Source organism: Flavonifractor sp. DFI.6.63 (genome assembly GCF_024462255.1).
Classification (GTDB): Bacteria; Bacillota; Clostridia; order Oscillospirales; family Oscillospiraceae; genus Lawsonibacter_A; species Lawsonibacter_A hominis.
Map to the genome: position 1 here is coordinate 1 of NZ_JANGBE010000002.1, position 57671 is coordinate 57671.

General features: G+C 53.5%; 54 protein-coding genes (1 of these 54 running past the window's edge). 49 read left to right on the forward strand and 5 right to left on the reverse strand.

Annotated features, from left to right (window positions below):
* Positions 1-240: 240 nt before the first annotated feature.
* Positions 241-1419: a YibE/F family protein gene (locus tag NE547_RS00885; protein ID WP_186906195.1), complete on the reverse strand. Its 1179-nt coding sequence runs from the start codon at positions 1417-1419 to the stop codon at positions 241-243.
* Positions 1420-1691: 272 nt separating this feature from the next.
* Positions 1692-3266, reverse strand: a complete 1575-nt coding sequence (locus tag NE547_RS00890; RefSeq protein ID WP_256174513.1) for an alkaline phosphatase — start codon at positions 3264-3266, stop codon at positions 1692-1694.
* Between the two features lie 194 nt (positions 3267-3460).
* On the opposite strand from NE547_RS00890, the gene NE547_RS00895 reads away from it, so the two are divergent.
* From NE547_RS00895 to lysS, 3 genes are all read left to right on the forward strand, one after another.
* Entirely contained in the window at positions 3461-4171 is a 711-nt protein-coding gene (locus NE547_RS00895; RefSeq protein ID WP_186906193.1) for a hypothetical protein, read from the forward strand.
* 145 nt (positions 4172-4316) lie between these two features.
* Positions 4317-4790, forward strand: coding sequence for a transcription elongation factor GreA (gene greA, locus NE547_RS00900; RefSeq protein WP_186906192.1), 474 nt, complete (start codon positions 4317-4319; stop codon positions 4788-4790).
* Positions 4791-4807: 17 nt separating this feature from the next.
* Positions 4808-6310 (forward strand): lysine--tRNA ligase, encoded by a 1503-nt coding sequence (gene lysS, locus NE547_RS00905; protein WP_256174514.1) that lies wholly within the window; start codon positions 4808-4810, stop codon positions 6308-6310.
* A 170-nt stretch (positions 6311-6480) separates the two neighbouring features.
* Here the strand turns inward: lysS and NE547_RS00910 are convergent, their stop codons facing one another.
* Both NE547_RS00910 and NE547_RS00915 read right to left on the reverse strand, forming a co-directional pair.
* Positions 6481-7710 carry a site-specific integrase gene (locus NE547_RS00910; RefSeq protein WP_024729783.1) on the reverse strand — a complete coding sequence of 410 codons (1230 nt, stop codon included), beginning with the start codon at positions 7708-7710 and terminating at the stop codon, positions 6481-6483.
* A gap of 57 nt (positions 7711-7767) precedes the next feature.
* A complete protein-coding gene (locus tag NE547_RS00915) occupies positions 7768-7968 on the reverse strand; it encodes a hypothetical protein (RefSeq protein ID WP_006573960.1) in 201 nt (66 codons plus the stop codon).
* Positions 7969-8862: 894 nt separating this feature from the next.
* Between NE547_RS00915 and NE547_RS00920 the strand changes: the two genes are divergently transcribed.
* The 21 genes from NE547_RS00920 to NE547_RS01020 all read left to right on the forward strand — a co-directional run bounded on the left by NE547_RS00920 (position 8863) and on the right by NE547_RS01020 (position 30824).
* The gene (locus tag NE547_RS00920; protein ID WP_256174515.1) at positions 8863-9927 is read left to right on the forward strand and encodes a YqaJ viral recombinase family protein; all 1065 of its coding nucleotides are present in this window, start codon (positions 8863-8865) and stop codon (positions 9925-9927) included.
* Positions 9928-9944: 17 nt separating this feature from the next.
* Complete coding sequence (locus NE547_RS00925; RefSeq protein ID WP_256174516.1) at positions 9945-12218, forward strand: ATP-dependent RecD-like DNA helicase; 2274 nt, start codon at positions 9945-9947, stop codon at positions 12216-12218.
* A gap of 68 nt (positions 12219-12286) precedes the next feature.
* On the forward strand, positions 12287-13351 hold the full coding sequence (locus NE547_RS00930) for a hypothetical protein (RefSeq protein ID WP_024738476.1): 1065 nt from the start codon (positions 12287-12289) through the stop codon (positions 13349-13351).
* A gap of 39 nt (positions 13352-13390) precedes the next feature.
* Positions 13391-15169, forward strand: coding sequence for a YodL domain-containing protein (locus NE547_RS00935; protein ID WP_256174517.1), 1779 nt, complete (start codon positions 13391-13393; stop codon positions 15167-15169).
* Between the two features lie 47 nt (positions 15170-15216).
* Positions 15217-15432: a hypothetical protein gene (locus NE547_RS00940; protein ID WP_256174518.1), complete on the forward strand. Its 216-nt coding sequence runs from the start codon at positions 15217-15219 to the stop codon at positions 15430-15432.
* Positions 15433-15509: 77 nt separating this feature from the next.
* On the forward strand, positions 15510-16460 hold the full coding sequence (locus NE547_RS00945) for a Cas9 inhibitor AcrIIA9 family protein (protein ID WP_256174519.1): 951 nt from the start codon (positions 15510-15512) through the stop codon (positions 16458-16460).
* A gap of 11 nt (positions 16461-16471) precedes the next feature.
* Positions 16472-17017 (forward strand): hypothetical protein, encoded by a 546-nt coding sequence (locus NE547_RS00950; protein WP_256174520.1) that lies wholly within the window; start codon positions 16472-16474, stop codon positions 17015-17017.
* 1 nt (position 17018) lies between these two features.
* On the forward strand, positions 17019-19211 hold the full coding sequence (locus tag NE547_RS00955) for a PcfJ domain-containing protein (protein WP_256174521.1): 2193 nt from the start codon (positions 17019-17021) through the stop codon (positions 19209-19211).
* 61 nt (positions 19212-19272) lie between these two features.
* A complete protein-coding gene (locus NE547_RS00960; protein WP_044940761.1) occupies positions 19273-19755 on the forward strand; it encodes a hypothetical protein in 483 nt (160 codons plus the stop codon).
* A gap of 12 nt (positions 19756-19767) precedes the next feature.
* The gene (locus NE547_RS00965) at positions 19768-19989 is read left to right on the forward strand and encodes a hypothetical protein (protein ID WP_256174522.1); all 222 of its coding nucleotides are present in this window, start codon (positions 19768-19770) and stop codon (positions 19987-19989) included.
* The gene (locus tag NE547_RS00970) at positions 19986-20306 is read left to right on the forward strand and encodes a hypothetical protein (protein ID WP_244052537.1); all 321 of its coding nucleotides are present in this window, start codon (positions 19986-19988) and stop codon (positions 20304-20306) included. The genes NE547_RS00965 and NE547_RS00970 overlap by 4 nt, the downstream gene beginning before the upstream one ends.
* A complete protein-coding gene (gene ligA, locus NE547_RS00975; RefSeq protein WP_256174523.1) occupies positions 20306-22327 on the forward strand; it encodes an NAD-dependent DNA ligase LigA in 2022 nt (673 codons plus the stop codon). The genes NE547_RS00970 and ligA overlap by 1 nt, the downstream gene beginning before the upstream one ends.
* A gap of 83 nt (positions 22328-22410) precedes the next feature.
* Positions 22411-22641, forward strand: a complete 231-nt coding sequence (locus tag NE547_RS00980; protein ID WP_118438871.1) for a hypothetical protein — start codon at positions 22411-22413, stop codon at positions 22639-22641.
* Positions 22642-22654: 13 nt separating this feature from the next.
* Positions 22655-24769 carry a hypothetical protein gene (locus NE547_RS00985; RefSeq protein WP_256174524.1) on the forward strand — a complete coding sequence of 705 codons (2115 nt, stop codon included), beginning with the start codon at positions 22655-22657 and terminating at the stop codon, positions 24767-24769.
* The gene (locus tag NE547_RS00990) at positions 24766-27225 is read left to right on the forward strand and encodes a hypothetical protein (RefSeq protein WP_256174525.1); all 2460 of its coding nucleotides are present in this window, start codon (positions 24766-24768) and stop codon (positions 27223-27225) included. Before NE547_RS00985 ends, NE547_RS00990 begins: the two co-directional genes overlap by 4 nt.
* 17 nt (positions 27226-27242) lie before the next feature.
* Positions 27243-27872, forward strand: a complete 630-nt coding sequence (locus NE547_RS00995; RefSeq protein ID WP_044944053.1) for a hypothetical protein — start codon at positions 27243-27245, stop codon at positions 27870-27872.
* A gap of 22 nt (positions 27873-27894) precedes the next feature.
* Positions 27895-28431, forward strand: a complete 537-nt coding sequence (locus NE547_RS01000) for a hypothetical protein (protein ID WP_009257981.1) — start codon at positions 27895-27897, stop codon at positions 28429-28431.
* A gap of 2 nt (positions 28432-28433) precedes the next feature.
* Positions 28434-28673: a hypothetical protein gene (locus NE547_RS01005; RefSeq protein ID WP_024729795.1), complete on the forward strand. Its 240-nt coding sequence runs from the start codon at positions 28434-28436 to the stop codon at positions 28671-28673.
* 292 nt (positions 28674-28965) lie between these two features.
* Positions 28966-29298 (forward strand): hypothetical protein, encoded by a 333-nt coding sequence (locus NE547_RS01010; protein WP_256174526.1) that lies wholly within the window; start codon positions 28966-28968, stop codon positions 29296-29298.
* 195 nt (positions 29299-29493) lie between these two features.
* Positions 29494-30405: a ParM/StbA family protein gene (locus NE547_RS01015; protein WP_256174527.1), complete on the forward strand. Its 912-nt coding sequence runs from the start codon at positions 29494-29496 to the stop codon at positions 30403-30405.
* Between the two features lie 5 nt (positions 30406-30410).
* Positions 30411-30824 carry a hypothetical protein gene (locus NE547_RS01020; protein WP_009257985.1) on the forward strand — a complete coding sequence of 138 codons (414 nt, stop codon included), beginning with the start codon at positions 30411-30413 and terminating at the stop codon, positions 30822-30824.
* A 33-nt stretch (positions 30825-30857) separates the two neighbouring features.
* Here NE547_RS01020 and NE547_RS01025 read toward each other — a convergent pair whose 3' ends face one another.
* Positions 30858-31193 carry a helix-turn-helix domain-containing protein gene (locus tag NE547_RS01025; protein WP_009257986.1) on the reverse strand — a complete coding sequence of 112 codons (336 nt, stop codon included), beginning with the start codon at positions 31191-31193 and terminating at the stop codon, positions 30858-30860.
* A gap of 64 nt (positions 31194-31257) precedes the next feature.
* On the opposite strand from NE547_RS01025, the gene NE547_RS01030 reads away from it, so the two are divergent.
* The 25 genes from NE547_RS01030 to NE547_RS01150 all read left to right on the forward strand — a co-directional run.
* Complete coding sequence (locus NE547_RS01030; protein ID WP_256174528.1) at positions 31258-31881, forward strand: SLOG family protein; 624 nt, start codon at positions 31258-31260, stop codon at positions 31879-31881.
* Positions 31882-32021: 140 nt separating this feature from the next.
* Complete coding sequence (locus NE547_RS01035) at positions 32022-33002, forward strand: AraC family transcriptional regulator (protein WP_044940849.1); 981 nt, start codon at positions 32022-32024, stop codon at positions 33000-33002.
* A gap of 128 nt (positions 33003-33130) precedes the next feature.
* Positions 33131-33733, forward strand: a complete 603-nt coding sequence (locus NE547_RS01040) for an MptD family putative ECF transporter S component (RefSeq protein WP_227144114.1) — start codon at positions 33131-33133, stop codon at positions 33731-33733.
* 115 nt (positions 33734-33848) lie between these two features.
* Positions 33849-34622 (forward strand): energy-coupling factor transporter transmembrane protein EcfT, encoded by a 774-nt coding sequence (locus tag NE547_RS01045; protein WP_256174529.1) that lies wholly within the window; start codon positions 33849-33851, stop codon positions 34620-34622.
* 1 nt (position 34623) lies between these two features.
* Positions 34624-36090: an ABC transporter ATP-binding protein gene (locus NE547_RS01050; protein WP_256174530.1), complete on the forward strand. Its 1467-nt coding sequence runs from the start codon at positions 34624-34626 to the stop codon at positions 36088-36090.
* A 16-nt stretch (positions 36091-36106) separates the two neighbouring features.
* Positions 36107-37891, forward strand: a complete 1785-nt coding sequence (locus NE547_RS01055; protein ID WP_256174531.1) for an ABC transporter ATP-binding protein — start codon at positions 36107-36109, stop codon at positions 37889-37891.
* Positions 37892-39640, forward strand: coding sequence for an ABC transporter ATP-binding protein (locus NE547_RS01060; RefSeq protein ID WP_024729807.1), 1749 nt, complete (start codon positions 37892-37894; stop codon positions 39638-39640). It abuts the gene before it with no gap.
* A 16-nt stretch (positions 39641-39656) separates the two neighbouring features.
* Positions 39657-40025 carry a metal-dependent transcriptional regulator gene (locus tag NE547_RS01065; RefSeq protein WP_024729808.1) on the forward strand — a complete coding sequence of 123 codons (369 nt, stop codon included), beginning with the start codon at positions 39657-39659 and terminating at the stop codon, positions 40023-40025.
* A 37-nt stretch (positions 40026-40062) separates the two neighbouring features.
* Positions 40063-40461 carry a winged helix-turn-helix domain-containing protein gene (locus NE547_RS01070; protein ID WP_256174532.1) on the forward strand — a complete coding sequence of 133 codons (399 nt, stop codon included), beginning with the start codon at positions 40063-40065 and terminating at the stop codon, positions 40459-40461.
* A gap of 217 nt (positions 40462-40678) precedes the next feature.
* Entirely contained in the window at positions 40679-41629 is a 951-nt protein-coding gene (locus tag NE547_RS01075; RefSeq protein ID WP_024729821.1) for an AraC family transcriptional regulator, read from the forward strand.
* A gap of 186 nt (positions 41630-41815) precedes the next feature.
* On the forward strand, positions 41816-43636 hold the full coding sequence (locus tag NE547_RS01080) for an ABC transporter ATP-binding protein (protein ID WP_024729822.1): 1821 nt from the start codon (positions 41816-41818) through the stop codon (positions 43634-43636).
* Positions 43633-45369 (forward strand): ABC transporter ATP-binding protein, encoded by a 1737-nt coding sequence (locus NE547_RS01085; RefSeq protein WP_024729823.1) that lies wholly within the window; start codon positions 43633-43635, stop codon positions 45367-45369. Before NE547_RS01080 ends, NE547_RS01085 begins: the two co-directional genes overlap by 4 nt.
* On the forward strand, positions 45311-45682 hold the full coding sequence (locus tag NE547_RS01090) for a winged helix-turn-helix domain-containing protein (RefSeq protein WP_256174533.1): 372 nt from the start codon (positions 45311-45313) through the stop codon (positions 45680-45682). The genes NE547_RS01085 and NE547_RS01090 overlap by 59 nt, the downstream gene beginning before the upstream one ends.
* A gap of 221 nt (positions 45683-45903) precedes the next feature.
* A complete protein-coding gene (locus tag NE547_RS01095; protein ID WP_256174534.1) occupies positions 45904-46509 on the forward strand; it encodes an MptD family putative ECF transporter S component in 606 nt (201 codons plus the stop codon).
* 1 nt (position 46510) lies between these two features.
* Positions 46511-47185 (forward strand): energy-coupling factor transporter transmembrane protein EcfT, encoded by a 675-nt coding sequence (locus NE547_RS01100; protein WP_256174535.1) that lies wholly within the window; start codon positions 46511-46513, stop codon positions 47183-47185.
* 12 nt (positions 47186-47197) lie between these two features.
* On the forward strand, positions 47198-48580 hold the full coding sequence (locus NE547_RS01105) for an ABC transporter ATP-binding protein (RefSeq protein ID WP_256174536.1): 1383 nt from the start codon (positions 47198-47200) through the stop codon (positions 48578-48580).
* 13 nt (positions 48581-48593) lie between these two features.
* Positions 48594-49544: an AraC family transcriptional regulator gene (locus NE547_RS01110; RefSeq protein WP_256174537.1), complete on the forward strand. Its 951-nt coding sequence runs from the start codon at positions 48594-48596 to the stop codon at positions 49542-49544.
* Positions 49545-49668: 124 nt separating this feature from the next.
* Complete coding sequence (locus tag NE547_RS01115) at positions 49669-51438, forward strand: ABC transporter ATP-binding protein (protein ID WP_256174538.1); 1770 nt, start codon at positions 49669-49671, stop codon at positions 51436-51438.
* Position 51439: 1 nt separating this feature from the next.
* Complete coding sequence (locus NE547_RS01120) at positions 51440-53188, forward strand: ABC transporter ATP-binding protein (protein WP_256174539.1); 1749 nt, start codon at positions 51440-51442, stop codon at positions 53186-53188.
* The gene (locus NE547_RS01125; protein WP_256174540.1) at positions 53185-53583 is read left to right on the forward strand and encodes a metal-dependent transcriptional regulator; all 399 of its coding nucleotides are present in this window, start codon (positions 53185-53187) and stop codon (positions 53581-53583) included. The genes NE547_RS01120 and NE547_RS01125 overlap by 4 nt, the downstream gene beginning before the upstream one ends.
* A gap of 18 nt (positions 53584-53601) precedes the next feature.
* Positions 53602-53898: a response regulator transcription factor gene (locus tag NE547_RS01130; RefSeq protein WP_305148429.1), complete on the forward strand. Its 297-nt coding sequence runs from the start codon at positions 53602-53604 to the stop codon at positions 53896-53898.
* Positions 53899-54064: 166 nt separating this feature from the next.
* Positions 54065-54700: a TetR/AcrR family transcriptional regulator gene (locus NE547_RS01135; RefSeq protein WP_195456947.1), complete on the forward strand. Its 636-nt coding sequence runs from the start codon at positions 54065-54067 to the stop codon at positions 54698-54700.
* Positions 54697-54894 carry a cysteine-rich KTR domain-containing protein gene (locus NE547_RS01140; protein ID WP_207737329.1) on the forward strand — a complete coding sequence of 66 codons (198 nt, stop codon included), beginning with the start codon at positions 54697-54699 and terminating at the stop codon, positions 54892-54894. Before NE547_RS01135 ends, NE547_RS01140 begins: the two co-directional genes overlap by 4 nt.
* 79 nt (positions 54895-54973) lie before the next feature.
* Positions 54974-56734 carry an ABC transporter ATP-binding protein gene (locus NE547_RS01145; protein ID WP_256174542.1) on the forward strand — a complete coding sequence of 587 codons (1761 nt, stop codon included), beginning with the start codon at positions 54974-54976 and terminating at the stop codon, positions 56732-56734.
* Positions 56727-57671, forward strand: the 5' portion of a protein-coding gene (locus tag NE547_RS01150; protein WP_256174543.1) for an ABC transporter ATP-binding protein. Its footprint extends 822 nt past the window's final position; 945 of the gene's 1767 nt are visible here — the first part of the coding sequence; the start codon lies at positions 56727-56729; its stop codon lies off the right edge, out of view. The genes NE547_RS01145 and NE547_RS01150 overlap by 8 nt, the downstream gene beginning before the upstream one ends.

Consider the following 57671-nt stretch of genomic DNA (forward strand, 5'->3'; position numbering starts at 1 on the left):
CCCCCCCCCCCCCGCCTCAGCTTGTCGAAAACGGCCTCTGGCCTTTTTCGACAGAGGGATGCATGACGGACAGGGCTCGATTCTGGCAGAAAAGCCGCCCTGCCCGTCATGAGAGGTGTCATTTCCGACGCGCATGTCGCCGGAAATGACGGAACTTCCTTTCCTCCCGTCGCCTGCGGACGACTCAACTCTGCCAGGCTCTTCTCCAGGAGGGTTTTTCGACCGCCAGAGGCGGCGGGCCTAGCCCGCCGCCTCTGGTTTGCCGGAGTCGGATGTATGGGTTCGGCCCGCCAGCAGCATGCCGCTGGTGAGGGCGGTGAAGGGCGCTACGGTGACCAGTCCGAAGGACCCTACCACCGTATGGATGATCTCAGACGCCACATATTTGTAGTTCAGGATGTTCCAGATGGGGGTGCCCTGAGCCATAAAGACCATCAGCAGGGCCACAAAGCCGCCGGAATAAGCCAGAAGAAGGGTCGTGGTCATGGTGCCCATGGCGGCCCGGCCCACGTTCATTCCGGAGCGCACCGCATCCCGGCGGGAGATGTCGGGGCGTTTATCCACCACCTCGTTCACCGCCGAGCAGATGTCCACGCTCAGGTCCATCACCGCGCCGGAGGAGCCCAGGAAGATGGAGGCCATAAAGATGCTGGTCAGATCCAGATCCGGAAAGCCGCTGTAGAGCAGACTTTCGGAATAGGCCATGACCGCCCCGTGGATGCGGAAGGCGTTGGTGAACAGAATCCCCAGCACACAGGTGACCAGCACCCCCAGTCCGGCCCCGGACACGGCGGCGGCGCAGCGGCGGTCGAAGCCGTACACCAGGGCGATGATGAGCACGGTGAGCACCAGAGTCGCCGCCAGGCCGATGAGGATGGGATTGTGGCCCTTCAGATAAAGGGGGATGAGCAGCTTCCAGATCATCAGTACGGTAAGGGCGAAGGAAGCGATGGCCCGAATGCCGGTCTTACCGGCGAAGAAGATGAGCAGGGCCGCGAAGCAGAGAGCCAGCACCAGTTCCCAGTTCAGCCGGTAGTGGTCGATCATGTTGATGGAGAGGATGGTATCGCCCTGATAGGAGATGACCACCAGGGCCTTGTCGCCGACGGCGAAGATCTTATCCTGCTCCAGGGAGCCGTTGAGCATATTGTAGCCCGTGGCCGTCTGCCCCTTGAACGCTCCGCCCAGCAGTTCCAGCGTGCAGGCCTGCTCTCCGGAGCGGACCAGGCCGGTGTCCACGACGGCGGAATCGTCCACGGCCACTACCCGGGCTGCGCAGCGGTCGTTGCCCTGGTAGTTGAGCGCGCCCTCAAAGCCCGTGGGCAGGAGCGCCAGCAGGAGGATCAGCAGCAGGCAGACCGCCACGGGGGCGTAATAGCGGCGCTTGGCGCCGTCGTGCAGCAGCTTCAATGACAACATTCCTTTTCTTCTGTAATTGGCAGGCGGACCAAACGGCCCGCCGGGTTCACCCGAAAGGGGCGCGCCGCGCCCATAAAGCGACGCAGCCGCCAACGGCCGCGTACTGCGGGCGGCTGCGCTCGGAACCCGTCAGGGGGCCTTCCGCAGCGGGACGAGGCTTTCCCGGATCAGCGGCAAAGCCGCCGGTTCGAGAATACCCGGGCGGGCCGCATTTCTGCGGCCCGCCCGGTGTCTGTGGGTTGGTCCGTGCAGGAGAGGAAGAAGGATGCGATTTATTTCACACCCAGCATCTCAGCAAGCTTGCTGAAGATGGCGGTGTTGTCGTAGTAGCCGTTGAAGACCTCAGCGCCCGCGCCTTCGGCCAGGACCGGGACCGGAAGGCCAGTGTGGCTGTAGGAAGTGAAGGAGACGCCGGATTTGTTGTTGAGGATGTGGGTGATGGTGACGGTCAGGGGCTCATAGGTGCCGTAGAGCACGTACTCGGCCTGCTCGTACTGGCTGGCGGCGGTACCGTTGATGCTCTTTTCGTAGGCGGCCTTGAGCTGGCTCTGCTCGTACTCGGTGAGCACCAGCTTGTCGCCCTCCTTGCCCTGGGTCTTCAGGCCAAAGAGCGTTTCGATGTCGGCCAGGACGGTCTCAAAGGAGGCCTTCTTCTCTTTGTAGGCGGCCACGTAGTCGCTGTCGTACTTGGCGAAGGAGATCTTCTGGCGGTTCAGCAGGGTCAGGTAGGTATCATAGTCGGTGCCGGCGAAGCCGATGGTGAGGCCGCCGGTCTCGTGGTCGCCGGTCACCAGGATCAGCGTCTCGTCGGCGTGCTCCCTGGCGAAGTCGATGGCGACCTGTACCGCATCGGCCAGGGCCATGGTGTCGTTGATGGTGGAGGCGGCGTCGTTGGCGTGGCAGGCCCAGTCGATCTTGCCGCCTTCGCACATCATGAAGAAGCCCTTATCGTTGTCCAGGACCTCGATGCCCTTCTCCACATAATCGGCCAGAGACCACATGGCGTCGGTACGGTCCAGCTCATAAGCCATGGCGCTGGAATCGGCCAGGTTCTCGTCGATGAGGATGACGGGGCCGCTGGTGACCTTTTCAGCCTCGGCCTGCGTGGTGACCACGTTATAGCCCGCTTTCTCAGCCAGGTCGTACAGGCTCTCCTTGTCTTTGTCGGAACCGGTGGGCTTGAGCAGACCGCCGCCGGCAAAATACTCGAAGCCGGAGTCGACCAGTTCCAGACCGATCTCATAGTAGCTGCCGCGGCTTTGCTGGTGGGCGTAGAAGGCGGCGGGGGTGGCGTGGTTGAGGTTGACGGAGGAGATCACGCCGATCTTCCAGCCCAGCTGATCCTTCAGCTTTTCGCTGATGGTCTCATAGGATACGCTGCCGGTCTCGTCCATGTTGATGGTACCGGAATAGGTCTTGTGGCCGGTGGAGATGGAGGTGGCGGTGGAGGCGGAGTCGGGAGCAAAGCTGTTGGAATCAAAGGTCACCGCGGAACCGGCGGTCTCAAAATTCATAAAATTCAGATAGGAAGGACCGTCCAGCTTGGCGCCCATGTTGTCGTCCAGGCTGGGCTGAGCGTTCAAGTAGTCCTCGTCGGCCAGGGCGCCCAGGTAATCGGCGGTGGACTGGATCTGGGGATAGCTCATGCCGTCGCCGATGAACAGGAACACGTACTTGGGGGCCTTCGTCTGTGCGGGCTGGGCGGAAGCGGCGGAGAGGGACACGGGGGCGGCGGCAGGGAGGGCGCTGGTCTGCGCGTTGTCGGCGGTGCCGCCGCTGCAGGCGGCCAGACTGCCGCACAGGGTCAGGGCCGCCAGAGAAACGGCCAGGGGTCTGTTCCAATTCATTCAGATTTTCCTCCAATACAGATACGATTCTTTGTCTTGCGGACAGTCCCCATGATACCCGAAGCGGAGCGCCGGGCGCTACCAGGCGCGGGTAAAGAAATGAAAAGCTGTGGTAAGGCAAGGTAAAGTTTCTGCAAAAAAGGGCGGTCATATCCCATCGCGGCGCGCATATCCTTGTCCTGAGGTGATGGGGAATGGTGGGCTGGCTGGTGCGGGAGGACAGGCGGGGGCGCCGGCCGGTACTGGAACGGACGCAGCTGGCGGGCATGACCGTGCTGCGGGCGGGGGTACCCGCACCGGACGCGCTGGCACAGCGGAAGCTGGAGCGCCGGCTGGAACGTGCGGCGGAGCTGCTGTGCCGGGCGGGGGTGCGGCGGGTGCTGGCGCAGGAGGGATTTGCGGGCTGGCCGCTGCTGGAGGCGGCGGGGCTGCAGCGCGTGAGCGCCGCGGCCCTGTGTCAGGCCCTGGCCGCGCCCTTGGCCCTGGCCGCGCTGAAACGGCAGGGGATCGCCCCCGGGCAGGCGGCGGTGTCTCTGGCGGGGACGCGGGTCAACCGGCCCCTGTTCCAGGCGGCCGAACAGCTGTGCCGGCATGTGCGTACCCTGATCGTCGACGCTCCGGCGGGGGGGAGGGAGCTGGCGGGATACCTGCGCTGCGCCTACGGCGCGCCGGTGGTGGAGCCGGAGGCGGGGGTGACGCCCCACGCCGTGCTCTGCTTTGCCCCGGCGGCGGATGTCCGCGGCGCGCTGAAGCTCTTTGGGGCGGTCCCGGACCTGGGCGCGCTGGCGCTTGGCCCTCCCCCCGGGCTGGAATGCCGGACGGCGGAAGGGCTGCCGCTGCTGGCGCTTTTGTGGGAGGAGGGACGTCTGGACCTTGCGAACATACAAATTTTAGAAGCAAATTGACTTGACAGGATGGGGGAAACTACATATAATATCGTATTAATGTGAGAAACCATATCCTTTCAGCATTTTGCAGGTCGGCAGGAGACCTGTTTCTGCCAAAGAGAATCAGACGGAAAGCATAACAGGAAAGGTGTGCGCGAACAACATGGCGAAGGAATTCAAACTGAGCGCTGAGCGCTTGGAGGAGCTCAAAAAGGAGCTCGTTTATCTGAAGACGGTCCGCGAGAAAGAGGTGGCCGACCAGATCAAGGAGGCGCGCTCCTTCGGCGATTTGAGCGAGAACAGCGAGTACGACGAGGCGAAAAACGAGCAGGGCAAACTCTACTCCCGCATCGCGGAGGTGGAGAATATCCTGCAGAACTGCGTGGTCATCGAAGAGCACGAGCAGGACCCCAACGCGGTCCGTCTGGGCTCCAGCATCAAGGTGCTGGACCTGGAGTTCAACGAAGAGGAGCGCTATCAGGTGGTGGGTTCTCAGGAGGCCGACCCCATGAACGGCCGCATCTCCGAGGACTCCCCGTTTGGACGGGCTCTGCTGGGGCGGGCCGTGGGCGACGAGGTCTACGTGGAAGCGCCGGCCGGTTTATTAAGGTATCAGATCTTAGAGATTCAAAAGTAAAGTAAGGAGCAGCTACCATGTCTACTGAAGAGAGAAACGTCAACGAGCCCATGGAGGAAACCCTGTCTGAACTGCGCCAGATCCGCCGTTCCAAGCTCAAGGAGCTGCAGGACGCGGGGCAGGACCCCTTCCAGATCACCAAGTACAACGTGACCCACCGCTCCGCCGACATCAAGGCCGGTTTTGAGGCCCTGGAGGGCAAAACGGTCTCCGTGGCCGGGCGCATCATGTCCAAGCGGGGCATGGGCAAGGCGGTTTTCTGTGATCTTCAGGACGTCAAAGGCCGCATCCAGCTCTATGTGCGCATCGACGAGCTGGGGGAGGAGGCCTTTGCCAAGTTCAAGAAGACCGACATCGGTGATATCGTCGGCGTGGAGGGCGAAGTGTTCCAGACCAAGCGGGGCGAGATCTCCGTGAAGGCCCGCCGGGTGACGCTGCTCTCCAAGTCCCTGCTGCCCCTGCCGGAGAAGTTCCACGGCCTGACCGACAAGGAGACCCGTTACCGTCAGCGCTATGTGGACCTGATCATGAACGAGGACGTGCGCCGCGCCTTCCAGATCCGCACCGCCTTTATCAAGCATGTGCGCGCCTATCTGGACGCGCGCAGCTACCTGGAGGTGGAGACCCCGGTCCTCAATACCATTTCCGGCGGCGCCACCGCCCGGCCTTTCATCACCCATCACAATACGCTGGATATCGACATGTATATGCGCATCGCCACAGAGCTGCACCTCAAGCGCCTGGTGGTGGGCGGCTTTGAGCGGGTGTACGAGATCGGCCGCATCTTCCGCAACGAGGGCATGGACCCCAAGCACAATCCGGAATTCACCACCATCGAGCTCTACGAGGCCTATGCCGACTTCCATGATATGATGGACATTGCCGAGGGCGTTCTGTCCACCGCCGCCAAGGATATCCTGGGCGGCTACAACGTCCGTTGGCTGGGCGAGGAGATCGACCTGACGCCCGGCTGGAAGCGGCTGACCATGATCGACGCCGTTCGGGACTATGTGGGCGTGGACTTCGACGCCGTCTCGGATGACGAGCAGGCCTGCAAAGCCGTGGAAGCCGCGGGCGTCGACCTGGAAGGCTGCGAGCGCACCTGGGGCACCGCTTTGTATGAGGCGTTCGACCAGCGGGTGGAGGAGAAGCTGATCCAGCCCACCTTCATCACCATGTATCCGGTGGAGGTCTCCCCCCTGACCAAGCGCTCTCCCAAGGACCCCCGCCTGACGGAGCGCTTTGAGCTGTTCATCAACCACTGTGAGTTTGCAAACGCCTTCTCCGAGCTCAACGATCCCATTGACCAGCGGGGCCGCTTCGAGCACGAGATCGCCCTGCGCGACGCGGGCAACGACGAGGCCGGCATGATGGACGAGGATTTCATCACCGCCCTGGAGTATGGTCTGCCTCCCACGGGCGGCATGGGCATCGGCATTGACCGCTGCGTCATGATGCTGACCAATTCCGACTCCATCCGGGACGTAATCCTGTTCCCGACGATGAAGCCTTTGGGCTAAAATTCCACAATATGTAGCGTCTGATGAAATAGGACGGCACAAGATATAGTGAAAAGGGCTTACAACTACAACTTTTCTACAACTTTTGCTTGAAATCAGACGGCTTCAGACGGGCCAAAATGAAGGGCAAATCCGTGTTTTTTATGCGGATTTGCCCTTTTTTGCAATTTTCACATTAGCACCAAATTGCCCTTGATTGCCTCTGCTTTTTCCCTCATGTTTTCTTGCGTAATATGCGTATAAATATCCATAGTTGTGGAAAAATCAGCGTGGCCCATCACTTGCTGGATAAACTTGATGTCGTTCGTGCTTTCACAGAGCCGCGTGCAGAATGTGTGTCTCATGTTATGTACGCTAAAATGCGGCAGCAGTTCCGGCTCACGATCTTCCAGTTCAGCCTGATCCATTTCTTCGGCGTTGTAGGCGATGGAGATACGCTGGATGGCCCGGTTGATATTATGGGCACTGAGAAAGTAACCTTCCCGATTCCTAAAAAGGAAACCGTGATACCCATTCATCACAAGGTCTTCCGGATAGAGGGTGTCCATGACTTCAATCAATGTGCGGAGCTGTTCAGCAACCTGCGGATACAGGATCGGGATGGTACGGGTGCCGTTGGTTGTTTTAGGGGTGTTGATGTGAAAACCTGCTTTCCCATCAATCACACGGTAAATCAAATTATGATTGACAGAGATGGTGTTGTTCTCCAGATCCACATCATTTTTAGTTAAGCCAGTACATTCCGCAACACGCATTCCTGTACCGAGCAGCACGACCATGACAGGCAGCCAGTGGCTATACATCGGTGACTTTGAAATGAAACGAAGAAAGTTCTTCTGCTGTGTCATAGTCAGCGCGATTCTTTTCTTCGGGGGTGCCCCGGCCCCCTCTGTTTTGAGAGAGCGATAGACGCCCTTGCTGGGATTTTTTCGGATGTAATCATCATCGACCGCCAATTCCAGCGTGGGATGGATCAGGTTATTGATGCTTTCCAGAGAATTGATCGCAAAGCCTTTTTTCAAAAGCTTCGTGTAAAAGGTCAGGATGTCGCTCTTTCGGATATTAGGCAGAGGGATGTTAGCAAACGGCTCGTCCTTCACATAGTTGTTCCAAAGATATTCGTAATTCGCCCGTGTAGAAGCCTTTAACTGAATTTTCGTATCCATGAGGACTTTAAACATATCATTTAGGGTAATTTTCATAGCCTCCTGGGTACGAATACCGTCATCGCTGTCACGGTTGAGCACTTTTTCTTTGGCTCGCAAACTGGCAAGGTCAAAATCATAGATGTACTTTTTCTTTTTGCCCAGTTTATAGACAAACATATAGCTGCCGTCTGAGCGTTGTGTCTCTCCTGGCCGCAGGTTACGACCTTTGTTGTCTTTTCTAACTTTTGGCATAGGCTGATACCTCCCGATGTTTTGTGTGTTGCTGCGCCCGGAATGGGCAGGGCTCTGTTAGCATGAGATCTCGTACAAGTATTCCTTTACTCGCTGAACGCTCCAAAGGACACGAGAATTCATGGTGATGCGGGCGTGGGCCAGGTCGCCGATCTGGACGGCCGTGTGCCGCCCGCAGTCGAGCAGTTTGCAAAGCGATTCTGTATCGACCGCCAAGCACTGATCTGGTGAAAGGTCATTGGGTTTTCTTTTTTCCATAATTGCCCTCCTTTATTTGCAATTACATATATCCCCTACGATTTGTAGGAAAAGGTTTTCAACAAAAACAATGAAGTCACTTAAATTCATCGGGAAGTGTGAAGGCTCTTCCATCGTCCATTTCCTGCGCCGGGGCTTTCCGCCGCGTATTTTCAGGCTGCCGCTATGCGACATTTAAGTTGTGGGCGCGCACAAACACACTATCCGCATCTCCTGTATAACTCCGATAAAAGAGGTTATGAGAATTGTCAAGGTACAAAAAGAGCGTGCGGACTGGCTACGGAATCCGGCACCATGTCTGTACACCCTATAAATAGGGCAAGAAGGCTGTTTTTTCTGCACAGCCTATTTTTTGTAAAAAAATTTTCCTGTTAGACTATATATAGACATTTGTTCTTGACTAAATCAATATATTGTGCTATCCTGTACTTGTAATTGATTTTTGTGCGTTCTCCATGTGGGATACAGATCTTGTATCTGTACGGCAAGGCTCAAAGCCCTGCATTGCACACGCAGTTAAGATTGTATTTGTGCCAGTAGTATTGCTGCGCCCATTCGGGCCAGTATATTACTGGCTTTTTTTATTTTTCGGGGTTTCCCCATCAGCGAGGATGACATTGGTTCATAGGCAACTATGGACAACAGGCGTTTTGCCCTTTGTCATGCTCGCTTTTTTGTCGCCCAAATGCCGGAAACGGCTTTGAGGATATATCAAACTACAGAAAGGCAGGTAACACGCATGAATGTAAAAAAGCGAAGGCAGGAGCCTATGGCAAAAAGGAAATGGCCTTTGGAGGACTGGCAGCATCAGAAGGTGCCCAAATCCAGCCAAGTCCATAGTCCAATGATTCGAGTACACGCTATTCCCCGCCGAACACGGAGGGGGTGCTAAAGATGCCGGCGAGCAATGTAGCCGCCGAAAAGCGAAGTCAACCCCAAATTTTGGTGGAAACGGCGGGCCTGTCCGAAGAGGAATGGCTTGCATACCGCCGGAAAGGGATTGGCGGCAGTGATGTGGCGGCTCTGCTGGGAATTTCACCCTGGCGGACGGCAAGAGACCTCTACTTTGACAAGTTGAATATCGTAGCGGTCGAAGATAATGAGGACAACTGGGTTGCTCTGGAAATGGGGCACCTGTTGGAGTCGTTGGTGGCGAAGATATTCCAACACCGCACAGGGTACAAGGTCTATCAGATCAAAAAAATGTTCCAGCACCCACAGTATTCGTGGATGCTGGCCGATGTGGACTATTTTGTGGAATTGCCGGATGGCAGTACCGCAATTCTGGAGATTAAAACGACAAATTATAACGCAAGGGATAACTGGTGGCTAAACGGTGAAGAAACCGTTCCCGTCTATTATGAAGCCCAAGGGCGGCACTATATGGCCGTCATGAATGTGGACCGCTGCTTCTTCTGCTGCCTGTATGGCAACAACGAGGAAGAAACCATTATTCGTGAAATCCGGCGGGACGAGTCCTATGAGGAGGAGATGATTTTCCTGGAGCAGTATTTCTGGGAAAACCATGTTCTTACCAGGACGCCGCCGCCCTATACCGAAGATGGTGATCTGGTGCTTGAAAGCGTGCGCCGGCATACGGGCTCTGCAGATCAGGACGCTCCCGTTGTAACGCTTGATTTGAGCCTGACAGCCAAATTGATGCGCTATCTCCAGCTTCAGGAGCAGAAGAAACTCACGGAAGCGGGCAGCAAAGAGATTGAGGCGGATATGAAGCGGCTGAAGGCGGCGCTGGTCGCAGAAATGGGCAAGAGCTGCAAGGCCGTTTGCCAACAGGATGGGGTGAACTATATTGTCACCTACAATCCAGTGAGAACGCCCGGCATTGACAAAGACAATCTGATGCGGCTGAAGCTGGACCACCCTGATATTTACGAGCAGTATGTAACCGTTTCAGAATCCCGAAGGTTCAGTGTGAAAATTGATACCAAGGCGGCATGAGAAAGGAGGAAAATGATTTGATCCATAGAGGAACTTATGATGGGACAATTTACCATAATCCTGCAAATAAGTTCTGCATCATCAGTGTAAAAACTGCGGACAAGGATGTACCTCAAGAAGCCAGGTCTACCCGCCGGCACAAGGATCATCTGATTCGGTTTGTGGCTACCGGCTACGAACTGCCCCGCACAGATGCGGTAGAACTGGAACTGGATGGCGAATGGAAAAAAGGAAAGTATGGGATGCAGCTTCAGGTGGAGCAGTGGCATGAAATTGTCCCTCAAACCAAGAGTGGAGTGGAAGGCTATCTGGCCTCTGGCCTTATCAAAGGCATCGGGCCGGCGCTCGCCAAACAGATCGTATCACGCTTCGGCGTGGAGACACTGGACATTCTGCAAAATCGCCCGGAGCGGCTGCTGGAGATCAAAGGCATCACGGAGAACAAGCTGGAGGCCATCAAGACCTCATATGCAGAGAGCCGGATGCTGCAAGACCTGATGACGCTGCTCTCCCCGTTCAAGATTACACCGAAAACAGCGCAGAAGATTTATCAGTTTTTCGGCCCGGCCAGCGTGGACATCTTGAAAAAGAGTCCGTTTGAGCTTTGCCAAATATCCGGTTTTGGCTTTTTAAGGGTGGATGCCATCGTTCAGAAAAACGGAGGCGAACTGCGCGCCCCTATGCGAATCAAAGGCGCCTTGTTCTGGGCGTTGGAGGATAGCAAGGGGAAAAACGGACATTTGTTTTTGACCAGTGAGGCTTTACAAAAAGAGGCGCTCCAATTACTCAACGCTAAAATCCCTATTCCTTCGCTTCGGCTCCATGCACAAGAGGTCAGCGATGTCCTCGAAGATATGATCCTGCATGGAGAGGTCGTATCCGTCAAAGGAGGCATTTATCTTCCTCGTGTATTTGCACAAGAGGATGAAACTGCCCGCCGGATTGCGATGCGTGTGGTGGAGCCTCCCACCCCGGAGAAGATCGAACAAATTTTGGAGCAGGTCAAACGAGAAATTGGATTGGCGCTGTCCTCAAAACAGGAAGCGGCTGTGTATGCAGCCTATCGCCACAATCTTTCCATCATCACAGGCTCCCCGGGCACCGGCAAGACAACTGTGCTGAAAACAATTTTGGAGGTCTACCGCCGCCTGCATCCCCAGGGAGAGATCGCCTTGATGGCGCCGACAGGCCGAGCCAGCCGGCGTATGGCGGAAAGCACCGGGGTTGATAAGGCCAAGACGCTGCACAGCATTTTGGGGCTCGCCAGCGAAGAAGATGAAATAAAACGCAACAACACCCAAGAGCCGCTTTCGGCCGATTTGATCATTGTGGATGAGTTTTCCATGGTGGATATGTGGCTGGCAAATAAATTTTTCTCACGCATCAAAGGTGGCGCACGGGTCATTCTTGTCGGAGACCCGGATCAGCTTCCCAGTGTAGGCGCCGGGAATGTGTTCCGTGAACTGATTGACTGCGGCCTTATCACCGTGACGGTGCTGGATCAGATTTTCCGTCAGTCCAAGGACAGCCTGATTGCCTACAACGCCAAATTCATTAACGAAGGCAACACCAAGCTGTACTACGGCCAGGATTTCGTTTTCATGGCAAGCAACAATCAGGCGGAAGCCGCTGAACGAATTGTTGCCCGCTACTGCCGGGAGATCGAGGAAAGTGGGATTGACCGGGTGCAGATCCTATCGCCTTTCCGCTCGGACGGCGCGGCCTCTGCGGAACAGCTCAACGAAGCGATCCGCGAAATGGTTAACCCGTTCCGTTCCGCCGAGGAAGAAATCAAAATCGGTGTCAAGGTATTCAGGGTCAATGACCGGATCATGCAGACCAAAAACACTGCCAAGGTATCCAATGGCGACCTGGGATTCATCCGCTATATCAAAAATGATGAAGATGGAACTCGCGTTGGACTTGACTTCGGTGTGGGCCGTGAGTTGGAGTACGGCATAGAGGATATGGTCAATCTGGACCTCGCCTACGCCACTACGATTCATAAAGCAATGGGAAGCGAGTACGATACGGTCATTATGCCGCTCTTAAAGGCACATACTGTCATGCTCTATCGAAATCTGCTCTACACTGGCATCACCCGCGCAAAAAAGCGTGTGGTGCTCATCGGTCAAAAGCAGGTATTGTTCATGGCAATCCATCGCAATGAGATCGGCAAACGCAACACGCTTTTGGGTGAACGCATCCACCTGTACTATAAGGCGTATGCCCGGCGGGCAGGTATCCCCGTTCCGGCGGACTTGGAAAAAGAATTGAAGCACGCAGGCTAAAAATGTGACGCAAGGTGCAGAAAAACGCCCAGCGTCCCCTATTTATTATACAGGAAGGAGTTTAGAAGATGAGTGACAACAACAATAATGCAAAAACGATGTACGAGGCCGTTCCTGCCGCTGCGGAACTGAACAAGGTACCGGGGTTCGACCCGCTGAAGTTCCTCCGGCGTGCCGGGGACTCCATGAAATTGGACTTACCCTATCAGAAACTCTGGTTCCGAATGGCACACCCCAATGGGCGTATGCGTCTGACGGCCATGCGGATCACGGAGCAGATGGCGATTTTTGAGGCCAAGGTATTTCTGGACCGCAGTGACGCGGAGCCGTTCAGCGTGAGCGTTGCCCAGCAGACCATGCAGGATAGCAGGGACTTTGTGAAGGCAGCTCAAAATGAGGCGTTGAGCCAGGCCCTTTCGGACGCTGGATTTGGTATCCAGCTTGTGAGCGCCGACACTCATGCCGCTTCCGTACAGAAAGCGGCGCCTGTGAGTAAAACGCAGCCCTCTGCCATTACTCCGCCTGTGAGCACTGTGTTGCCGCAGGAGCCCTCCAGCGCCTCGCAGAAGGCCGCTGTTCTTTCCGAGGGTAATTCCATTTCCGGGGGCACACAAACGCCACAGAGGGCATCTGAAAACGCGGAAACAGCAAGAACGAAGATTCAGCCCGCAGAAACTCCAGCCAAGGGGCAGAGTTTGCCGGTGAGCCCTACTGCAAACACGGATACACTGCCAGCGGGATTCGCACCAACGGAAGAACAGCCGGAAAACAGTAAGGCGGCGGAGGAATTACCAATTCATCTCCCTGCGGAGGAACTGCCAGTTCAGCGCCCTGCAGAGGATCTGACGGCCACCAAGGAGGCACAGGAGGTCCCGGAAGCCGAAATCGTGCAAGAGGCCCCTGCATATACCCCGGATATGCCTGTAGAGGATATTCTGAAGGTGATGACGCTGGAACAGGCACAGGAGGTCGTTGTGGACAGCGGTGTGTGCCGGGGGCTGACTATTGCAGAAGTGGCGAAGAAGCGGCCTGTCAATCTGCGTTTCTATTTGACTCCGGGCAACAAAAGCAAGGACAACATCGTTCGGGCTGCCGCCCAGCTGGTCCTCAATTCACTTCAGAAGGCCGGTTGATGCGAAGCCCTGGCTCGGGTATGAAGGGAGGAATGACAAATGGGCTCATACCCGGATGAATTTCCTTTCGGCATCATGGAAGTTGTCAATCTATTAAACCTGCGCATCAGGCGTCAACAGGCGAACAGCGTCTATGTGGACTGCCCGTTCTGCGGTGACCGCCGGGGACGGATGAATGTCAATTTCGTCAAGAATGTCTGGCGGTGCAACCACTGCGATGCACATGGCGGAATGCTGGCGCTGTATGCTGAACTTAACCATACGACTACATCCGATGCCTACTGGGAGATTGCAGAAGCTCTGTGTGACAATATCCAAGAGGAACACGCACGCTCCGGGAATGAAGCCCAACAACGGCCGGCCAGCCCATGCCCTTCAACTTCGGGGGCCTGGGCTGCCCCTGCCGGTCATTCTTCTTCCGAGCGAAAAACAGTACCACAGTCGAATAAGGCCAGTCCAGCGGAGATCCACCAGACGCTATCCCTGCTGCTTGCTCAACTTACGCTGCGGCCGGCGCATCGGGAGCATCTGCGCTCCCCTAAACGCGGGCTGTCTGATGAACAGATTGACGCACTGGGCTTTAAGAGTACCCCACCGCCTTTTCTATGCCGGTCTATTACAGAACGGCTGATCAAGCAGGGATGCAAGGTGCAGGGAGTGCCGGGCTTTTACCAGGATGGCGGTGGACATTGGACTATGGCTTTTTATCAAAAGACAGCCGGCATCCTGATCCCTGCCATCGGCTTTGACGGCATGTTGCAGGGATTCCAGATCAAACTGGATATACCGCTGAAAAACAAGGATGATCCGCCGGAAAAGCCGGGAGCAAAATATATCTGGTTTTCGTCTTCCTCAAAAAAGGGCGGGACAGGATCGGGCAGCCCGGTACATCTGGCAGGAAATCCATCTGCCCGTGTCGTTTATGTGATTGAAGGTCTTTTGAAGGCAGACATCTCCCATTGTCTGACCGGGCGCACTTTCGCCGCGATTGCCGGCGCCAATAACACCAGTCCGTTGGACGCTATGTTTGCGTTGCTGGCGCAGAGTGGTACAGAAGAGATTATCGAAGCCCATGACATGGACAAGTACAACAACAAAATGACCATGGCCGGGGCATCCAAAATTTACTTAATGGCGCAAAAGCACGGCATGAATTGCCGGCGGTTGACTTGGAATCCCAATTATAAAGGGTTTGATGACTGGCAGCTGGCTTTGCGCCAGGGCAGTCAGCGGCAAAAGGAAATTGAAAAGTTGAGTTTCAAAGAGCAGTATCTGCGCGGGCTGTGCGAGCTGGCCCACATTGAGGACTGCGTGGAACAGTGGCAGCACCGGGCCGAGCAAGACATCGGACTGACAGAGTATCTGGGGCTGACGGGGGAGGAACATAAAACCTTCCTGTGCGGCGGCCGGGACGCTCTTGCCGCCCTGTTGGAGCCACAGCGGCGAAAACAAAGGTTTGTACTTTATCAACTTCAACTGGACGAAGAGAACGCGATCCCATTTGCTTTCAAGGATATTACAGCGTTAAAAGCGGCTGGTTATGAACAGCCGCCTGCGGCGATGTACTATGTGGCAGGAAGTGGAGAAATCTACTGTCCAGCGGAGGAATCAGATGACGCACTTTTGAAGCGCCTGTTTGCCGACTGCCGGGAGCGGCTGCCTGAAGGCTGCCGCGGGCGGCCGATGGCGATTTCCGATGTAGTGGAACTGAATCATGGTACCAAGCGGGCATATTATTATGTAAGCGGACAAGACCAGTTTAGACAAGTAAAGTTTTCCCCTATGCTCGCAAAGAAGGAAATTCCAGAAAAGACATAAGAGAGGTTTTGATGGTTGTCGTGAGTGAGACAAAGGAGAGCCAGCTTTTGGCGCTCCTGGAGCAATGCGTCCATCTGGACGCTGATGTGCGGCCCCGTACAGAAAAATGCTTTTTTACGGTGACGGTTCCGCCGCCGTGGAACGGTCCGGCGCGCAGGGCGGCTCAAGCAGTGCAGGATCAAATCAAGGAATGGTCAAAGCAATATCCGAATGTGGTGTGTTACTGCTTTGACAGCTACAGTACATTGGTTTATGTGCTGTAAAACAATGTGGCAAAGGCATGGGATGGGCATTGGCCTGTTCCGTGCCTTTTTTATGAAACGACGGAAAGGAGATCACTATGGGATATTTTTCAGAAATGGCGCTGAACAAGCAGGAGGAGCTCGGGCTTCCCGCAGAACAAGTACCGGCTGGAGACGCCTTTGAGGATGAGGAAACTTTTGACGAGCTGCCGGTGCCGTCGGACAGCCGTTTAGCGGCTTCCCCTGTCGTGGAAACGCCGCCATCGCCCGCATTTGATGCAGACGATGAGGCCGAGGAATTGGAAGACATGAACGGAGACAATGCTTCCGAGGCAGCGGACACGGATGGGGACGATGCCGGTAAAGAGCAGGAGGCGCCCGCCAAGGCCGATGCGGCCACCGATGCGGACGAGGAAAAACGCCGTGCCGAGCATGAGGCGGCTGAAGCCAAGCGTAAAGCAGAATGGGAAGCCCGGCAGGCTGAAAAGAAAAAGGCCGAGCAGGAGCAGCTGGAGCGTCTGGCCGCGATGAGCGACGACGAGGTGGTGAACGCCTCCATGCAGCGGGTCAGCGCAGATACAGAAAAACTGACCCGGCGCAACATGAAGGAGTGTGTGGCAGAATTTATCCAGACCAAGTGCCTGGAGGATATTGCTTTCGCACGCCTCACCATGCACCCGCGCAAGTCAATGATCCACTGTTTCCAGTACATCAGCCGCAAGGCGTGGGACTACATTCAGGATGAACTCAAAGCAAGCGGCATTCAGCCAGGTCCGGGCAGACAAGGGTATGGCTGTGATGTTCCGGACGATTTGTGCTACCAGTGGGCAGAGGACTATTTCCGCGACCCAGACGCCAAAGAGGACCATGAGGAAGAAGAAAAGTTTGTACCGAACCCCTACTATGGAAAAGATTTCGCCAGAACCACCAAAAAGAAGCAGAAGGAAAAGAAAAAGGCAGAAGCCAAACCGAAGCCTGTGCAGAAGGAAAAGCCTGCCAACGATGGTCAGCTGTCGCTGCTGGATCTCGGCATGGCAAAGGCAGGTTAAGGGGGTGCAGCATGATTGCATATAAAGGATTTCTTCCCGGCCTGATTTGCAGAGGCTACCAGTTCAAGATGGGACTCAATGTAACAGAAAAGGCCAACTGTGCTCATAATGGCTTTCACTGTGCTGAGGACCCACTGGATTGCTTGAGCTATTACAGAGATATAAACCACGCAGAATACTATATTGTCGATGCCGGCGGAGACATTGACGAAGATGGTGTCGATTCCAAAATTTCCTGTACAGAGTTGACAATTTTGAAACGGCTGACAAAAAAAGAACTTTTCCTCCATGGCCTTGCTTTTATGGCAGACCACCCGAAGCGGAAGTGGAACAGCAATATAAAGGCGGACAAAGCTGAAGCGTGGAATGGCTATGCAGCGGTGCGCGGCGCCGACCCTATTGCAAAAGGGACTCGGAACGGAGATGTACTTGCGTTTGCAAAAGAGGACGGCACTACCGGCGGCATCCAGCAGATCGTGGTGGCGGAGATTGACGGGAAAACGCTCCAACCAGGAATTTGGTATGGCGTGGAGCTTGAAAAAAGGATGGTGAACTAAATTGAAGAAATCTGCACTCCTGGCAATGCCGAAATTGACGGCAACGCCGGAAATGAAACAGGCAGCAATAGCGGATGAGCCGAAACAGCATGAAAGCCCCTATGGCTATCGCTATGTTGAACGGACCTACTATCCATATATGAACTGCGTCGTTCAGGATGGCATCCTCAAAGCGGCTTTTTATCTGCCGGAGCATCTGCGGCTGGATGGCAACAATCCTGCTTATGAAGTGTTCCTTGACAAGAAAGCGCACCAGTTTCTGACTTACGACCATTTAGAGAAAAAATGGCGGGACGCCAAACTGGACAGGCTGAATTGGCCGGGGAGAAACTATTATGCCACCTGCTGGGCCAGTGAGAAAGATGCTGCCGTAGTACAGGATTATCTTTGTGGGGAACGCGGCGGTGATCTCGGTATCCTTGATTTTCAGAGAAATGTACGGGACGAACAGTTGGAGCAGAGGCATAAACGAATTACCGGCGCGTGGGATCAGGATCTGGCTCAGGTGCCTGAACTGCCCAAGGATTGGACGCGCTGGATTGATAAGGTGGCTGTGCGGGAAAATTTCATCTTCTATCGCTATAAACGCGGCGGAGCCCAAAACGGTTATTGTACCTTTTGTGGGAAAGAGGTCCCTATATCCGGGCATCCATATCACAATAAGAAAGGACGCTGTACCTGCTGCCGGCATCCCATTGTATTCAAAGCCCTGGGGCGCGCCGGGTATATTCGGACAGAAAAGGACTATGCTTATCTGATTCAACGGTGCAAGGATGGCTTTGTTCTCCGTGAATTCTGGGCAGAGAGGACTTACTGGAAAGACAGTCTGCCCTCCGGAGAGCCCTACTGGCATGAGTTTCGCCGTTCGATTTATGACCGCAGCGGAGAAATACGCTCTTACTATTGGGGCGTGTATTGCCAGCGGGAAACGCGATGGATTGCCGGTAGTCCCTGTTACTATGGTTACTTTACCGTTCAGACAGGCAGGGTCTATGGTAAGAGCCTTCCCTGCATGGAACAGAAGGAACTGCTCGGCACTGGCCTTGTGCAGTGGGTACGCACCCATCCGGTGACTGATCCGGAAAAGTATTTGGCTGTTTGGAAGCGGATGCCGAAGATGGAGCAGATTTGGAAGGCAGACTTGCCAAGGCTGACAAAAGAATGCTTTGAACATTGTGATTCTGTGCGGGAACGGATACTCTATCCAAATGAGCCGCGCCTGATTCGGGCCTTGGGATTAGACGGCCCCAAATTCCGCCGCCTGCGGCAGATAAATGGCGATACGGAAGACCTGGCATGGCTGCAGCTTGAAAAGCGGACCAATCAACGCATACCGGATGAACTGTTTCGCTGGTTTAAAAAAGAACGGATCAGCGCCAAAGACATTCTGTTCATCGCGGACCGCATGAGTCCGATTCAAATCCGAAACTATCTGCAAAAACAGAAGCCGGATTTTGACGGAAGCTGCCAGCAGGCGTTGACCACATGGCAGGACTACCTTGCTATGGCAGAGCGTCTGCATATCGACACCAGCGATGAAATTATCTATCGTGCGCGTAAATTGCGTCAGCGGCATGATGAACTGGTTATCCAGTGTGAGGCTGGAAGTTTGGAGCTTCAAGCAGAGAACATGGACAAGAAGTACCCCCATGTTCGCTCCATCTGCGAGGGATTGCAGAAAAAGTATGCCTATGCAGATGAGGATTATCTGGTCATTGCCCCTCAAAATACTTTTGATATTATCAAAGAGGGACGGATGCTTCACCATTGTGTCGGGAATGACGGCGCCGGCGAACGGTACTATGACCGCATCGAGCGCCGGGAGAGCTTCATCATGTTTCTGCGCCGAGCGGAGGAACCAGAAGATCCCTATTACACACTGGAGATCGAGCCGGACGGCACTGTGCGTCAAAAACGCACGCTGTTTGACCGCCAGCACGAGGACATCGAGCAGGCAACGGAATTTCTGCAGAAGTGGCAAAAAGTCATTGCGGCACGGCTCACAGGCCAAGATTTGAAGCTGGCCGCGCAGAGCCGCGTCCTGCGCAACGAGGAGTTTATCCAGATGAAGAAAGACCGGGTGGTCATCCATACCGGGCACCTTGCCGGCCATTTGCTGGCAGATGTGCTTTTGGCTGATTTGATGGAAAACAAAGAAGTCGTGCAGCAGCAGGAGCTCCCTGCGGCTGCATGATACAGGTACAATGGCCGGGCGTCCTTTGAGGGCGTCCGGCCAACTGTTGCAAGGAGGCTTTATGAGAAAAACATCTTTTGAGTACCACATCCACGGTTACCGCTATGCACCGGAGAGCTTCCACATCTATAAAGGACTGCCGGGGCAGGAAAAGACGGAGCTCCCCCTGTCGGATGAGCAGCGTTATCAGATGGGGTATCTTTATCTGACACAGGGTATCAAGAGCGCCGTAGACTATGTGAAGCATATCGAGCGGGAGCGGGAACGCAAGTGCCGCCTGTATATGACCTACGGCTTTATGCTCAAAGAAAATCCGCGCAGTTATGTGTACTGTGCGGACCTGCGATGCAGGGAGAACGACCCGCTGGCGGTGCGCCTGCATACCCTGCGCGCATTCCGGGAGCATCTGGCCCAGAGCGGAGGCCGTATTGAGCAGAGCGTGGAGTGCGAACTGGATGGGCGTTACCGCCCTATCCATACGCGAAAGAATTATGTGACTGCGGACTTTGACCGGCCCATTGTGGTCTGGCTGAATATCAGATAGAAGGAGAAGAAAATGAAACAGATTGGAAATTTAGCAATCGTCTGCGCCCAGCGGCCTGATGTGTTGATGCAGATTTACGGTGGGACCGTGAGCATCCATGTAGGTGAAGGGCCGGAGCGGGCCATCCTCTCCGCTGCGTGGGAGGATGACAACACCATTCAGGACATGATCAGGGAATTAAACTTTGGGCGTTATGCCGCCCATCCACGGAAGAAGGAAGAAGGTGCAGCATGATCAAAAATTTGAATCAGCTCAAACGCAGGCTGCGGCCGGGCACACGCTTGGAAGTCACCGGCCACTGCCGGCCCGGATGCATCGGCCAACTGCGGGAGGTCACATGGGTCAATACCCAGGGTGTTTACACCAAAATTCTCAATCCGCCCGATCCGCGCATCAATGCGGCAAACGATGGACGGGGCTCCATAATGTGGTGGGGTGCAGCCAGCACATGGTCATTTGAGAACGGCGTGTGCAGTTCATATACAAATCAAACAAAGACGGCGGAAACGCTGATTATGGCGTTCCGCGTTTTGGATGGGGAGGCGGCCTGATGGAACAGAATACTTTGAGAAAGCAGCGGGAGCTGACCGACCGGCTCAACCGCTACCGCAACGAATACTATAACTACAACAATCCCAGCGTCAGCGATGAGGTCTATGACCGGCTCTTTGACGAACTTCACAAACTGGAACAGGAGACGGGCATCCAGATGTCGAACTCTCCCACTGTTACCGTGGGCTATCCCGTGGTAGGCAAGTTGGAGAAAACCGCCCATAAAATCCCGCTCCTTTCTCTGGATAAAGTAAAAAGCAGCGTGGACCTGTGCCGGTTTATGGGCGAGCATCAGGTGATGATCATGCTCAAGTTGGACGGCCTTACCATCAAACTGACCTATGAGAACGGCGAACTGGTGGAAGCGGCCACACGGGGCAACGGTGATGAGGGTGAGATCGTCACTCACAACGCCAGAGCAATCAGTGGGATTCCAGCTCATGTTCAGTACCCGGGGCGTCTGGTGGTCACCGGCGAGGCGTTTATCCGTCCCAGTGATTTTGAGCGCCTGAATACTTCGATAGTGGATGAGAATGGTGAAACCTACAAGAATGGCCGTAATCTGGCGGCTGGCTCGGTGCGCCTGCGGGATGCCGGCGAGTGCATGGAGCGGTGTGTGACCTTCATGCCCTTCAATGTTCTGGAGGGTTTTGATGACCTGCCCCGCAAGTCGGAACGCCTCAAAGAACTTCGGCCGCTGGGCTTTACCCCGTGCAAGTATCTGGTGACGAAGCGGCCATTGACGCAGGCGGAGACCGAGGACGGCATCAAGCAGCTGCAGCAGTATGCAAAAGACAGCGATATTCCCATCGACGGCATCGTTGTAACCTACAATGATATTGCCTTTTCCAAAGGCTGCGGGCGCACAGGACATCACTATAAGGACGGGCTGGCGTTCAAATTTGAGGACGAGCTGTTTAAGACAACACTTCGTTCCATCGAGTGGACGCCGGGACGGACTGGTGAGATTGCGCCTGTAGCCATCTTTGCTCCAGTAGAAATCGAAGGATGCGAAGTGACGCGGGCCAGCCTGCACAATCTGTCCTTCATTGAGGACCTGGAGCTGATGCCGGGCAACCGCATACTGGTCAGCAAGCGGAATATGATCATTCCGCATGTGGAGGAAAACATGGACAGGGGCGGTTTCAATCTGGAAGCGGCGTTCCCGCACCAGTGCCCCTGCTGCGGCCAGCCTACCCGCGTTCATGAAACCAAAGGGCGGGATGAAAACGGCAAGGAGCGGATCATCAAGACCCTGTTCTGCGACAATGCCACCTGCGAGACACGGAAACTCAAAAAGTTTGTCCATTTTGTCAGCAAGAAGGCGATGAACATTGAGGGGCTGTCCGAGGCGACGCTGGAAAAACTGATTGGCCGTGGATGGATTCACAGCTATCTGGATCTATACCGGCTTGATCAGCACCGGGATGAAATTATCCGCATGGAGGGCTTTGGCGTAAAGTCCTGGCAGCGCCTGTGGGATGCTGTCCAGCAGAGCCGCAACACCACCTTTGAACGGTATGTGATTGCCATGGACATTCCCATGATCGGCAACACAGCCAGCGGTGTTCTCTGCCGGGAGTTCCATGGCAGTCTTGAAGAATTTCGGGACGCGGTTTATACGGGCTATGACTTCCGCCGGCTCCCGGATTTTGGAGAGACGCTGCACAACAATATCCATGAATGGTTCTGCAATGAAGAAAATTTTTGTATTTGGGAGGAATTACAGATGATGATGAACATCCAGAAGCCAGCCGTGGCCAACAATCAGGCAGTCGGCCAGGACACTCCATTTGCCGGGAAGAACATTGTGGTGACAGGCAAAGTAGAGCCCTATACCCGCGATGAGATGAACAGCCTGATCGCCTCTCTGGGCGCTGTGGCCGGCAGTTCGGTGAGCCGCAAGACCGATTATCTGGTCTGCGGTGAGAAGGCCGGCAGCAAACTGTCCAAGGCACAGGAACTGGGCATTCGGGTGCTGACGCCGAATGAGTTTTTCAATATGGCCGGTGTGGCTTAAAAGAAAACAGGTCAAAAAATAACAAGGGAGAGGGCTGCGGGTGCGGTCCTCCCCTTCTTTATCGGCAAAGGAGATGTTTCAGCATGAAAGGCAGTTACTTTGTTCCGCAGGTGGGGCAGGTTTATCAAAACCGAAATGACAGGAGTTATCTATGCCTGTCTGTGGAAAAAAGGCCCCTATTAAACGATACCACCGCACAGATGCGGCGAACTTCTGATGGATGGACTCTGACGGCTCATGGTCTTATCCGTTATGAAGATGGAACGATTGAGTGGAATTACTCTACTGGAGGCAGATGGAGCGAATCAAAGTGAGGAGGGAGCGAAGATGAATAACGAATTTCTGCCAGCCTACAAGGTATATCAACAGGTCATTGATCTTGAACTGTACTATGCGTTTGTAGATCTTGTCGTACACACCTCTCAAGAAGAAAAAGCCTGGGAGATCTATCGAAATATTGTGGACACGCAAATCTGGCAACAAAAGGCAGAAGAACAGAATTATTTTGAAGCCTATAACCTCCGCTACCCCGGCGAGGTCCTGGAACGGTTTGAAGAGAAGCTGGGAAAAGATGTCCGCATTATTCGTGCGTTGGCGCTGGCGCTGGGGAAAACCCGTGCGCTTCAGTCAGACAATATGTTTGTTGGAAATCAGCGCGGCAGTTTTCTCCAGATGGTCCGGAGGACTTCCGATGGAGATGTGTACCTGCAAGGGGCTCTTTATCTGTTGGAAACAGATATGCCCCGCCGACACGCCCTGCTGGATGAACTGGCTGCCAGAGAATATGCCAAGACCGGGGAAGCCTTGTTTGTCCTGTCTCTGTTCGATGACCAGGAGGAAGGGTACCGCACTATGCATAGCCAGCTTCTCCGATTGCTGGGGAAAGAACGCACGCTTTCCCTACCTGAAAACTGTGGTGTGCTGGAATGGCTGGTCCAGCATTATGCTCCGTATATCAAGTCGTATCGCGGAAAGCCAGATCTTGTTTTGCGAACACTGACGAAGTTTTTCAGAATGAACATGAAACCGGACAGCCGTGAGTTTTCAATCCTGACAGACGCCGGCTACAGCGGTGAGGAAATTATACTGACCAATTCCCTTTGTGTGTGGGCAGACAGAATCCCGGACAGGATCTCCTGGAACGGGACCACCGCAGAAAAAATCGCATCGGCGTGCTGCCAAATGCTCTTAAACCAACCGGATGGACTGCCGGAAGGGCTCTATGCCTATGTTGGATGGTTGTTTGGCCGCTATGAAAAGTTTGCTGTCCAGTACAATGGGTATCCAAATCTCTGGGAGGCGGTCAAAAAAGAACTCACACCATCCGCACCGCAGACAATAATCTGGATGCTGAAAACCATCAAAAAGGAATTCCCGTATCGCTTTGACGCCTTTGACCCCCAGTACAATATTCTGGCAAAAGAAGTGCCGCAAGGCGATTACTGGGAACTGTTTACAGATCAGATGCTCTGCTCTTGTGGAAAAACGCCAATCGTTCAATGGCTGGCGAGATACCGGGAATTAACGGGCGTCGATTACTGTGATGGCTTTCAGGAATGGCACCGTTCCTCCGATAGAGCTTTTGCCCTGCTGGTAGAGAGAAAAGAAATCCGGCTGTGGCAGTTTTTTGAACAGCATCAGGGAGACGGCCCCTCTGCGCAGCCGATGAAACTGCTCTTGGGGTATGCCATGAATATCTCCAGCTGGCAGGGCTTCCGTTTTGTACGGCGTCTGCTGCAGAAATACACCCCAGTGCAGCTCCAGAAGTTTTTTGGGGAGCGGTTTTTCTTTCATGAACTTTTTGTAAGGGGTAATCGGTACAGCAGCAGAGACTATGAGTTTTTTATCAAACGCTCTTTCCTGACAGAAGAGCAGCATCGGCAGCTCTTTGAATGGATCGAGGCTTCTTTTTTCCAAATGGAGCCGAAATGCTATCAAGAGTTTATCTGGTGCGCTTTACAAGATTCGGATGTGCAGCGGCTATACGACAGGCGGCTGCTTGCGTCCGTTTTGCGAAGCCTTTTATCCAGCGGGAAGTACACAGGTGGCCGTGCGGACCATCTAAAGGAAAAATTCTACAGTAAGGAAGAGCTGGAAGCCGATCAAAAAGCCGACGCTGAAAAAGCGGAACGGGAGGAACGCCTTCGCCGGGAGCAGGAGCACCAGAAGAAATGCGAACGGTTGGAGCAGACCTATGACGGTACGATGTCTTCTCTAAAAGAGTTTACAAAAAGTTTCTATTACGATAGGGATGTGAAAGAAGCCCTGGATATGGTGTACGAAAAGCTGCGGGAACAGCCTGCGGGCTGCGCGGCGGCATTTGCAGCGGACGAATTAGAACAATTTTTCAAGTTGTGCGGTGATTTGGCACGATACAATCCAGGAGACGAACAGAAAATTTTGAATATGGCAAGAACAATGATGGGAGGTCTTGCGGCATGATCTATGCGGAAAAGCATTTATCTTTGTTGTCCCGAATGGGGCGCGATGGGCTGCAGCTGCGTTTCACTGGAGAATTTCCAGAAGAAATACTGGATCAGACCTGTAAAAAAATCGAAGATATGGGTCTGCAAGAGCAGATTCGCAAGGAAGAAGCCACGCAAATCCAGAGGGAATTGATTCAAGTTCCAGAATTTGCGGAATTATATCAGGCTCTGTGCGCACATGGAATAGCGGTATCTGTTATTCAGACGATGCTCCATGCGGCAAGCAGCTATCAGGAGCACTTGTCCCAATATCCGAAGGAGCAGATGCTGGAGGCGGCGGTGCTGGATCTCAAGCCTTCCCTGAAATTTGAGTACATGAAACACTACCAGCCGCTGGTGCGGTATGAAGAAGAGGAGCAGGCCGTCGCAGACAACCTGGATACCTTCCCTGTTCTGGAGTGGCAGGAAATCTCTCCGCTGACGGAACATCAGCGTTCAATGATGCGTCTGCCGTTTCTTGGCACTTATCTATTCAACTGGCACGACCATGAGCGGAAGGCTGTAGAGCTGTTGGAGCAGAATCTGCCCCTCCAGAAAATCCTAATGATGAACTATGTGTGGGGAGTGGAGTTGTTTCTGGATGCGGACAGTCTGAAAAATCTCAAATGGCTGCAAATGCCGGATGTAGAAAAATTCCGCCGGCTGATGGAAGCCTTCGAGTATGATGCGGAAGATTTATCGGAATTCTGGACGCTCTGGCTGGAAAACCGGGCCGGACAATATGATGTCGAATGGTGGCTGAGTCAGCTGTTGCCCATCAGCAAAGAGCGGCGGCAGAAAATCCTGCAAAGCAGGCTGAGTTATCTCAATGCCCTTTACTCTGGCTGCCTTCACATCAATTTTGAGCAAGTAGAGTATTTTCAAGTCCAGCTCCTTATCTATGCGGTGGAGCACAAGAAAAAGCATTTTTTGAATCTGGTGAATCAGAACAGCGAACTATTTTTCTCGCTGGGGCGGTATTCGCTCTTATTTGTGAGTGGCTTCTGCGAACGCTGTAATCTCAATTCACTGACGGTTAAGAACTTAAAGGACAGTGATTCTATTGAACGGACAACCAGCTACTTTGAACTTTTGGAAGAGGGCCAGCAATATACCTTTGAGGAGCTGCGCCTGTTGTGGCACCAAGAGGAAGTATATGTAAGACTGTACGCCAAACTCTCCCCGCTCTCCGTGGACCAGAGGATGCTCACGATCCGGCAGCTGATAAAGCGGGATCTTGTCAGCCAGAATATCGGAGACGAGGCGCTGGAACAGGTAACTCAATGCTTGCTGGAAAAGCCGTTTGGAGCTTGGTATGAGAAAGATTTCGGACACATCCGGGGACTGACGCGGCAGACTGCAATGCTTATGCTGCAGCACTATCCGGAGATTCAGGCATTTATCCCGGAATTTCGGGCAGAGGCGGATGCGGTTTTCGCGGTCAGCAACGCTTCCAAGATCACAGGCTTTTCAAACTGGAGTCAGGTGTGCGGCTCAATACTGGTTACCGATCAGAATTGGGCCTATCTGAAAGAAAACATGGACTTTTCCGAGGAGTTCGTCCGCGAGTATCAGCCGGGGATTGTGAATTTCCTGCTCCGGGGCGGCAGCTCGATGGTCCGCCCGCTGTATAACGAATTGCAGTATAGGAACGAAAGTGAAAAAAACTGCGAGGCGCTCCGGCGTATTGTACAGGCAGAGCTGATGGGCCAGTTCTATAAACTGAAATACTTTGCAGGTGATTTGAAGCAGGAAATCCATTACCCAATTCAAGAGGCGCGGGAAGGTGTCTGGAAACAGAATCTCTCTTTGACCAGACCGGGCCTTATGGCGAAAGAGGTGGATGATTTTTACCACACGATCCGCATGGGCGAACTTCCGCACTTTACCTGCCTATCCTGCTATCAGGGCAGCCAGAGGGACTGCCTTTTGGCCGCATTCGATAGCAACAAAAAAATCATTCTGGTTTACAAAGACGAGAGCGTAGTAGCACGGGCGTGTCTCCGGCTGACGAAAGGCTCTTTCCAGCAGCCATCAACGCTCAATTTTGAATTTGCTGATCTGTCCAAAGAAGATGTTCCCACAGGCAGTCACGCATACAGTGAGAAGCTGGTGCTGTTTCTGGAACACATTTATACCTCTGGATTGAAGAAAAGTGAAGAGACGGCGGCAAAAGAAATGGTAGTGGCGCTGGCAACGCAGAAAGCGGAAGAACTCGACGCGGTTGCGGTGCTGTCAAATCAGTATCGCGGATGCTATCCCAGTGGGCGGTATGTCAGCGCCCCAATCTATATCTACATCTCAAAGTCCAAAAATGGGCGCCAGTATCTTGACTCTCTGGGAGGCGCTGCAGTGACTTTGGCAGAGGAACAGTATAAGCAAGAATCGTTTTTGGTAGAACGGGCCGCACTGGATCGAGCCCATGCGGCATGACAGGAGGTTTCTTTATAATGTTTGACAGTATTTTGGTAAAAGTATCCTGCAGTGAAGAACTGCTGTATCTCCACACCATATCCCGGAGGCATAAATCCCCGTACCGCTTTGCAATCCTGCGTGATACGCTGGAGCAGTTGGAGCGGGAGCCGGGGCGTCAGATTATCGTGGCTGACTGCGGCTGCTATGCCGCCCTTCGGCTCACACGGGCACTGGACGGCGAGATGCTGGTGATCCGCTTTTCCTGGCTGCAAAGCGCCGGTGCGGACAGCCTGCGCGGCTATGAGGAGTGGGTGCGGCTGCCCTACCGCCGCTTCCACGAGTGTGTGGAGGCCGGGACGGATATGGCCGGATGGAACTGGAGCCAGCTCTCCGTGCCGGAGAAGGTGACCCGCCGCTTTGAATTTCACAGCAGGCAGAATCTCCATCAAATCGCCCAGCGGCCGCTCCTGCGGCACAAGCTGGGGAAAACTCTGGAACACCATTTCCAGTGGCGGGATGCGGAGAAGATCCTCATTTATGATGACGGTGCGCCGTACAGCTTCTTCTTTGAAGAGGTCACGCCCCGGGGCACGGGAATCTGCGGCGGCATCATCCTGCATGGTGCGGATAACCTGCAGAAAGCCCAGTACAGCGTCCACACCTAATTATAACAGGGAGGTACATACCATGACGATCATTAAAATAAATGGCGGCTTCTGGGGATGGGAGCCAATAGAGACGCTGGAACGGCTTTATCCGCTGTTTGAGCAGTACACATTGGACCCGATCTATGAGTGGTACGGGAATTTTGTAAATCGGAAGCCGGAGTGGCAGCGGTCAGAAGAGCGTCAGGCTTATCAGGGCTGCACGGTAATTTCGGGGCGGTTTCTGCATTATGGGAACTTTTTCTATATCGTCACCGATGAGGAAGAACTGATCCAGCGTTTTGAGCGCCTGGTGGCGGACAACAAGGCCACACAGGCATACCAGGACGAGAGGAAAGTCTGCTTCCCGTGCAGCGAGTGCAACCAGTGGTCGGCTGCCAGCGGGCTCTGCGGACTGACTGGCCGTTATAGACAACCCCAGTGGGAGTGTTTTGCGCGATATGTTCTGCCGAAGGGGAAAGTCGAAGGTGACGGCGCAAATATGCGCATTGAACTTCCGATCCCGGAAAAGGCAGGAAAGAAAGCGGTGCTTATCGGCCGCGGCCAATGGGAGGTTTAACAATGGATTGGAGCAAAGTCCACAGGAAACTCGCTGGCCGCTTCAGGCTTCTGGAGCGTCGAAATGAGGATGGAGATTGTGTGATCCACTGTTTCGGCTCTTTGGGCCAAACGGGAGTGAATAACGATGATGTTCGCTATATATGCGGCTTCTATAGTCTTCCCTATAGAGAGGACTGGCGCAGAGAAGAAGCCCGCGATGCCGGCGACAGTTTTTATATCCTGATTAAGACGGATGACTGAAAAGTGCTTTGTCTGCCCTTATCAAAAGCATAGGGCAGAATCCGTGTAAATTCGTAACAGGGCCGGGCGGAGGAAAATTCCTCTACCCGGCCCTTCTTTTTGGGGCTGACATGGCCCGTGTCAAATCAAGCGAAATCATTTTACGGTATTTCATAATCGGACGGCCGTATGCTCTTTTGGTCTCAATTTTCTATTATACTTCGACCTCATCTTCTTGTGTTTTGATATGCTGTGTGGTACTCTTTTACCATACGCACATCTTATTTATGCACAAAGGAAAGGTGATCTTAAAATGGCAGAAGCCGAGAACAAGCGTCAGCGCCGTACCCCGCAAGAGAGAGCGAATGAACTGGATGAAAAAATCACAAAGATAAATCAGTCCATCAATGAGCTGGAGGAGAAAAAGAAAACTGTTGTAGAAGAGTACGATGCGAAGATCACCGCAGCAAAGGAACGCATCAAATCTCTGGAGGCAAAAAAGCAGGAGATCTTTGCTCCCAAGGCTCCCCGAAAGCCCCGTAAGACGAAAAAGCAGAAAATTCAAGAGATTGTGAAGCTGGCAATGAAAAATGGTATGTCGGTAGAGGAAGTCGCCAGCCAGCTCCATGTGGAAGTTGAAAGCTAAACAGTTTTGATAGAAAAGCAGCATCGCCTCGAATGTATCAGGACGATGCTGCTTTTTATGGTGCAGGCCGACTATTCCGCGCCCCTGATTTTTCGATGATACCGTTGTAGATAAAAACTTTCCTGCTTTTTTGTTGAGAAAGGCGTCATACAGGCGTAAAGGATATGTATAAAGCAAAAAAGGAGGCAATTATCTATGTTAATTGGTGTCGATCATGGCAACAAGCAAATCAAAACCGTTCATGGCGAGCCCTTTGTGTCTGGACTGCAGCAGAGTCTGACCCGGCCGTTCGGCCAGAGCCTGCAATACTGTGGTACTTATTACACACTGTCCAATGAGCGTATTCCGTTCCACAAGGATAAGACGGAGGATGACCGATTTTTTGTCCTTACACTGATTGCTATTGCAGAAGAGATAACCGCCCGGGGAATTGGTGAAAAAGAACAGCAGCACATCCAGTTGGCTGTTGGTCTGCCCCCGGCACATTTTGGCTCTCAAGCAGAGAAATTCACTGCCTATTTTCAAGGCCGCGGGCTTGTAGCGTTTATGTATGGGGACAAACACTATACCATCAGCATTGAGGATGTGGCCTGCTATCCCCAGGCATACGCAGCTGCGGCCACAATGCTGCACGCCCTGCTGGATGACCCCAAGGCAGTCGTATTGGATATTGGAGGCTTTACAGCGGATTATCTGTTGTTGAAAAACGGAAAAGCTGACCTTGCTTCCTGCGATTCGCTGGAAAACGGCGTTATCCTGTTATACAATAAGATCAGGTCCAGAGGAAATGCAGAGTTGGATTTGCTGTTGGATGAGGGCGATGTGGATGCCATCCTCATGGGCAGACGGACACAGTACCCGGCCGAGGCCATACAGCTTGTGGAGCGACTGGCGCAGGAGTTTGTCAACGACTTGTTCAGCACTTTACGAGAGCGGATGTTGGATTTGCGCTATTGCAAAGTGGTGTTTGTGGGCGGCGGCGCTATTCTGCTGCGCCGGCAGATCGAGGATTCCGGCAAGGTGGGAACGCCTCTGTTCGTCACGAACATCAACGCCAATGCAGCTGGATTTGAATACCTGTACCGGCTTGAAACAGTGGGCAGGTGACAATCATGACGGCTAAAAAAGAAAGGGGGCGCTTCTCCCTGCGGTTCAATATCGGTGACCCAGTGCAGCGGGCCGCAGTTGAACTGCTGGAACTACAACCGCCCCACAGCAAAGCCCAGTATATTGCAAATGCGCTTGTGTACTATAACACTCATTTTTCTGACGATCCGCAGCCGTTAAAAGTGCCAGCCATTGACCGTGCGGCCATTGAAGCGATAGTGCGAGAAATTATGCGTCAGGATGAGCAGGCTTCGGATAAGGCAGTTTCGACCGGGGAATCCTCTCCTCCAAAGAAAAATAAAATAGCCCTGCCGCCGCAGGAACAGACGACAGAGCCATCAGAGGGAGCATCCGAAGTTGATGATATGACCCGCAATCTGATCGCCAGCACCATGGCGGCTTTCCGTAGAAATGGCTAAAAAAGAGGTATGGGAGCGAAGCTGTGCCGACTCTCATACCTCTTCCTTTTCCTGTATGGCAGCAATAAAGTGATCGATAATCTGTTCCAAGTGGCGGTATTGGCTGGGTGTCAATGTGGAAATCTTCTGCTGGAGCAACGAAGTGTCTGCTTCAAGAATTTTACCACGCAGTAAATAGTCTGCGCTGATGCCAAGTGCTTCACAGATCTTCAGCATGGTTTCCGGGCGCATCGCTTTTTGCCCCATTTCCGCATACGAGATGGTTTGCGATGTGAGATGCGTCAAATTTGCCAAAGTCTCCTGTGTCATATTTAATTGTTTTCTTCGCTCCAGAATCCGCTGGCCCATTTCTTTCAAAAGCTCACTCATTCGCAATCCTCCATACTATAGTTACATTTTATCCACTATAGCATGAAAAATTAAGCGACTATGGTTGAGTTTAATCAACCATAGCATATATAATGATCGTAAGATGAAAAATTTGGAGGAAAAACAAGTGAAAATATGTTCGTGTGCGGTGATTGGTCAACACCCTACCCGCTTCAAATTCAAATACAATGAATATATGACCTCATGCAAGCGCATAAAAAAGCGGATGCGTGCTGTATTTGTGTCACTTTACCAGCGCGGTGTGCGCTGCTTTTTCGTTGGGGGCGCTCTGGGAGTAGACATGTGGGCAGGCGAAATCCTGTTGGATATGCAGCGCCAGGTAGAATATCGGGAATTGGGTGTTGTGATGGTCTGCCCCTTCCCCGGCCATGATGTCCGATGGGACCCAAAGAGCCAGGCACGGCAGCGAAAACTCCGAGAGGGCTGTGCCAAGGTGCTGATGGGATCAGAACACCCAGGAGCCGAAGGGTATAAAAAACGCACGGAATATATGATGGGGCAGGCCGACTATGTTGTAGCTGTTTATGATAATGATCCGAAACATTACAGCGGAGTGGAGACAGCGATAGGGATCGCTGAAAAAAGAAACTTATCAATAGTGTTGATTCATCCAGACACAGGAATTATAAACATAGTAGATCATTACAGAGAGAGGCATACGGATTAGGCAAAATATGTTACTGTTTCTCCAAAAAACTAAAAAGGTGTGCGGTTTTGGTAATACGAAGCCACCTTGACTGTCGAGGAAAAATCGGGTATCATCTGATTAGCGATAGCTAACTTGAACGAGTTAGAAAGAGGTGGGTTATGTCACATAGCAGTCTATATCTTACCAATCTTTATAACGATTTGATAACCAATACCCCTCAGACAATCACTATGGACATTCCTTCAGAAGTCGGGCAAGGCCAAATTTCTCAAACAAAAATCAAGCACGGCGTTATCCTCTCAGACTGGAAAATGTGCTATCAATCCGATATGAATGTGCAGGGTCCTGTTAGTGGAGAATATATGCAAATCATTTTCTGCCTGAATGATGGAATTTCATGGGGGATAATGAATGAGAATCGTTCTATTACTATACAGAAAAATGAGTCTTGTATCTATGCTGGACATGATGGCACAGAATATATCTGCTACAAAAAAGACAGTAACTTCTCATTCAAAAGCATTAAAATCCCAATTCCCTACTTTTCACAACTCCTTGCTGATTACTTTGACGGACAGGAAATTACAGTCTATGAAAAGAAGCTCCTGAATGGTATTGCCAAAGTCTCTGTCACACCAATTATGGAGCAAATACTGTCGGAAACAAGCAAATTTTCTCAATACCGCGGGGGGCTGGGCTATCTCTATTTGGACGGCAAACTGTTGGAGCTGCTGTCCATCTATCTGGGAGAAGTTTTGGAATTGGACATTCTGATGGGCAAAAATATTTCCATGTCCCGGACGGAGCGGACTGCCATCATGGAAGCGAAACGGATCATCGACAGCCAGCTCGCCTTTGCCCCCTCTTGTGAAGAATTGTCTCAACAGGTACATCTGAGTCTGACCAAGCTGACACGGGGATTTTCTTCCTTCTACGGTATGCCGATCCATCAATATGTTATTGAGCAGCGGTTGACACAGGCGGCGCAGCTGCTGCTGGACGGAGACTGGAATGTGGGGGAGGTCGCTGCGATTGTAGGGTATGGAAAACCGAGCAACTTTGCGGCGGCCTTCAAGAAAAAATACGGTGTTGCACCCAAACATTACAGGGAGACACGCTTCAACCACACAAAGCAGTGACCTTTAACTGCTTTTGGGTGAAAATGGGCAGGTTTTGGGTCGAATTAGAAAGGCATAACTGATACAATATGCGTTGAGGTTAGTAAGTGCTAACCTCGACGCATATTGTTGTTTAGAGGAGGCAAAGCATGAAACAGAAGTTGAATGCGAAAGATTTTATCCTGATTGGCGTCCTGACCGCCCTCATGTGGATCATCTGCATGATTATCAGCACCATTATGAGCGTGGCCGGCCCAGTGACCAATGTGTTTTACCCGGCGGTTGTTGCGATCCCCAATGGCATCGTGATGATGCTCTTGCTTGCAAAGGTACCGAAAAAGGGCGTTTTCACCATCTGCTCCGCAATCCAGGCTATCCTGTTTCTGCTGGTGGGCGCTTTCTGGTTTATCCCCATCGGCTTGGTCATTGGCGGCGTGATCTGCGATTTCCTGGTCATGGGCCGGAAAGAAATTACCATGAAGTCCATGACCGTGGCCTACGCCCTGTTCAGCGCCATTTTCGCCTTCAGCGCCATCTGCCCCATCAAGTTCCTCCAGAGTGCCTTTGTGGGCGCCATGGAGAAGAACAACATTGCCCAGGAGTACATAGACGGGATGCTGAATATCACCTCCGTCCCCATGCTGGTGGTCATCGTTGCGGCCGGCTTGGTAGGTGGACTGATTGGCGCCGTGATTGGGCAGAAGGCTTTGAAGAAGCACTTTATAAAGGCAGGGCTCGTTTCAGTCAAATAACAAGGCACAGCCCCTCGGCAGTCAATCAGACGAACGCAGGCAAGCGGGCTGCCTGATCTCAGGGCGCGGGGCCATTTTCAGCCCCGCGCTTTGATTTTGATAGGGAGGCATTGGAATGGAAGAATCACAAATCAAACAAATCATTGAACAGCAGCCCCTTCATGGGTCAGCACTGTTAGATCCCCGCTGCAAGATTTTACTTCTGGTCTGTATCGGGTTTGTCAGTTACTTTTTGGCCGGGGAGGTGGTCAGCCTTGCGCTCATGCTGGTGTATGGCCTGTTTATTGCCGTGGGGAACGGCGGAAAGTGGGCCTTGAAGATGATTGTGGTCTACATCATCGTTGCCTATCTCAACGCCCTGCTCCGCTATGTGCAGGTGCCGGTACTGAGCGTGATTATGAGCGTGTTCGGCGTGACGCTTTTGAAGCTGATCCCCATTGTGATGATGGGCCTTTGGATTTTGCGGACCACCTATATGGACGACCTGATGGTGGCGCTCCAGCGGATGCGGCTTCCCCAGGCGGTGACGATCCCGCTGGTGGTCATGTTCCGCTATATTCCCACCCTGCGGATCGAATACCGGCAGATCCGCAGCACCATGGACATCCGGGGGATCAGCGACACCTTGTGGAAACGGGTATCTCATCCTCTTGCTACCATCGAGTATATTTTAATTCCCCTGCTGATGCGGTGTCTGAAGGTCACGGACGAGCTGGCTGCCTCCGGTACCACCCGGGGGCTGGAGCTGGAGTGCAAACGGTACGCCCTGCGCCCCATTCGCTTCTCCTGGCCGGAGATTCTGGTGTCCCTGCTGGGCGTCCTCTTTCTGACGGCGCTGCTGTTCCTGGACCAGACCCGAATCGGGGAAATCATCTTGTGGAGGGTGTGACATGATCTCGTTTCAGAATTTCAGCTTTCGCTATGAGGAGAGCAAGGACTTTACCCTCCGTGGCATTGATATGACGGTGCAGACCGGCGAATTTATTCTCCTGACCGGGCGGAGCGGCTGTGGCAAGACCACGCTGATCCGCTCCCTCAACGGTCTGATCCCACACTTTTATCCCGGCGAGATACAGGGTGACCTTGTGATGGATGGACATTCTCTGCTGGAAATGAAGCCCGCACAGCTGGCCGGGCAGGTGGGGACGGTATTTCAAGACCCACGCTCCCAGTTCTTCATGACGGACACCACACGGGAACTGGCCTTTGGCTGCGAAAATATGGGGCTTCCCCGTGAGGAAACCATTGACCGCATCGCAAAAGCCGCAAAGGATCTGGAACTGGCGGACTACCTAAACCGGAGTATCTTTGCCCTGTCCAGCGGAGAGAAGCAGCAGATCGCCGTGGGCTCGGTCTATGCGCTTTCACCAAAGGTCTATATCTTCGATGAGCCCTCCGCAAATCTGGACTACGCGGCCACCAAGCGGCTTGCGGAGATCATGGGAAAATTGAAGCGGGACGGATACACCATCTTTGTGGTGGAGCACCGCTTTTACTATCTGCGTGATTTAATCGACCGGGTATTTCTCATACAAAACGGGAAAATCGAACAGGAATTTACAAGGGAGCAGTTCTGTTCCTTACCGGAGGAAACGCGCATATCCTATGGGCTGCGGACTGCATATCCGGAGCGGGATGCAGAGCATTATCAGGAGAAAGAACGCCGCCCCATGGGGAAACACCTGCTGAGTGTGCAGGGCCTTTCCTTTGCTTATCCGAAAGAGCAGGAGGTCTTTTGGAATGTCAGCTTTGAAGCCCACGCTGGGGATGTAATCGGCATCCTGGGCCATAATGGAGCGGGCAAGACCACCCTCTTGTCCATCCTGACCGGCCTCTTGAAGCAGCGGAACGGCGAGATCACATTTGACGGCAGGAAGCTCACTCCACGCCAGCGCCGGGCACTGTCCTATCTGGTCATGCAGGACACGGATTACCAGCTCTTTGCCAGCAGTGTGGAGGAAGAACTCTCCCTGGGGATTCGGGAGGACTGCAAAGAGAAGGTGGACGCCGCGCTGGAGGCGCTGGAGCTGTCCGAATACCGGGAGCAGCACCCGGCGGCCCTCTCCGGCGGGCAGAAGCAGCGGGTCACCATTGGCGCGGCCATCGTCAAGGACAGCCCAGTGATCTATTTTGACGAGCCCACCAGCGGCCTGGACTATGACTCCATGGTGCGGGTCAGCCGCCTGATTGAGCAGTTGTCCGCTTCCGGCGTGATCGTGTTTGTGGTCTCTCACGACTTTGAGTTTATCGTCCGGACCTGTACGGAGGTGGTCCAGCTGGACGAACAGGGGGCCGTTCAAAACCACCGGCTCACGCCGCAAATATTGAAAGCTCTGTCGGAACAGTATTTTCATTGATGGGAGGTTGTAAATCATGTTTCAAAAGGTATTTGAATACGCGGGGCCGCATAAAAAGGGCCTCTACGCGGCCACAGCGGTAGTGCTGGTCAGCGTTTTGATGGGCGTCCTGCCCTTTGTGCTGGCCTACCAGGTAATTGCTCCGCTGGTGATGGGAGCGGAACTTGACGCTTCGTTTCTTATCCTGCGGGTGGCTTTGGTGCTGGTGTGCCTGGTCTTGCAGGCTGTTCTCTATGGCTGGGGGCTCAATCTTTCGCACAAGGCCGCCTATGACACGCTGCTCCGGCTGCGGACTGCCCTGCAAAAGCGGTTTGAGAAGCTGCCTCTGGGCGTGATCCAGGACAAGGGCACCGGCACGGTCAAAAAGCTGTTTGTCGATGATGTGGACAGTCTGGAGGTCCTGCTGGCCCACTCCATGCCAGAGGGGATCGCAAACCTGATGGTTCCCATCGCGGTCTATGTGGCTATGTTTTTCGTGGACTGGAAGCTGGCGCTGCTGTCTCTGGCCTCCATCCCCATCAGCCTGATCGCCATGATGACCATGTACTCGGTGGGCATGAAGAAAATGGGCCCCTACTATATGGCCGGCCAGAAGATGAACAACACCATCATTGAGTACATCAACGGCATGGAGGTCGTCAAGGTATTCAACAAGGACGCGGACTCCTATGAGCGGTTTCGCAAAGATGTTTCGGATTACCGGGATTACACCTTGGCTTGGTACAAGGCGGCATGGCCCTGGATGGCAATTTACAGCAGCCTCCTTCCCTGCACTGTGATTTTGACCCTGCCGCTGGGGGCGTGGTTTGTCCTCTCCGGCTGGTCGGCTCTGCCGGACCTGATTTTGGTGCTGTGCCTCTCCCTGAGCATCGGGATGCCGCTCCTCAAATCCCTGGGCTTCCTGCCCACCATGCCCCAGCTCAACTACAAGATTTCTGCGCTGGAGCAGGTTTTGGATGCGCCGGAGCTTCAGCAGACGCCGGACAGCTTCCACGGCAAGGATGATACCATCGTTTATGACCATGTTTCCTTTGGCTACACCAAGACACAGCCCGGCCCGGACGGAAAGCCCATGGTGGTGGAGGATGAAGTGCTCCACGACATCAGCTTTACAGCCAAGGCCGGACAGAAAACGGCCCTGGTGGGAGAGTCCGGCTCGGGCAAGAGCACTCTGGCAAAGCTGTTGATCCACTACTATGACCCGCAGAAAGGCAGCATCTCCATCGGCGGACAGAAACTGTGTGACATGAGCCTGGAGGCGCTGAACAGCCGTATTTCCTATGTGGCGCAGGATCAATACCTGTTCAACACCTCTCTGCTGGAGAATATCCGCATGGGACGGTTGAACGCTACCGATGAGGAGGTCCTGGAGGCAGCGCGCAAGGCCCAGTGCATGGAGTTTCTGGAAAAGCTGCCCCAAGGTATCCACTCCATGGCGGGGGATGCGGGCAAGATGCTCTCCGGCGGTCAGCGCCAGCGCATATCTCTGGCCCGTGCCATCCTGAAGGACGCCCCTATTGTGGTGCTTGACGAGGCCACCGCCTACGCCGACCCCGAGAACGAGGAGAAGATGGAGGCGGCGATTGCGGAGCTGGTGAAGGGCAAGACTCTGGTTGTTATCGCCCATAAGCTGCCCGCGATTATGAACGCCGACCAAATCTGCGTTGTAGACCACGGCAAACTGGTTGCGGCAGGAAAGCATCAGGACCTGATTCACTCCTGCCCGGAATATCAAAAGCTGTGGAAGGCGGCCCAGGACAGTGCCGAATGGAACATACATACCGCAAAGGAGGGAAACTAAATGTTTGCACTGTTTTCAAGGATTTTGAAACTTGCCGGTCCATATAAAGGGCGTATTCAGGGCGCTTTTGCCTGCGCGTTTGTGGAGTCGATCCTGTCTAAAATGCCGATCTTCCTGGCCTTTGTGGTGTTGAGCGGCTTTGCCGCCGGAACACTGACCGGGCAGACCTGCCTCTATGTGGGCCTTGGCCTCGCGGCGGCCGTGCTGGTGCAGATGCTGGTCCACTATCTCAGCGACAGCCTCCAGAGTGCGGCGGGCTACCTGATGTTTGCCGAGAAGCGCATGGAGCTGGGCGGACACCTGCGGAAACTGCCCATGGGCTACTTCACCTCCGGCAATATCGGCAAAATCAGTTCTGTCCTCAGCACCGACATGGTGTTTATCGAAGAAGTCGCCATGAGCACGCTGGGCAACATGATGAGCTATCTGCTGTCCTCCTTGGTTCTGCTGGCGTTTATGTTCTATCTGAATTGGCAGTTGGGCCTGATCGCGGCCCTTGTGACCATCCTGGCGTGGCTGGTTTCCAGAGGGATGAACAAAGTTTCCCTGCGGGAAGCCGCTGGCCGTCAGGAGCAGAGCGAACGGCTGACGGACGCGGTGCTGTCCTTTGTAGAGGGCATCGGGGTCATCAAGAGCTATAACCTGCTGGGCGAGAAGTCGGAAGAACTGACCGGCAATTTCAAGCGGTCCAGAAATACATCCCTTGCCTTTGAGCGGAAGATGACTCCGTGGACTATGGGGCTGAATATCCTTTATGGAATCGGGATTGCCGCGATTTTTAGCCTGTCGGTCTTTCTGGAGCGGAGCGGAGTTCTTTCTCTGGCCTATGTGCTGGGCGTCCTCCTGTTTGTCTTTGACCTGTTCGGGCCGCTCAAGGCGCTCTATGGCGAGGCGTCCCGCCTGACCGTGATGAACGCCGCCCTGGACCGCATTGAGGCTGTATTGGAGGAGCCGGAGCTCCCGGACACAGGGAAACAGCATATTCCAGCTCAGGCACAGCCCGGCCAGCCGGAAGTGCGGTTTCATGATGTGGCCTTTGCCTACCAGGACAAGGAGGTGCTGCACCACATCAGCTTCTCTATGCGCCCAAATAGCATGACCGCTCTTGTGGGGCCCTCCGGCGGCGGAAAGTCCACCATCGCCAATCTTCTGGCCCGGCTGTGGGATGTGAAAAGCGGCAGTGTTGCCATCCGTGGTGTGGATACCCGGCAAGTCCCCCTCGCAGAGCTGATGGATCACATCAGCATGGTATTCCAGCGCGTGTATCTCTTCCAGGACACGATCTATAACAACATCAGTATGGGCAAGCCAGACGCCACCGAGGAGGAGGTCTATGAGGCGGCGAGGAAAGCCCGCTGCTACGATTTCATCATGGCTCTGCCTGACGGATTTCAGACTGTGGTGGGAGAGGGCGGCGCAACCCTCTCCGGCGGTGAGAAACAGCGTATCTCCATCGCCCGCTGTATTCTGAAAGACGCTCCCATTGTAATTTTGGACGAGGCGACCGCCAGCGTGGACACTGACAATGAGAGCTATATTCAGGAGGCTATCTCCGAACTGGTAAAGGGTAAGACCCTGCTGGTCATTGCCCACCGTTTGAATACCATCCAGAACGCCGACCAGATTTTGGTCATCAGTGACGGACAGATCTCGCAGCATGGCACCCATGAGGAATTGATGGAACAACCCGGTATTTATCAGGATTTCGTCCGTATCCGTATGAACTCTGCCGGTTGGAGCCTGTCTTGATGGAGAGGAGCTCCCCATGAAACAATTACACGCATCTGGCGAAGATTATCTGGAAGCAATCCTTGTCTTAAAGAGGAAGAAAGGCATGGTGCGCTCCGTAGATGTGGCCCGGCACCTTGATGTATCAAAACCCAGCGTGTGTCATGCGGTAGCTACCTTGAAAGAGGGCGGTTTTCTCACCATGGACGAAGACTCTTTCCTGCACCTGACAGATGTGGGCAGAGAGGTTGCCGAAAAAACTTATGAGAAGCACTGCTTTTTCACCCGTCTGCTGGTGGATGCAGGTGTAGAGCCAAAGACTGCCGAGCAGGATGCCTGCCGCATGGAGCACGCAATCAGCGATGACAGTTTTCAAAAAATTAAATCAGGGCTACAGGACAAGTAAAAGTGGTCTGGCAGTCGAGGTTATCGGAGGTGATGTAGTGGGAAAACTGTTCATATTATCAGTCGAAGAAGATGATCTTGAAACCGCAGAGAAAATCATGGCCTTCATAGAATCAACAGAACTGGTCATGTGTACGGATCTTCCCTCTGCCCCTCTGCGCTACAAGGCTTTGTGTATCGACGCTGCGTGCCGTCAAGTGTTTTGGCAGGGCAAATTCATAGAGCTGACCCCTATGGAGTTCGATGTATTTCATTTGCTTATCCGGCGGCCCGGACGGGTATTTTCACAAAGGGAGATCTATGAGTTTGTTGCCCCTGATTCGTTTGACAGCAGTTGGACGGGAATCTCCAGCATCATTTACAAGCTGCGTCATAAACTGAACGCTGACTTTATCCAAACCGTGTATGGGAAAGGCTATAGATTTTTGCCGCCATGAGGATTATAGAAAAGAATGTTGGTAGATAGTACGAAACCATTCATTTATTGGAACTATGCAGAGTAAGGAATAAAAGTGTTATAAATCTGCGGTATGTTGGTGCATACCGCAGATTTTGCTATATCATAAATAGAGATTGGCGAGTTTTATTGAAGAATACAGTAGTTTATGTTACCATAGAGAGGTAAGTTAAGACTAACTTGATGGAGTGATGACAATGGAGAAGGTCAACTTCAATCCGGAATGGTATGGTGTACAGGCAAAAGTACTATCGAGAAGCGAAAGACAGCTGGTTGTGGATTATGGATGTAATGGGCGTGGTATCGTAAAAAATTATAGCTTGTTTGAGGGCATACAACTTTGCTTCCTCGATTTTGAAACGGATGAATCTATGAGGACCCAGAAGTTCAATCCAGATATCCTCCAGATTACTCACTGTCAAACCGGACGCTATGAATGTGAATTTGCCAATCATACTGTGGCATATTTGCCAACGGGCTATTTCAGCGTTGCAACCACAGCGCATTTGCCGACTTCGTTCTCTTTTCCCTTGGGGAAGTATTACGGCGTTAGCCTTGTCATAGATCGTCAGGCGCTTTCGGACGAAATACGCCGGATGATGCGGACAATTCCCATTGACCTTGATAAAATAGGGACAACACTTGGTCTTGAAACACAATGGTATGTCAGTGATACTCCACCGCAATTACGACACTTGTTTTCCGAATTATACACAGCCATTCAAACGGAGCCTGTCGGCTATTTCAAAATTAAGGCCATAGAGCTATTATACCACATGGATCAGTTGACACAGATTAGCGGGTGCGACTCAAAGTATTTTGATAAGAAACAGATTCAAGCAACAAAAGCTATTCGGGAGTATCTTATTTCCCATCTGGATGAAAAAGTTCCCTTGGAACAGTTGGCAAAAGAGGCGCACTTGAATCTGTCGGTGTTCCATCTGGTATTTTCCCACATATATGGGGACACTCCGTATGCCTACCTCAAAAAATACAAAATGAATTTAGCTGCCCAGTGGCTTTCGGAAAACAAGATGAAAATCGGTGATATTGCCTTGGAGCTTGGATATAGCAACGCAAGTAAATTTGCTAAAGCATTTCAATCTGTATATGGAATGCTGCCAAAAGACTACCGAAAAAATCGATAGTCATGTACAGGCGGCGTTTAACAGCGGTAGAGGTGTAGTCTCTACTAATTCATTGGTATCTTTGGGCTATTTTTGCCCGTGACGCATAGATATGGAGTAGCAGCCAATTTCAAAAGTTGATAGAATAAATGTCACGGTTAGCAAGAACTAACTGCGACATTTTCTCTTTTAAGGAGGGTTCATGCTATGTCAAACGCAAAGTCGAAACAGGCAAAACCAAAGACGGGTTTGGCACGATGCATGGAATTGGCTTCTGACAGAAAGGGCCTTGTGTTCTTAGCCGCGGTTCTTTCGTCATTGGCAGCCATTGCTTCGTTTATCCCGTACATAGCGGTCTATTTTATGATCCGCTCAATTATCGGTGTTTTCCCGAACCTTGACCAGTTGGATATGGGGATGGTCATGAATTATGGCTGGCTGGCGCTCGCCGGGATCGTGGCAAATATCCTACTGTATTTTCTGGCTATTTTCAGCTCACACATGGCGGCATTTGGAACGCTGTACGAGTTGAAAGTTCTCTTTGCAGACCATATTACCAAAATCCCACTGGGGTATCACTTAACGATTGGCAGCGGCCGTCTGCGGAAAATCATGGATGAAAACATTGAAAGTGTGGAGGGCTTTATTGCTCACCAGTTTCCTGATTTTGTTGCCTCTATTACCGCCCCTATCGTCATGGTCATCATCCTGTTGGCTGTTGACTGGAGGTTTGGCCTTGCTTCCCTGGTCGGCATCATTCTTGCATTTGTCGCAGAGTTTATTGGCTTTGGCAGCGGTGAAATGAAGGAGAACATGGGCAAGTACCAAAAGGCTTTGGAAGAAATGAATAATGCCTCTGTGGAGTATGTCCGGGGAATGTCGGTAGTAAAGGCGTTCAATCAAACAGCATCTTCGTTCAAAAAACTCAAAGAGGCAATCACCGGCTATACGGAATGGGTCCTCAAGTTCTCTCTGGGCTGGCAGAATTGTATGCCTGCCTTTACCACAATCATCAATAATGTTTACCTGATTCTTGTTCCTGTGGGCATCCTGATTGGGTCCAGAACGGATGATTTTGCCGGATTTGCGATGACCTTTATCTTTTATCTGCTCTTTGTACCAGCAATTTCCGGCGTGCTGAACAAAATCATGTATATTTCAGAGTCGTTCATGCAGATCAACGGGAATGTGGCCAGGATGGACGAGATATTGAACATTCCAGAAATGCCGGAAACGGCTCATCCTAAGAAACCTGCTGGGGACGATGTTGTTTTCAATAATGTCAGCTTTTCCTACACGGGAGATAATTCTGAGAAAGCTCTGGAAAATGTATCTTTCTCGGCAAAGCAGGGACAGATCACAGCCATTGTCGGACCTTCCGGCGGCGGCAAAAGTACGATTGCCAATCTGATTTCCCGCTTTTGGGATGTGTCCTCCGGCAGCATTACCATCGGCGGTATAGATGTGCGCGATATGGCGGAGGATGACCTGATGCACCATGTCAGCTTTGTGTTCCAGGATATTTTCCTGTTCAAGCAGAGCATCTTGGATAATATCCGTATGGGCAATCCTTCGGCCAGCGAGGAACAAGTGATTGCGGCGGCGAAAGCAGCGCAGTGCCACGAGTTCATCTCCAAACTGCCCAACGGGTATCACACGGTGGTCGGCTCCAAAGGCATCCATCTCTCTGGCGGTGAGCGCCAGCGGATTGCTATTGCGCGGGCTATTATCAAGAACTCGCCTATCATCGTGCTGGATGAGGCAACGGCGTTCAGTGACCCGGAGAATGAATACCTGATCCAGAAAGCCTTTGAAAAGCTGATGCAGGGTAAGACAGTTATCATCATCGCACACCGCCTCTCCACGATCCGCAATGCAGATAAGATCATCGTCATGGAGAAAGGGCACTTGGTCGAAGAAGGAAAACATGACGAGCTGGTGGCCGCAAGCGGACGCTATGCACAAATGTGGAACCACTATACAGAAGCGATTGGCTGGAAAATCAGCGGAAAGGCGGTGCAACTATGAGCAGATTACAAAAAGCTCTCTTTTTGTCAGACAAGGGTTACGCAGATCTGAAAAAAGCAATCTTCGCCTGCACATTGACGAACCTGGCTATGCTTCTGCCGTTCTGTGTAACTGTTATGGTCTTCAGTGAAATTTTGACGCCCTTTGTCAGCGGTGACTCCATCCAGTGGAACCATATCTGGATGCTGTGGGGCGCAGGTATTGTTTCAGCCATCCTGGTATTTCTGGCCGCCAAAAACGATTACCGTAAAACCTATATTGCCTCATATAAAGAGTCGAACACGACCCGGCTGCGGATTGCGGAGCACCTTCGGAAACTCCCTATGAATTTCTTTAACACCAAGGATCTTTCTGAACTGACCACGAATATGATGGCGGATTGCAGCAGCATGGAGTCCCTGCTCAGCAGCACGATCCCTCCACTGATTGCAAACGGCATCACGGTGACCCTGACCTGTATCCTGCTGGCCTTCTTTGACTGGCGTCTTGCTCTGTGCGTATTCATCACGGTTCCGATTGCCTTCCTCATTATCTGGCTCAGCCGGAACCATCAAAAGAAGCTGTTTGAAAAGCAGGTTAATGCAAAACTGGCTGCCTCTGACCAGGTACAGGAATACCTGGAAGGTATGAAGATCATCAAGTCCTGCGGGCTGTCCGGCTCTCATTTCAGTGCGTTGGATAAAGCTCTGCTTGCTATGAAAAAGATTGCCATCAAAGTGGAAATGGCTGTCGGCGTGTTTATGTCCAGCGCCAGCATGATTTTGCAGGCAGGTATTGGCATTACAATCTTTGTCGGTGCTATTCTCCTGACCAGTGGACAAATTGAACTGCTGCCTTTGCTCATGTTTCTGCTGATGGTCACGCGGATTTATGGCCCTATTTTGGCAATCCTGGCGAATTTGTCCTCGCTACTGAATTTGAATGTAGTTACAAGTCGTATGCGTACCTTGCTCACCACTCCTGTGATGGACGGTGACGGGAAAATGGTTCCGAACTGCGATATTGAGCTTTCCCATGTGACTTTTGGCTACAATCAGGAAGATGTCATCAAAGATGTTTCCTGCAAAATTCCCCAAGGGAGCGTGACCGCCCTCGTTGGCCCGTCCGGTTCCGGTAAAAGCACGATTTCCAAACTGATTGCCCGGTTTTGGGATGTTCAACAGGGCAAGATCACCGTGGGCGGCAAAGACATCAAGAGTATGGAGCCGGAAAGCCTCATGTCTTATATGTCTTTCGTGTTCCAGGATGTGACCTTGTTCAATGATACGGTTATGAATAATATCCGTCTTGGCAATCCAAACGCAACAGACGATCAGGTAATTGCTGCTGCCAAAGCCGCCTATTGTGATGAATTTGTCCGGGAGATGCCGGATGGGTATCAGACGGTTCTCGGTGAAAACGGCAGCACCCTTTCCGGCGGTGAGCGCCAGCGTATTTCCATCGCCCGCGCATTACTAAAAAATGCGCCCATCATTCTGCTTGACGAGGCCACAGCATCCCTTGACCCAGAGAATGAAGTCCTGGTTCAAAAAGCGATTGCCAAACTGGTAGAAGGCAAGACGGTTATTATGATCGCCCACCGTCTCCGTACAGTTGTGGATGCGGATCAGATCATTGTTCTTGACAATGGACGACTGGTAGAACATGGAACGCACGATGAGTTGATGAAGAAGAATGGGCTGTATTATAAGTTGTTCCATATTCAGCAGGAAAGCCTTGGTTGGGCGGTATAACTTTGGGGGAAAAGCGTTGACTGGACTGGCTGTTCTACAATATGATAATCTGTGTATTGACCCAAACCAGCGTAGGGCCTTTGTGAGCGGGCGAGCGGTGGAGTTGACCACGATGGAATTCAATATCCTATATTATCTGGCCTTACACCCTGGCTGGACCTTTACCCGGGAGCAGCTTTACCGATATGCGATGCCCGATGACTTTGCTTCCGGCCTCGAAAGCGTCACCAGCCGGATCTACAAGATACGGAAGAAATTAAATATCAATGCGATTCAAACGGTATATGGATATGGTTATCGCTTTGAAAAGTAAGGGAACAAGCAAGAAAGCGGCCTTTGTATTATAGCAAGGGCCGTTTTCGATTTGTGCGGATAGGAAAACATCAATAATTCCAACCAAACGGAATAAAGTCGTCTAAACGGAATAGACAGGCAGGGAGGCCCTCGGTAAAATACATCGTGTGAGATGGACGCCCGGCGTCCTATTTTTCACGAAGAAAGTTAGTGCAATCTAACCAAAAAGGAGAGAACATTATGTCTGAACCAGTCAAGGGCCGCGGGATGAGCGGCAAAGATGTCATTACCGTGGGGATTTTCTCCGCCATTTACTTTGTCATCAACTTTGCCTTTATGCTTCTGGGCGGGCTGCACCCGCTGCTTTGGATCTTGATGCCGGGCTTTATCGCTCTGTTTACCGGCATTCCATATCTCATGATGTGCGCCAAGGTGCAGAAGGTGGGCTCCGTCCTGCTGATGGGACTCATCACGGGCCTCATTTACTATGTCACAGGGCAATTCACCGTGGTGATCCTGGTGTCCTTCGTTCTGGCCTGCGGCATGGCTGAAATTACCCGTGTCATCACCCACTACCGGAGCATGGCCGGCAACCTGGTATCCTTTGTGCTGTTCTCTGTGGGCATGGTGGGCTCTCCGCTCCCGATCTGGCTGATGCGGGAGGACTTCCTGCGGCAGATCACAGAACAGGGGATGCCGGCGGACTATGTGAACACTCTGGCGGCCCTTTCCTCCAATGGGATGCTGATCGTTCTGTTCCTGGCTCCTGTTGTTGGAGCGGTCATCGGCGGCATCCTTGCCCGCGCCATGTTCCGCAAGCACTTTGAAAAGGCTGGCCTGGTGTAAGATGGGGAACGGAAAGAAATCGATCTTTGACCCGAGAGCTGGACTGTGGATTCTGATCGCCGCCAATATCATCGCGTTCAGCGACCATACTCTGTGGGTGGAACTGGCGCTGATCGCCCTGCTGCTGGCGTTGATGATCGTCCACAGAAGATTTACAATGGCAGTCAAATGGGCTGTTGGATATTGCGCCCTGCTGGTCTTTCAACAGGTGATCCTGCCGGCGTCGCCTATGATCATCGCCACCAGTTTTACCATCTTTGCCACCTATACCCGCCGGATGTTCCCCTGCCTGATGACCGGATCACTGATGTTGAAATGCACCCCTCTGCGCTACCTGATCGTAGGGCTGCGGCAGTTACATATTCCCCAGAAGCTGATCGTGGCTATTTCCGTGACGCTGCGGTACTTCCCCGCTATCCGGGAGGAAATCGGCCACATCCGGGACGCGATGAAGCTGCGGAATATCCGGGGGTTCAGCCGCTTAGAGTGTACAGTGATGCCCCTCATGGTGTCCGCTACGGAGACGGCGGAGGAGCTCTCCGCGGCGGCCGTGACCCGCGGAATCGAAAATCCAGCCCGAAAGACCAGCGCCGTGTCCCTGCGTCTAATGCCGGCGGACTTGATTGGGATGCTGTTGGTTCTGGCCTTGCTGATAGGCTCATTTGTGGTACAATAAGGGGGAGTGACAATGATAGGCTTGGAACAGGTTTCCTTTGGCTATGGAGAAAAACAGGAAACGCTTTCCCATGTCAGCGCCACTGTTGCCCGCGGAGAGTGCGTCCTGCTGTGCGGGGCCTCCGGCTGCGGAAAGACCACAGTGACGAAGCTGATCAACGGCCTGATCCCGGCTTTTACTCCCGGATGCCGTCTGGAGGGACGGGTGATGGTAAACAGGCTTGCGCCGCGGGAAACACCCATGTATGAACTGGCCCAGCGGGTAGGCTCTGTGTTTCAAAATCCAAAGTCCCAGTTTTTTAATCTGGACACCGACAGCGAACTGGCCTTTGGGCTGGAAAATGAGGGCCGTCCGCCGGAAGAGATCCGCCGCCGTGTAGAGCAGGTCGCGGAAACGCTGCATCTCCAGGAGCTGCGGGGAAAAAACATCTTTTCTCTGTCCGGCGGGCAAAAGCAGCTTCTGGCCTTTGGCTCCGTCTATGCCATGGGCCCCGAAATCTATGTGCTGGACGAGCCGACAGCCAATCTGGACCGGGAGGCCATTGCCCGGCTCCACGACCAGATCGCCGCTTTGAAGCGGCAGGGCTGCACAATCGTGGTGGCGGAGCATCGCCTGTACTTTCTCACCGATCTCATCGACCGGGCGTTTTATCTTCGGAGCGGGGGGCTGGAGCGCGTCTTCACCGGGGAGCAGTTTCGCAGCCTGCCAGACCCGGAGCGGGAGGCCCTGGGGCTGCGTACCCTGACCCCGGCGGTATGCACGCTCCCCGCTGTGGAATCGGCCGGCAGCGAAGAAGGGCTGTCTGTGGAGGGCTTAACCTGCAGCTTTCGCAAAGGAGCTCCCGTGTTCCGGGATCTGTCCTTTTCCGCCCGCCCCGGCGAGGTGGTGGCAATCACCGGACCCAACGGCGTGGGCAAGACCACACTTTCCCGCTGCCTTTGCGGGCTGCTGAAAGAACAAGCGGGACAAATTCTGCTGAACGGAAAGCCTCTGGATCGAAAAGGCCGCCAGCGGTCGGCTTTCTGTGTCATGCAGGATGTAAACCATCAGCTGTTCTCCGACAGCGTGTGGGGAGAGTGCCGGATGTCTGCGCCGGAGGCATCTGACAATCAGATTTCGGAGGTGCTGGACAGCCTCCACCTGCTGTCCTTTCGGGAGCGGCATCCGATGTCCCTCTCCGGGGGACAGAAGCAGAGGCTGGCAGTAGCTACGGCCCTGCTGTCGGAGAAGCCGGTGCTGATTTTTGACGAGCCCACCAGCGGTTTGGACTATGCCCGTATGGTGGAGGTGTCCGGGGTGATCCGCAGTCTGGCAAGGCATGGGCGGATCGTTCTGGTGGTTACCCATGACCAGGAATTCATGCAGAGAGCCTGTGACCGGGTGCTGCGATTGTAAAAGGAGAAATTTCATGCTGGAGCAAGTAATGGCAGACAACGGATTCCCTGTCCCGCTGGTGGAGGGTGGAAACTGCCGGGTCTTTCAGTTTCACAGCGGTACCGGAGAGGGGATCATGACACAATACGATCTGTTCCCCGGCGTATCCCTGATGTATAACGATTTCCATATGGAGAGCTATGATTCCGCGTTCCATACAACGGAGGATCTGCTGTGCATTGATTACTGCCGCCAGGGGCGCATGGAGTACCCTGCCGGCCCGGATGCGTACTCCTATGTGGAGGCAGGCGACCTGAAGCTGGACCGGCGGCTGGAGCACCAGGGCCATTTTACCTTCCCCCTTGCCCACTATCACGGGCTCACCGTTGGCTTTGCGCTCCCCCAGGCCGCCCAATCGCTGAAGGAGTGGATACGGGAATTTCCGGTGGATCTGGCCCGGCTCCAGAATAAATTCTGCTCCAGCCGCCATCCCAAGGTGCTCCATGGGGCGCCCTCTATTGATCACATTTTTCAGGAGCTCTACGCGGTGCCGGAGCAGATCAAGCTCCCTTATTTCCGCATCAAGGTGCTGGAATTGCTCCTGTATCTGGACGCGCTGGAGCTGCCAAAGGATGCGGAAAAGCCTTACTTCTATAAATCCCAGGTGGAAAAAGTGAAGGCTATCCATCGGTTATTGACGGGGGAGCTGGAACGCCACTATACGATTGCGGAATTGTCCGAACGGTTTTCTGTCCCGGCTACGGCACTGAAGGAGTGCTTCAAGTCGATTTATGGGCAGCCCATCAACACCTATATGCGTAATTTCCGCATGGACCAGGCCGCGCTTCTGCTCCAGCAGGAGCCTCAAATGGGAGTGGCAGAGATCGCTGGACGGGTAGGTTATGACAGCTCCAGCAAATTTGCCGCCGCATTCAAGGAAGTCAAGGGCAAGACGCCCCTGGAGTACCGGCGGGAAAGCCAATAAATTTTTCCGTCCAAACGGGACCAGACCGGCAGGACGGAGCGGACAGAGCGGTAAGAATCCCTTATAATTGTTGTAGTTAGCGCAAGCAAACTACAACGATTTTTCTTTGAGAGGAGTATTGCACATGAAGGAACGAACTTGGCTCGGTATCCTGCTCTCCTTCGCCGCACCCTGCCGGGGGAAGATGGCCGGGTCTGTGGTACTGGCTATTCTCAGTGTGGCCGGGGGCTTCGTACCGTATCTCGGCATTTATCAGATCATCCGGCTCTTTCTGGAGCGTCAGGCGGACTGGGAGGGCATTGTATTTTGGTGCGGCGTGTGTCTGGCTGGCTATGCCGTCAAGGTGGCGGGATATGCCCTGTCCACCATGCTGGCCCATGTATCCGCCTACACGATTTTGGAGGGCCTGCGCCTTCAGGTTGCGGACCGGCTGATGGGGGCGCCTCTGGGCGAGGTGGAAAGCCGGCCCATTGGCTCCATGAAAAGCACCATCGTGGACCGTATTGAAGATGTGGAGCCGCCTCTGGCTCACATGATCCCGGAACTCAGTTCCAATCTTCTGCTGCCTCTGGTCGTGGTCATCGCCATGTTCGCCATCGACTGGCGGATGGGCCTTGCCCTGCTGGTGACCATCCCGGTGGCGCTCATCCCCATGACCTTCGGGATGCGGACCTATAACAAGAATTACGCCGCCTACATGGAGGCCAACGCCCATGTGAACAGCGTGATCGTGGAATATGTAGAGGGCATTCAGGTGGTGAAAGCGTTCAGCCAGGGGGAGCGGTCCTATCAGAAATTTGCCCAAGCGGTGGCCTCCTTCCGGGATTTCACCATGGGATGGTTCCGCTGCACCTGGGCCTCCATGAATCTGTGCCTGTCCATTCTGCCGACCACCCTGCTGGGGACCCTGCCGGCGGGCGTCGCGCTCTATCAGGTGGGGATACTGGACCCGGCCCAAGTGACGCTCTGCCTGATGCTGGCCCTGGGAATCGTGTCCCCCCTGATGAGCGCCACCGCCTTCATCAACTCCATGAAAAGTATGCAGTTTGCAGTAAAGGACACCCGTGAACTGCTGAATTTGCCCCAGCTTGCGCAAGCGGAGCAGAATGTCCATCTGGAAGGCAGCAGCATCCAGATGCGGGATGTATCTTTTTCCTATGGCGGGACAGAGGGCAAGGAGGTGCTTCGCCATCTGAACTTGACCATCCCACAGGGAAAATTCACCGCCCTGGTGGGGCCGTCGGGCGGCGGAAAGTCTACCATCGCCCGGCTGACCGCCCGGTTTTGGGATGTGACGGGAGGCTCCATCACCCTGGGCGGACAGGACATCCGCAAGCTCCCGCTGAAGCAGCTCTCCCAGTCCATCAGCTTCGTCACCCAGGACAACTTCCTCTTTGACTGTTCTCTGAAAGAGAACATCCGGCTGGGGCGTCCGGGGGCCTCGGACGAGGAAGTGCTGGCGGCTGCTCAGGCGGCCCAGTGCGAAGAATTCATCGACCGGCTGGAGCATGGCTGGGATACGACGGCCGGAGACGCGGGCAAGCAGCTCTCCGGCGGAGAGCGTCAGCGCATCGCCATCGCCCGCGCCATTTTGAAGGACGCCCCCATTGTGATTTTGGACGAGGCGACCGCCTTCACCGATCCCGAGAACGAGGACAAGATTCAACGCTCCATTATGGCGCTTTCCAGGGGGAAAACGCTGCTGGTCATCGCCCACCGGCTCTCCACCATCCAGAACGCGGATCAGATCGTGGTGCTGGAGAAGGGGAGCGTTGCAGACTGTGGCACACAGGAAGAACTGCTGGGCCGCTGCCCGCTGTATCAGACCCTTTGGACGGCCCATGTGGGGGCACGAAACTGGGCGGTCACATCCGGCAAAAAGGAGGGGAATTGAGATGTTTCACAGCGTAGGACGCATTATGGGATGGGCAAAGAACTATCGAAAGCGAATGATTCTGGGCTTTGTGTGCTCGTTTTTTGCAACATGGTGTACCGCGGGGCCGGTGATGCTGGCGGCCTGGGCCCTGGGGCGGATGATCGGGAACGCTTGGGGGGAAAATGAGCTTTCCGGCTCTCTCCCATGGCTGTGCTTATCCGGCATCGTCGTTCTGATCCTGCTGCGGTTCTTCTTCACCTATTGGAAAAACCGGCTTCAGGAGAGTATCGGCACGGAACGGGCGGCAGAGCAGCGGATGGAACTGGGAGATGTGCTGAAACGGGTGTCCCTTGGGTACTTTGCCAAAAACAATCTGGGGGACATTTTGGCGGCGCTCACCACGGAACTGAGCACGCTGGAACTCCAGAGTATGAAGATGGTGGACGCGGTGGTAAACGGCTATATTCAGGTAGCCGTGATCCTGCTGTGCGTGGCGATTTTCTGCCCGCCCGCCGCGCTGGTGGCGCTGATCGGCGTGCTGGTGTCCGCCTTTGCCCTGCGGGGGATTGGCCGTCAGAGCGCCCGCACCGCTCCTGTGAGCCACCGGGCTCAGGAGGCATTGTCCGGCGCGGCCGTCGAATACATCCACGGCCTGCCGGTGGTGAAATCCTTTGGGCAGGACGGGGTTTCCGTTCAGCGGTTCCGGGACGCCTGCCGGGACAATAAGGCCATCCGTATCAAAAACGAGTTTGGGTTCGTCCCCTGGAACTGCCTGCATCTGTTCGCTCTGCGGGCGGCATCCGTGGGGCTTGTGCTCGCTGCGGGCCAGCAGGCTTTGGCAGGCGCTTTACCGCTCCCGTATTTCCTGATGATCGCCCTGTTCTCCTTCACCATTTTCGGCAGTGTGGAGGCCATCAATGACGCGGCACACATCCTGTCGGTGACAGATTCGGTGCTGGATCGGCTGGAGGAACTGGAACATACGGATTTCATTGACAAGGGCGGGAAAGAGGTCAGGCCGGAGCAGTTCGATGTGTCCCTCTCCCATGTATCCTTCGGGTATGGGAGCCGCGAGGTGCTCCACGATGTAACCTTTACCGCACCCCAGGGGACCACTACCGCCATTGTGGGGCCGTCTGGCTCCGGCAAGAGCACGATATGCAATCTGGTGGCCCGCTTCTATGACGCGGATCGCGGCTCCGTTTCGGTGGGCGGCCACGATGTGAAAGAATTTACCTGCGAAAGCCTGCTGCGAAATATCTCCATGGTCTTTCAGAATGTGTATCTCTTCCAGGACAGTGTGGAGAACAATATCAAATTCGGCTGCCCCGATGCCACCCATGAGCAGGTGGTGGCTGCCGCAAAAGCTGCCTGCTGCCATGACTTCATCTCGGCCCTGCCGAACGGCTATGATACCGTGATTGGAGAGGGCGGCTCCACCCTTTCCGGAGGAGAGAAGCAGCGCATTTCCATTGCCCGGGCCATTTTGAAAGACGCCCCTATCGTCATCCTTGATGAAGCGACCGCCAGCGTAGACCCGGAGAATGAACACCTGATCCAACAGGCTCTGTCCGCTTTGACAAAGGGGAAAACCATCCTCACCATCGCCCACCGGCTGGCTACCATCCAGCACGCGGATCAGATTCTGGTGGTGGAGGATGGCCGTATCGCCCAGCGGGGTACCCATGCGGAACTGATGGCCCAGGGCGGCTTGTACAGGAGATTCATTGAGATTCGGGAACAGGCCGAGGGCTGGAGATTGGCGTGAAGAAAAGAGTGAAACGACAACACGGCACATCACTTCATGCCTCCGGCGAAGACTATCTGGAGGCCGTATTGGTACTTCAAAAAGAAAAAAGAATGGTGCGCTCCGTAGATGTAGCACGACATCTTGGGGTTTCCAAGCCTAGCGTAAGTCATGCAGTGGCTATCTTGAAGGAGGGCGGTTTCCTCACCATGGACGGGGACTTCTTCCTCCGTCTGACAGATGTGGGCCGGGAGGTAGCCGAGCAGACCTACGAAAAACACTGCTTCTTTACCCGCTTGTTGACGGAAGCAGGTGTCGATCCAAAAACAGCGGAACGGGATGCCTGCCGCATGGAGCATGTGATTAGCGAGAATAGCTTTCGGCATCTAAAGCAAAGTATGGACAAAAAGAAATAGTCGCGGGAGGTGAAGCTGTTGACGGGGGTAGCTGTACTGCAATATGGGAATTTGCGTATTGACCCCAATGAACGCAGGGTCTATATAAATGAACAAGTTGTGGAGTTGACCACAATGGAGTTCAATATCTTATACTGTCTGGCCTTACATCCTGGCTGGACCTTTACCCGGGAACAGCTTTACCGATATGCGATGTCCGATGATTTTGCCTCTGGCCCTGAAAGCGTTACCAGCAGGATCTACAAGATACGGAAAAAACTAAATATCAATGCGATTCAAACTGTGCATGGGTATGGTTATCGCTTTGAAAAGTAAAAAAGGGGTTGGTGCATCAAATCGTAGGTGTACCACCCCTTTTTATAGTACTTGCATATAAGGAAAGCGTTGCCGAAAGAGTTCTCGCTATTGACGAATAAATCAATTTGTGCTATATTAAAACCGTTAGATTGAAACCAACGGTTTTGAACTTTGGGGGTGACACATGGCAAAGCGTGTAGCAGGAGTAACAGAAAAGTTGGTGGAAGCAGCCAAGCAGGAGTTCCTAAAAAACGGATATGAGCGGGCTTCCTTACAGACGATTGCAGAAAAGGCTGGCTCCAGCAAAGGGGCGATCTACATCCGCTATCCGGACAAAGAGAGCCTGTACCGTTCCCTTGTACAGCCTGCCATGGATGATTTTTGTGGTCTGATTCAATCAACCTTAGAGCAGTTTAACCAGTTGCCCGGAGTCGAACAGACCAGTCAAATGTATTCCTTCTCCGACCACGGTTTTTGGGCCTCTGTGGACTATATCTACGATCATTTCGATGAGTTCAAGCTGCTTTTAACCAGTGGAGAGAACAGTACATATCAGGAATTCCTCCATCGGATCGTGGAACTGGACAACCAATGCACCATGCGCTATATTCAAGCATCCGGGAACGACGCAATCTCCAGCGGGCGCCTTACACCGGAGCTGGGCCATCTGCTGTCCAGCGCCTTTTATACCGGGATGTTCGAGGTAGTCATCCATGATATGCCAAAGGATCAGGCAGTCGAGCATATCCAAAGGATGCGGCGTTTTTACACCGCCGGCTGGAAAACCATCTTCTTCGGAGATGGAGGTGAAAACCATTGAGCGGGTGGATTGACCGAAGCGGCTGGATTCACTGCCCTACCTGCGGCAACAAGACCCGCACCAAGGTGAATCCAGACACCGTTCTAAAGCGTTTTCCGCTTTTCTGTCCCAAATGCGGAAAGGAACACATCGTTGATGTGCAGGGACAAAACATCATATTGTCAGAGCCAGACGCAAAGACGCAGAGCCGATGATTTACAGGATAATCCTGTGGGTTGTCGGCCTTTTTCTTTGTTGATTGGTTAGAAGTCGCTAACTTGTAGGAGGGATACGATGCAGAAACAAAGGAAGCCATTTAGTTTGATGGCATTTATCAGACCGCACCGAGCGGGTTTTATTACCTCCACTGTTCTTGCTGTTCTCAGCGTGACCAGCGGGATGATACCATACTTTGCTGTGGCAAGAATGGTCAACCTGCTTATTTCTGGTGAAAAGAACTTTTCGATTTATCTGACCTGGGGAGCAGTTGCCCTGATTGCCTATCTGCTCAAGTCTGTTCTTCACGGCATCTCCACCCGGTGCTCCCATGAGGCCACTTTCTATGTGCTGTCGGAGCTGCGACGAGCCGTGGCGGATAAGCTGACCCGCGTTTCCATGGGCTATCTGACCGATACGCCATCGGGCCGCCTGAAAACAACTATGGTGGAGCGTGTGGAGCAAATGGAGGTCCCGCTGGCCCACATCATTCCGGAAATGACCTCTAACCTGCTGGTTCCTATCGCCATTGTGGTCTACCTCTTTCTCTTGGACTGGCGCATGGCGTTGGTGTCGCTTATCACAATTCCCATCGGGATGCTCTGTTACATGGCTCAGATGAAAGAGTACCCGAAAAAGTATGGTGCGGTCGTTCAAGCCAGTAAGCACATGAGTGCCACCACAGTAGAGTACATAGGCGGCATTGAAGTCATCAAGGCGTTCAATCAGAGTGCGGCTTCCTATGGAAAGTTCACGCAGGCCGTACGGCAGAGCGCGGACCTCATGCTGGACTGGATGAAGTCCACGCAGGGCTACTCCGCCCTGATGATGACCATTTGGCCCGCTGTGCTGATTGGTGTGCTGCCTATTGGATGTGTCTTTTATAGGAATGGCAGTCTGACCGCCCCGGACTTTATCACCATTGCAATCCTGTCCCTCGGTATTGTAGGCCCATTGGTAGCAGCGATCTTTTTGACCGATGATTTCTCCAAAATTGCGACCATCACTGGGGAAATCGGCGCTGTGCTGTCCGAGCCGGATCTGGAGCGGCCTGCGCAGAGAAAAGAGTTGCATGGGCTGGACATTGACCTGCGGGATGTGACATTCGCTTACAAAGATAAGCAGGTTTTGAACGGCGTCACGCTGAATATCCGGCAAGGCACGACCACCGCGCTGGTGGGTCCGTCCGGCTCCGGTAAATCGACCATCGTCAAGCTCATCGCCTCCTATTGGGACGCAGGTGGCGGGAGCATCACCATCGGCGGAGAGGATGTGAAAAAACTGCCGCCGGAGCAGGTAATGGACCTCATCGGATATGTCTCCCAAGACAACTTTCTGTTCAATATCTCCGTTCGGGAAAACATCCGCATGGGACGGCCGGAGGCCACCGACGATGAAGTGGAGGCTGTGGCGAAGGCATCCGGCTGTCATGAATTCATCATGGGCCTGGACCACGGGTATGACACTGTGGTGGGCGGCGCAGGCGGACACCTCTCCGGCGGGGAGCGCCAGCGGGTCGCTATTGCGCGGGCCATGATGAAAAACGCCCCGATTGTGATTTTGGATGAGGCGACTTCCTACACGGACCCCGAGAACGAGGCGGTGCTTCAGGACGCCATCGGCAGGCTGACCCGTGGAAAGACGCTCATCGTCATCGCCCACCGCCTGAGCACCATCACTGATGCAGACCAAATCGCCGTGGTGGAACAGGGAAAAATCCTGGACGCGGGAACGCATGACGAACTGCTGAAGCGGTGTCCCCTCTACGCGCAGATGTGGGCGGCCCACACGCAGGCGAAAGATGCGGACATGAGAAAAGGAGGTGGCAAGCATGTTTGACGCATATAAACGGTTTTTCCGCTTTGCCGGGGAGCAGAAAGGTACCTGGTATAAGGGAATGGCCTTTGAACTGCTGCGGAGCATTTTTGAGGCTTTGCAGTTTGTGGCGCTGCTGGTCGTGCTCCGCGCCCTGGTAGAGCAGAACATGACCGGGGCCACCCCATGGATGGCCTTTGGGATCATGGCGGTCAGCGTGGCCGGAGCCGCCCTGTGCTGGTATCTGGCCCACAACAGCGAGGGGCACGCCAATTACCGGATGTGCGCGGAAAAGCGCATCCATATCGGGGAGCGCATGAAGTATATGCCCATGGGCTACTTCAACGCCCAGAGCCTGGGCAGCCTCACCGCGGCGGCCACCTCCACCATGGAGGACCTGGAGAGTATGTCCTTTGCGGTGATCGCCCGGACGGTGGTGGGCATGATTCGGACCACCATCTTCTCTTTGGCGATCCTGTGCTTTGATTGGCGCATCGGGCTGGTATTCCTGCTTGGTATGCTCCTGTTCCTCTGGGTCAACTCACTTTTGCTGAAGAAATCCAGAGAGTTATCTCCGGGGCGGCTGGCAGCCCAGACAAGGCTGGTGGACGCTGTGCTGGAATACATACAGGGCATGAGCGTGGTGCGCGCTTTCCATGGAGACAAAGCGGCCAATCAGACGCTGAACCGCACGATTGAGGAGACGGAACAGCAGAATTTCAAGCTGGAGCGCAAGCGTATTCCCTACAATGTGTTGGAGCAGATCGTCCTGCGCGTCACGGCGGTGGCGGCGATTCTGCTCTCAATCTGGTTTTTCCTGCAAGGCAGTATGACCCTCTTTACCTGCCTGATGGTGGTGGTTTCCGCTTTCCTGGTATATAGCGAGCTGGAGTCTGCCGGGGAGATGTTCTTTATGCTGCCCATGATCGACGCCTCCATCGACCGGGTGGAGGAAATCGAC

Coding starts and splice junctions, on each gene's coding strand:
- NE547_RS01000 (WP_009257981.1), top strand. CDS start 27,895: ATGACGATCATTAAAATAAATGGCGGCTTCTGGGGATGGGAGCCAATA.
- NE547_RS00915 (WP_006573960.1), bottom strand. CDS start 7,968: ATGGAAAAAAGAAAACCCAATGACCTTTCACCAGATCAGTGCTTGGCG.
- NE547_RS01085 (WP_024729823.1), top strand. CDS start 43,633: ATGAGCAGATTACAAAAAGCTCTCTTTTTGTCAGACAAGGGTTACGCA.
- NE547_RS01080 (WP_024729822.1), top strand. CDS start 41,816: ATGTCAAACGCAAAGTCGAAACAGGCAAAACCAAAGACGGGTTTGGCA.
- NE547_RS01060 (WP_024729807.1), top strand. CDS start 37,892: ATGTTTGCACTGTTTTCAAGGATTTTGAAACTTGCCGGTCCATATAAA.
- NE547_RS01105 (WP_256174536.1), top strand. CDS start 47,198: ATGATAGGCTTGGAACAGGTTTCCTTTGGCTATGGAGAAAAACAGGAA.
- NE547_RS01040 (WP_227144114.1), top strand. CDS start 33,131: ATGAAACAGAAGTTGAATGCGAAAGATTTTATCCTGATTGGCGTCCTG.
- NE547_RS01045 (WP_256174529.1), top strand. CDS start 33,849: ATGGAAGAATCACAAATCAAACAAATCATTGAACAGCAGCCCCTTCAT.
- NE547_RS00920 (WP_256174515.1), top strand. CDS start 8,863: ATGCCGGCGAGCAATGTAGCCGCCGAAAAGCGAAGTCAACCCCAAATT.
- NE547_RS01005 (WP_024729795.1), top strand. CDS start 28,434: ATGGATTGGAGCAAAGTCCACAGGAAACTCGCTGGCCGCTTCAGGCTT.
- NE547_RS00985 (WP_256174524.1), top strand. CDS start 22,655: ATGAATAACGAATTTCTGCCAGCCTACAAGGTATATCAACAGGTCATT.
- NE547_RS00890 (WP_256174513.1), bottom strand. CDS start 3,266: ATGAATTGGAACAGACCCCTGGCCGTTTCTCTGGCGGCCCTGACCCTG.
- ligA (WP_256174523.1), top strand. CDS start 20,306: ATGGAACAGAATACTTTGAGAAAGCAGCGGGAGCTGACCGACCGGCTC.
- NE547_RS01025 (WP_009257986.1), bottom strand. CDS start 31,193: ATGAGTGAGCTTTTGAAAGAAATGGGCCAGCGGATTCTGGAGCGAAGA.
- NE547_RS01090 (WP_256174533.1), top strand. CDS start 45,311: ATGGGCTGTATTATAAGTTGTTCCATATTCAGCAGGAAAGCCTTGGTT.
- NE547_RS00935 (WP_256174517.1), top strand. CDS start 13,391: ATGGGCTCATACCCGGATGAATTTCCTTTCGGCATCATGGAAGTTGTC.
- NE547_RS01120 (WP_256174539.1), top strand. CDS start 51,440: ATGTTTCACAGCGTAGGACGCATTATGGGATGGGCAAAGAACTATCGA.
- NE547_RS01145 (WP_256174542.1), top strand. CDS start 54,974: ATGCAGAAACAAAGGAAGCCATTTAGTTTGATGGCATTTATCAGACCG.
- NE547_RS01135 (WP_195456947.1), top strand. CDS start 54,065: ATGGCAAAGCGTGTAGCAGGAGTAACAGAAAAGTTGGTGGAAGCAGCC.
- NE547_RS00930 (WP_024738476.1), top strand. CDS start 12,287: ATGAGTGACAACAACAATAATGCAAAAACGATGTACGAGGCCGTTCCT.
- NE547_RS00895 (WP_186906193.1), top strand. CDS start 3,461: ATGGTGGGCTGGCTGGTGCGGGAGGACAGGCGGGGGCGCCGGCCGGTA.
- NE547_RS01035 (WP_044940849.1), top strand. CDS start 32,022: ATGTCACATAGCAGTCTATATCTTACCAATCTTTATAACGATTTGATA.
- NE547_RS00945 (WP_256174519.1), top strand. CDS start 15,510: ATGGGATATTTTTCAGAAATGGCGCTGAACAAGCAGGAGGAGCTCGGG.
- NE547_RS01015 (WP_256174527.1), top strand. CDS start 29,494: ATGTTAATTGGTGTCGATCATGGCAACAAGCAAATCAAAACCGTTCAT.
- NE547_RS01055 (WP_256174531.1), top strand. CDS start 36,107: ATGTTTCAAAAGGTATTTGAATACGCGGGGCCGCATAAAAAGGGCCTC.
- greA (WP_186906192.1), top strand. CDS start 4,317: ATGGCGAAGGAATTCAAACTGAGCGCTGAGCGCTTGGAGGAGCTCAAA.
- NE547_RS00995 (WP_044944053.1), top strand. CDS start 27,243: ATGTTTGACAGTATTTTGGTAAAAGTATCCTGCAGTGAAGAACTGCTG.
- NE547_RS01095 (WP_256174534.1), top strand. CDS start 45,904: ATGTCTGAACCAGTCAAGGGCCGCGGGATGAGCGGCAAAGATGTCATT.
- NE547_RS00885 (WP_186906195.1), bottom strand. CDS start 1,419: ATGTTGTCATTGAAGCTGCTGCACGACGGCGCCAAGCGCCGCTATTAC.
- NE547_RS01075 (WP_024729821.1), top strand. CDS start 40,679: ATGGAGAAGGTCAACTTCAATCCGGAATGGTATGGTGTACAGGCAAAA.
- NE547_RS01010 (WP_256174526.1), top strand. CDS start 28,966: ATGGCAGAAGCCGAGAACAAGCGTCAGCGCCGTACCCCGCAAGAGAGA.
- NE547_RS00960 (WP_044940761.1), top strand. CDS start 19,273: ATGAGAAAAACATCTTTTGAGTACCACATCCACGGTTACCGCTATGCA.
- NE547_RS00980 (WP_118438871.1), top strand. CDS start 22,411: ATGAAAGGCAGTTACTTTGTTCCGCAGGTGGGGCAGGTTTATCAAAAC.
- lysS (WP_256174514.1), top strand. CDS start 4,808: ATGTCTACTGAAGAGAGAAACGTCAACGAGCCCATGGAGGAAACCCTG.
- NE547_RS01100 (WP_256174535.1), top strand. CDS start 46,511: ATGGGGAACGGAAAGAAATCGATCTTTGACCCGAGAGCTGGACTGTGG.
- NE547_RS00910 (WP_024729783.1), bottom strand. CDS start 7,710: ATGCCAAAAGTTAGAAAAGACAACAAAGGTCGTAACCTGCGGCCAGGA.
- NE547_RS01050 (WP_256174530.1), top strand. CDS start 34,624: ATGATCTCGTTTCAGAATTTCAGCTTTCGCTATGAGGAGAGCAAGGAC.
- NE547_RS01110 (WP_256174537.1), top strand. CDS start 48,594: ATGCTGGAGCAAGTAATGGCAGACAACGGATTCCCTGTCCCGCTGGTG.
- NE547_RS00950 (WP_256174520.1), top strand. CDS start 16,472: ATGATTGCATATAAAGGATTTCTTCCCGGCCTGATTTGCAGAGGCTAC.
- NE547_RS01115 (WP_256174538.1), top strand. CDS start 49,669: ATGAAGGAACGAACTTGGCTCGGTATCCTGCTCTCCTTCGCCGCACCC.
- NE547_RS00990 (WP_256174525.1), top strand. CDS start 24,766: ATGATCTATGCGGAAAAGCATTTATCTTTGTTGTCCCGAATGGGGCGC.
- NE547_RS01065 (WP_024729808.1), top strand. CDS start 39,657: ATGAAACAATTACACGCATCTGGCGAAGATTATCTGGAAGCAATCCTT.
- NE547_RS01020 (WP_009257985.1), top strand. CDS start 30,411: ATGACGGCTAAAAAAGAAAGGGGGCGCTTCTCCCTGCGGTTCAATATC.
- NE547_RS00965 (WP_256174522.1), top strand. CDS start 19,768: ATGAAACAGATTGGAAATTTAGCAATCGTCTGCGCCCAGCGGCCTGAT.
- NE547_RS00970 (WP_244052537.1), top strand. CDS start 19,986: ATGATCAAAAATTTGAATCAGCTCAAACGCAGGCTGCGGCCGGGCACA.